The organism is Lacihabitans sp. LS3-19 (assembly GCF_024343575.1).
Classification (GTDB): domain Bacteria; phylum Bacteroidota; class Bacteroidia; order Cytophagales; family Spirosomataceae; genus Leadbetterella.
Genome location: NZ_RJUA01000018.1, coordinates 1 through 57,671, shown reverse-complemented (window position 1 = coordinate 57,671; position 57,671 = coordinate 1). Strand labels below are relative to the sequence as shown.

Annotated in this window: 51 protein-coding genes and 1 tRNA gene (1 of these 52 running past the window's edge); 20 read left to right on the top strand and 32 right to left on the bottom strand. The window is 35.0% G+C overall.

Annotation, left to right across the window (positions count from 1 at the left end; translation table 11 throughout):
* Both tuf and EGI22_RS13090 read left to right on the top strand, forming a co-directional pair.
* Positions 1-558 carry the 3' end of an elongation factor Tu gene (tuf, locus tag EGI22_RS13095; protein WP_255068914.1) on the top strand. The gene continues 630 nt to the left of window position 1, outside the view, so the window shows 558 of its 1,188 coding nt (coding positions 631-1,188); its start codon lies off the left edge, out of view; it ends in the stop codon at positions 556-558.
* Positions 559-683: 125 nt separating this feature from the next.
* Positions 684-1,613: a sugar phosphate isomerase/epimerase gene (locus EGI22_RS13090; RefSeq protein ID WP_255068913.1), complete on the top strand. Its 930-nt coding sequence runs from the start codon at positions 684-686 to the stop codon at positions 1,611-1,613.
* A gap of 49 nt (positions 1,614-1,662) precedes the next feature.
* On the opposite strand, the gene EGI22_RS13085 is transcribed toward EGI22_RS13090, so the two are convergent.
* Together EGI22_RS13085 and EGI22_RS13080 are read right to left on the bottom strand one after the other, a co-directional pair.
* Positions 1,663-3,447, bottom strand: coding sequence for an acyl-CoA dehydrogenase (locus tag EGI22_RS13085; protein WP_255068912.1), 1,785 nt, complete (start codon positions 3,445-3,447; stop codon positions 1,663-1,665).
* Between the two features lie 93 nt (positions 3,448-3,540).
* The gene (locus EGI22_RS13080; RefSeq protein WP_255068911.1) at positions 3,541-4,791 is read right to left on the bottom strand and encodes a DUF819 domain-containing protein; all 1,251 of its coding nucleotides are present in this window, start codon (positions 4,789-4,791) and stop codon (positions 3,541-3,543) included.
* A 203-nt stretch (positions 4,792-4,994) separates the two neighbouring features.
* Here EGI22_RS13080 and EGI22_RS13075 point away from each other — a divergent pair, with 203 nt between their 5' ends.
* The 5 genes from EGI22_RS13075 to EGI22_RS13055 all read left to right on the top strand — a co-directional run bounded on the left by EGI22_RS13075 (position 4,995) and on the right by EGI22_RS13055 (position 7,820).
* Entirely contained in the window at positions 4,995-6,215 is a 1,221-nt protein-coding gene (locus tag EGI22_RS13075) for a TCR/Tet family MFS transporter (RefSeq protein WP_255068910.1), read from the top strand.
* A gap of 48 nt (positions 6,216-6,263) precedes the next feature.
* Positions 6,264-6,334: transfer RNA gene (locus tag EGI22_RS13070), tRNA-Trp, on the top strand.
* 40 nt (positions 6,335-6,374) lie between these two features.
* A complete protein-coding gene (secE, locus tag EGI22_RS13065; protein ID WP_255068909.1) occupies positions 6,375-6,566 on the top strand; it encodes a preprotein translocase subunit SecE in 192 nt (63 codons plus the stop codon).
* Positions 6,567-6,581: 15 nt separating this feature from the next.
* Entirely contained in the window at positions 6,582-7,133 is a 552-nt protein-coding gene (gene nusG / locus EGI22_RS13060) for a transcription termination/antitermination protein NusG (protein WP_255068908.1), read from the top strand.
* 321 nt (positions 7,134-7,454) lie between these two features.
* Entirely contained in the window at positions 7,455-7,820 is a 366-nt protein-coding gene (locus tag EGI22_RS13055; protein WP_255068907.1) for a hypothetical protein, read from the top strand.
* Between the two features lie 49 nt (positions 7,821-7,869).
* Here the strand turns inward: EGI22_RS13055 and gldG are convergent, their stop codons facing one another.
* A complete protein-coding gene (gene gldG, locus EGI22_RS13050; RefSeq protein ID WP_255068906.1) occupies positions 7,870-9,519 on the bottom strand; it encodes a gliding motility-associated ABC transporter substrate-binding protein GldG in 1,650 nt (549 codons plus the stop codon).
* Between the two features lie 57 nt (positions 9,520-9,576).
* Here gldG and EGI22_RS13045 point away from each other — a divergent pair, with 57 nt between their 5' ends.
* From EGI22_RS13045 to fmt, 3 genes are all read left to right on the top strand, one after another.
* Complete coding sequence (locus EGI22_RS13045; protein ID WP_255068905.1) at positions 9,577-10,077, top strand: cupin domain-containing protein; 501 nt, start codon at positions 9,577-9,579, stop codon at positions 10,075-10,077.
* 61 nt (positions 10,078-10,138) lie between these two features.
* Complete coding sequence (locus EGI22_RS13040) at positions 10,139-10,606, top strand: DUF4293 domain-containing protein (protein WP_255068904.1); 468 nt, start codon at positions 10,139-10,141, stop codon at positions 10,604-10,606.
* 3 nt (positions 10,607-10,609) lie between these two features.
* A complete protein-coding gene (gene fmt, locus EGI22_RS13035) occupies positions 10,610-11,536 on the top strand; it encodes a methionyl-tRNA formyltransferase (protein ID WP_255068903.1) in 927 nt (308 codons plus the stop codon).
* A gap of 9 nt (positions 11,537-11,545) precedes the next feature.
* Here the strand turns inward: fmt and EGI22_RS13030 are convergent, their stop codons facing one another.
* From EGI22_RS13030 to EGI22_RS12985, 10 genes are all read right to left on the bottom strand, one after another.
* A complete protein-coding gene (locus tag EGI22_RS13030; protein ID WP_255068902.1) occupies positions 11,546-12,652 on the bottom strand; it encodes a hypothetical protein in 1,107 nt (368 codons plus the stop codon).
* A gap of 69 nt (positions 12,653-12,721) precedes the next feature.
* A complete protein-coding gene (locus tag EGI22_RS13025) occupies positions 12,722-13,903 on the bottom strand; it encodes a histidinol-phosphate transaminase (protein WP_262925437.1) in 1,182 nt (393 codons plus the stop codon).
* A gap of 20 nt (positions 13,904-13,923) precedes the next feature.
* Entirely contained in the window at positions 13,924-14,397 is a 474-nt protein-coding gene (locus EGI22_RS13020) for a hypothetical protein (RefSeq protein ID WP_255068901.1), read from the bottom strand.
* Positions 14,398-14,411: 14 nt separating this feature from the next.
* Positions 14,412-15,869, bottom strand: a complete 1,458-nt coding sequence (locus tag EGI22_RS13015; RefSeq protein WP_255068900.1) for a SusD/RagB family nutrient-binding outer membrane lipoprotein — start codon at positions 15,867-15,869, stop codon at positions 14,412-14,414.
* A 20-nt stretch (positions 15,870-15,889) separates the two neighbouring features.
* Positions 15,890-19,060: a SusC/RagA family TonB-linked outer membrane protein gene (locus tag EGI22_RS13010; RefSeq protein WP_255068899.1), complete on the bottom strand. Its 3,171-nt coding sequence runs from the start codon at positions 19,058-19,060 to the stop codon at positions 15,890-15,892.
* Between the two features lie 746 nt (positions 19,061-19,806).
* On the bottom strand, positions 19,807-24,549 hold the full coding sequence (locus EGI22_RS13005; protein WP_255068898.1) for a hypothetical protein: 4,743 nt from the start codon (positions 24,547-24,549) through the stop codon (positions 19,807-19,809).
* Positions 24,550-24,560: 11 nt separating this feature from the next.
* Positions 24,561-25,385, bottom strand: coding sequence for a 50S ribosomal protein L11 methyltransferase (prmA, locus tag EGI22_RS13000; protein ID WP_255068897.1), 825 nt, complete (start codon positions 25,383-25,385; stop codon positions 24,561-24,563).
* Between the two features lie 70 nt (positions 25,386-25,455).
* Positions 25,456-26,622, bottom strand: coding sequence for a type IX secretion system outer membrane channel protein PorV (gene porV, locus EGI22_RS12995; protein WP_255068896.1), 1,167 nt, complete (start codon positions 26,620-26,622; stop codon positions 25,456-25,458).
* 71 nt (positions 26,623-26,693) lie between these two features.
* On the bottom strand, positions 26,694-30,002 hold the full coding sequence (gene porU, locus EGI22_RS12990; protein WP_255068895.1) for a type IX secretion system sortase PorU: 3,309 nt from the start codon (positions 30,000-30,002) through the stop codon (positions 26,694-26,696).
* A gap of 67 nt (positions 30,003-30,069) precedes the next feature.
* Positions 30,070-30,735, bottom strand: a complete 666-nt coding sequence (locus EGI22_RS12985; protein ID WP_255068894.1) for a SprT-like domain-containing protein — start codon at positions 30,733-30,735, stop codon at positions 30,070-30,072.
* 154 nt (positions 30,736-30,889) lie between these two features.
* Here EGI22_RS12985 and EGI22_RS12980 point away from each other — a divergent pair, with 154 nt between their 5' ends.
* A complete protein-coding gene (locus EGI22_RS12980) occupies positions 30,890-31,159 on the top strand; it encodes a hypothetical protein (protein ID WP_255068893.1) in 270 nt (89 codons plus the stop codon).
* A gap of 35 nt (positions 31,160-31,194) precedes the next feature.
* Here EGI22_RS12980 and EGI22_RS12975 read toward each other — a convergent pair whose 3' ends face one another.
* From EGI22_RS12975 to EGI22_RS12920, 12 genes are all read right to left on the bottom strand, one after another.
* Positions 31,195-31,761, bottom strand: coding sequence for an aminodeoxychorismate/anthranilate synthase component II (locus tag EGI22_RS12975; RefSeq protein WP_255068892.1), 567 nt, complete (start codon positions 31,759-31,761; stop codon positions 31,195-31,197).
* 2 nt (positions 31,762-31,763) lie between these two features.
* Entirely contained in the window at positions 31,764-32,213 is a 450-nt protein-coding gene (locus EGI22_RS12970; RefSeq protein ID WP_255068891.1) for a hypothetical protein, read from the bottom strand.
* A 102-nt stretch (positions 32,214-32,315) separates the two neighbouring features.
* Positions 32,316-33,737: an anthranilate synthase component I family protein gene (locus EGI22_RS12965; protein WP_255068917.1), complete on the bottom strand. Its 1,422-nt coding sequence runs from the start codon at positions 33,735-33,737 to the stop codon at positions 32,316-32,318.
* Between the two features lie 303 nt (positions 33,738-34,040).
* The gene (locus EGI22_RS12960) at positions 34,041-34,655 is read right to left on the bottom strand and encodes a superoxide dismutase (protein ID WP_255068890.1); all 615 of its coding nucleotides are present in this window, start codon (positions 34,653-34,655) and stop codon (positions 34,041-34,043) included.
* A gap of 323 nt (positions 34,656-34,978) precedes the next feature.
* Complete coding sequence (locus EGI22_RS12955) at positions 34,979-35,440, bottom strand: nucleoside deaminase (RefSeq protein WP_255068889.1); 462 nt, start codon at positions 35,438-35,440, stop codon at positions 34,979-34,981.
* 83 nt (positions 35,441-35,523) lie between these two features.
* A complete protein-coding gene (locus tag EGI22_RS12950) occupies positions 35,524-36,432 on the bottom strand; it encodes an ROK family protein (RefSeq protein ID WP_255068888.1) in 909 nt (302 codons plus the stop codon).
* A gap of 44 nt (positions 36,433-36,476) precedes the next feature.
* Positions 36,477-37,079: a ribosome biogenesis GTP-binding protein YihA/YsxC gene (yihA, locus tag EGI22_RS12945; protein WP_255068887.1), complete on the bottom strand. Its 603-nt coding sequence runs from the start codon at positions 37,077-37,079 to the stop codon at positions 36,477-36,479.
* A 6-nt stretch (positions 37,080-37,085) separates the two neighbouring features.
* Positions 37,086-37,502, bottom strand: a complete 417-nt coding sequence (locus EGI22_RS12940; protein ID WP_255068886.1) for a Fur family transcriptional regulator — start codon at positions 37,500-37,502, stop codon at positions 37,086-37,088.
* 4 nt (positions 37,503-37,506) lie between these two features.
* Complete coding sequence (locus EGI22_RS12935) at positions 37,507-39,318, bottom strand: ABC transporter ATP-binding protein (protein WP_255068885.1); 1,812 nt, start codon at positions 39,316-39,318, stop codon at positions 37,507-37,509.
* Positions 39,318-40,286 (bottom strand): gliding motility protein, encoded by a 969-nt coding sequence (locus EGI22_RS12930; RefSeq protein WP_255068884.1) that lies wholly within the window; start codon positions 40,284-40,286, stop codon positions 39,318-39,320. Before EGI22_RS12930 ends, EGI22_RS12935 begins: the two co-directional genes overlap by 1 nt.
* A gap of 60 nt (positions 40,287-40,346) precedes the next feature.
* Positions 40,347-41,618: a serine hydrolase gene (locus EGI22_RS12925; protein WP_255068883.1), complete on the bottom strand. Its 1,272-nt coding sequence runs from the start codon at positions 41,616-41,618 to the stop codon at positions 40,347-40,349.
* Positions 41,619-41,671: 53 nt separating this feature from the next.
* A complete protein-coding gene (locus EGI22_RS12920; RefSeq protein WP_255068882.1) occupies positions 41,672-42,682 on the bottom strand; it encodes a hypothetical protein in 1,011 nt (336 codons plus the stop codon).
* 64 nt (positions 42,683-42,746) lie between these two features.
* On the opposite strand from EGI22_RS12920, the gene EGI22_RS12915 reads away from it, so the two are divergent.
* The gene (locus tag EGI22_RS12915) at positions 42,747-43,112 is read left to right on the top strand and encodes a DUF3127 domain-containing protein (RefSeq protein WP_255068881.1); all 366 of its coding nucleotides are present in this window, start codon (positions 42,747-42,749) and stop codon (positions 43,110-43,112) included.
* Positions 43,113-43,177: 65 nt separating this feature from the next.
* Here the strand turns inward: EGI22_RS12915 and EGI22_RS12910 are convergent, their stop codons facing one another.
* Positions 43,178-44,062: a carboxypeptidase-like regulatory domain-containing protein gene (locus tag EGI22_RS12910; protein ID WP_255068880.1), complete on the bottom strand. Its 885-nt coding sequence runs from the start codon at positions 44,060-44,062 to the stop codon at positions 43,178-43,180.
* Positions 44,063-44,227: 165 nt separating this feature from the next.
* Entirely contained in the window at positions 44,228-44,995 is a 768-nt protein-coding gene (tpiA, locus tag EGI22_RS12905) for a triose-phosphate isomerase (protein ID WP_255068879.1), read from the bottom strand.
* A 202-nt stretch (positions 44,996-45,197) separates the two neighbouring features.
* On the opposite strand from tpiA, the gene EGI22_RS12900 reads away from it, so the two are divergent.
* Positions 45,198-45,620, top strand: coding sequence for a hypothetical protein (locus tag EGI22_RS12900; protein ID WP_255068878.1), 423 nt, complete (start codon positions 45,198-45,200; stop codon positions 45,618-45,620).
* A gap of 144 nt (positions 45,621-45,764) precedes the next feature.
* On the opposite strand, the gene EGI22_RS12895 is transcribed toward EGI22_RS12900, so the two are convergent.
* Positions 45,765-46,487: a YebC/PmpR family DNA-binding transcriptional regulator gene (locus tag EGI22_RS12895; protein WP_255068877.1), complete on the bottom strand. Its 723-nt coding sequence runs from the start codon at positions 46,485-46,487 to the stop codon at positions 45,765-45,767.
* Positions 46,488-46,664: 177 nt separating this feature from the next.
* Here EGI22_RS12895 and EGI22_RS12890 point away from each other — a divergent pair, with 177 nt between their 5' ends.
* On the top strand, positions 46,665-49,115 hold the full coding sequence (locus EGI22_RS12890) for a M12 family metallo-peptidase (RefSeq protein WP_255068876.1): 2,451 nt from the start codon (positions 46,665-46,667) through the stop codon (positions 49,113-49,115).
* On the opposite strand, the gene EGI22_RS12885 is transcribed toward EGI22_RS12890, so the two are convergent.
* Together EGI22_RS12885 and EGI22_RS12880 are read right to left on the bottom strand one after the other, a co-directional pair.
* Complete coding sequence (locus tag EGI22_RS12885) at positions 49,109-49,735, bottom strand: hypothetical protein (RefSeq protein ID WP_255068875.1); 627 nt, start codon at positions 49,733-49,735, stop codon at positions 49,109-49,111. The two genes, EGI22_RS12890 and EGI22_RS12885, sit on opposite strands and share 7 nt — an antisense overlap.
* A 44-nt stretch (positions 49,736-49,779) precedes the next feature.
* Positions 49,780-50,781 carry an NADP-dependent oxidoreductase gene (locus EGI22_RS12880; RefSeq protein ID WP_255068874.1) on the bottom strand — a complete coding sequence of 334 codons (1,002 nt, stop codon included), beginning with the start codon at positions 50,779-50,781 and terminating at the stop codon, positions 49,780-49,782.
* 165 nt (positions 50,782-50,946) lie between these two features.
* Here EGI22_RS12880 and rpmG point away from each other — a divergent pair, with 165 nt between their 5' ends.
* The 4 genes from rpmG (at position 50,947) to ftsY (ending at position 53,042) form a co-directional block, all read left to right on the top strand.
* Positions 50,947-51,129 (top strand): 50S ribosomal protein L33, encoded by a 183-nt coding sequence (gene rpmG, locus EGI22_RS12875; protein ID WP_255068873.1) that lies wholly within the window; start codon positions 50,947-50,949, stop codon positions 51,127-51,129.
* A 59-nt stretch (positions 51,130-51,188) separates the two neighbouring features.
* Positions 51,189-51,341, top strand: coding sequence for a DUF4295 domain-containing protein (locus EGI22_RS12870; RefSeq protein ID WP_255050040.1), 153 nt, complete (start codon positions 51,189-51,191; stop codon positions 51,339-51,341).
* Positions 51,342-51,561: 220 nt separating this feature from the next.
* On the top strand, positions 51,562-51,957 hold the full coding sequence (locus tag EGI22_RS12865) for a thioesterase family protein (RefSeq protein ID WP_255068872.1): 396 nt from the start codon (positions 51,562-51,564) through the stop codon (positions 51,955-51,957).
* 128 nt (positions 51,958-52,085) lie between these two features.
* Positions 52,086-53,042 carry a signal recognition particle-docking protein FtsY gene (gene ftsY, locus EGI22_RS12860; RefSeq protein ID WP_255068916.1) on the top strand — a complete coding sequence of 319 codons (957 nt, stop codon included), beginning with the start codon at positions 52,086-52,088 and terminating at the stop codon, positions 53,040-53,042.
* Between the two features lie 59 nt (positions 53,043-53,101).
* Here ftsY and EGI22_RS12855 read toward each other — a convergent pair whose 3' ends face one another.
* Together EGI22_RS12855 and rocD are read right to left on the bottom strand one after the other, a co-directional pair.
* Positions 53,102-53,875: a prolyl oligopeptidase family serine peptidase gene (locus tag EGI22_RS12855; protein WP_255068871.1), complete on the bottom strand. Its 774-nt coding sequence runs from the start codon at positions 53,873-53,875 to the stop codon at positions 53,102-53,104.
* Positions 53,876-54,053: 178 nt separating this feature from the next.
* Positions 54,054-55,292, bottom strand: coding sequence for an ornithine--oxo-acid transaminase (gene rocD / locus EGI22_RS12850; protein ID WP_255068870.1), 1,239 nt, complete (start codon positions 55,290-55,292; stop codon positions 54,054-54,056).
* A 137-nt stretch (positions 55,293-55,429) separates the two neighbouring features.
* Between rocD and EGI22_RS12845 the strand changes: the two genes are divergently transcribed.
* Positions 55,430-55,882 (top strand): Lrp/AsnC family transcriptional regulator, encoded by a 453-nt coding sequence (locus EGI22_RS12845; RefSeq protein ID WP_255068869.1) that lies wholly within the window; start codon positions 55,430-55,432, stop codon positions 55,880-55,882.
* Between the two features lie 51 nt (positions 55,883-55,933).
* The gene (locus tag EGI22_RS12840) at positions 55,934-57,079 is read left to right on the top strand and encodes a cysteine desulfurase family protein (protein ID WP_255068868.1); all 1,146 of its coding nucleotides are present in this window, start codon (positions 55,934-55,936) and stop codon (positions 57,077-57,079) included.
* Positions 57,080-57,671 lie beyond the last annotated feature (592 nt).

The following is a 57,671-nucleotide window of genomic DNA, read 5'->3' as shown; positions in this document are numbered from 1 at the left end:
TTCTTGATGCCAGTTGAGGACGTATTCTCAATCACTGGTCGTGGTACTGTAGCTACAGGTCGTATCGAAACTGGTATCATCAACTCTGGTGAAGCAGTAGATATACTTGGAATGGGAGCTGAAGGTCTTAAATCAGTAGTAACTGGTGTTGAGATGTTCCGTAAAATCCTTGACAGAGGTGAAGCTGGTGATAACGTAGGTTTATTGTTGAGAGGTATCGACAAAGAGTCTATTAAAAGAGGAATGGTAATCTGTAAGCCAGGTTCTGTAAAACCTCACACTAAATTCAAAGCTGAAGTTTACGTTCTTTCGAAAGAAGAAGGTGGACGTCACACTCCATTCTTTAACAAATACCGTCCTCAGTTCTACTTCAGAACTACTGACGTAACAGGAGAAATTTTCCTTCCAGAAAATGTTGAGATGGTTATGCCTGGTGATAACATCACTATTACTGTAAACCTAATCAACGCTATTGCGATGGACAAAGGTCTTCGTTTTGCGATTCGTGAAGGTGGACGTACAGTTGGTGCTGGTCAGGTAACTGAAATCCTTGAGTAATCGTTTAGATTAAGCATATTTTTGAGAAAGCACTCCAGAAATGGGGTGCTTTTTTTGCTTATGTTAATTTCGTTTCTATTCAAAAAATCATTTATTTTACTATTCAACCATTTAATAAAAACTTAATGAACCGCAGAGATATTTTAAAATCAACCTTAACTGGTGCTGCTATAGCCACTACAGGAATAAGTGCTTTGGCAACAACACCAAAAAAGAGTAAACATAATTTCACTTTTTGTCTTAATACCAGTACAATTCGTAAACAAAACATTGGCTTAATGGCAGAGATAGAAACTGCTGCCAAAGTAGGTTTTGATGGAATAGAAATTTGGATGGGTACGCTCGAAAAGTTTGTAAAAGATGGAGGAAAATTGGCTGCTGTTAAGAAAAAATCAAATGATTTAGGGATAGTAATTGAAGATTCAATTGGGTTTGCCAAATGGATTGTGGATGACGAAGTGGAAAGAGGTAAAGCCATGGAACAGTTGAAAAAAGAAATGGATATGTTAGCACAAATTGGATGTAAACGTATAGCTGCCCCACCTTTTGGTGCTACCAATGAGCCAGGCCTAAATCTCCAAAAAGCTGCAGAAAGGTTTCATGAAGTTGTTGCCTTAGGTAAGGAAATGGGTGTTTTGCCACAATTAGAACTTTGGGGATTTTCGAAAAATCTACACCTTTTTGGTGAAACCTTATTTGTTGCCGCCGAAAGTGGTCATCCTGATGCTATTATTTTGCCAGATGTTTACCATCTATTTAGAGGAGGCTCGCCTTTTGAGGCTTTGAGTTTGATTGCTGGCAACAAAATGCAAATGTTTCACATGAACGATTATCCAGTAAATTCTGACAAAAATACTATTACAGATGCTATGCGAGTAATGCCTGGAGATGGTGTTGCACCATTTAAAGAAATCTTGGGTATTCTAAATAAAAAAGAAACCCCAATAGTACTTTCTTTGGAGATATTTAACGAAGATGTTTGGAAAATGGACCCTTTAGCAGCCTGTAAAATGGGGATAGAGAAAATGAAAAGAATAGTGGAAGTTTCTTTATGAGGTTTTAGATTGTGCCTGAATTGATTTTGCTCAATTCAGGCAATTTTATTTACGCATCAAAAATATCATTTTCTTTCAAGATAGTTATTACTTCCTCATCTAATAATCTGGTGGTAAGTCCTGCAGTTTTTGGTAATTCATAATGAAAATAGTACTTCATAGTTTCTATTTTTGAATCCGCAAAAATTTGATCTATTTCGCCTTTTTCCAAAGCATTTTCAGCGGCAATTGCCATTGCCAACCATTGCCAAGAAATAAGAATTATTCCTGTTAATTCTAAAAATAAAGTGGCATCAGAAAGATACCTCTCAGTATCTCCAGTTTGTGCAATACTGAATAAGTGTTGGAGGGTTTTATTGTAAGTTTTTAATTCACTTGCCAAAAGCGAAGCATATTTTTTAAGTTTATCTTTACTTGATGCTACAGTAATAGTATCTATTATTTCGCCAGATAATAAACCCAAGGCTTTTCCATTTGCTAAACCGACTTTTCTTCCTAATAAATCTAATCCATGAATTGCAGTAGTTCCTTCATAAATCGGAGTTATTCTTATGTCTCTATAATATTGTTCAGCCGGAAAATCTTCTGTAAAACCATAGCCTCCAAAGCATTGCAAAGCATCGCTTGTAGTTTTTAAGCCTGATTCACAAGGGTAAGTTTTAGTAATTGGTGTTAGAAATTCTAACAATAAGGAATATTTTTCTTTTTCTTCTGAGGTTTCACTATGATGTGCTAAGTCATAATATTTAGCGGTTAAAACTACCAAAGACAATCCTCCTTCTACCGCTGCTTTTTGCGAAAAAAGCAATCTCCTAACATCCGGATGTTGAATAATTGGAATTTGTGGAGCGTTTAATTCAGCTTTTTTATTCAATCTTCTGCTTTGAGGTCTTTCTTTAGCGTATTGCAAGGCTGCTTCATACGCCGCAGACGATATACCTACTCCAGTTATTCCTACACCAATCCTGGCTTCGTTCATCATCTGAAACATATAGGAAAGACCTTTGTTTTCTTCACCTACTAAATACCCAACGCAGTTTTCTCCAAACTCCAAATGCATTGCCGGAACTCCTCTTTGACCCATTTTGTGGTAAATTCCTACATTGGTAATATCGTTTCTTTCTCCGTTTTCCAAAAACTTAGGAACTACAAAAAGAGAAATGCCTTTGGTGCCAGCTGGTGCTCCTTTTATTCTTCCAATTAAAAGATGAACTACATTGTCGCAGTAATTATGATCTCCTCCTGAGATAAATATTTTTTGGCCTTTTATTTTATAAGTTCCATCGGTTTGAGGCTCTGCTGTAGTTACAATATCCGACAAAGAAGAGCCTGCTTGAGGTTCTGTTAAACACATCGTACCTTGCCATTTGCCTGAAAGCATAGGTTCTAAGTAGGTAGATTTTAAATTTTCGGAGCCAAAGTGAGCGATTAACCTAGCGGCTCCGCTCGTTAATCCAGTAAATAGCATGCCATTGTTTGCTGCAATTAGAATATAGCCAGCTACTGTATTAATCGTAAAGGGTAATTGGGCACCACCATGTTCATAATCAAAATCAGCTGAAATAATACCAGCCTCACCTACAGCTTTTAAGTAGTCTTTGATTGATGGATGTACTATTACTTCGCCGTTTACCAACTCAGGTTGATTTTTATCAACATCATCTAAAGCAGGGAACATGGTTTTTGTAGCTATACTTTCAGCTGAATCTAAAACCATATTAAATGTCTCAGCGTCATGATCTGAAAAATATGGAAGCTTTGTTAACTCGTTAATTTGATGCGTTGAGTTTAATATAAAAGATACAGTCTTTCTGTCGAAAAATTTTGAGGCCATGGTTAAATATCGTTTTTTTTAAAAACTAAATATATGAAAAAATATATTATGCATGCATACTGATAAGTAGTTTTGAAAAAAAAGCATGAAATTTTAATTCACAAAACCCATAAGCCAAGCTGAAACAATTCCTGCATAAGTGCCTATTACATGACTCAAAACCGCCAATAAGACACCTACAGGAGCTAATGATGGATGAAATGCTGCTGCCACTGCCGGGGCTGTAGCTACTCCTCCGATATTTGCTTGGCTGCCCACAGCTACAAAAAAGAAGGGAGCTTTGATGATTTTAGCTGCTACTAACATAAAGGCTATGTGTATAAACATCCAAATTACAGTTACGGCCAAAATGCCAGGATTTGCTCCAATGTTGAACAAGTCTAGTCGCATTCCGATAGTCATTATTAGAAAATAAATAAACAGGGTAGCAAAATCTGTACTTCCTAATTTTTCCATTTTTCTGACCTTAGTAAATGAAAGCACAATACCTATACTCGTAGAAAATAGAATAAGCCATAAAAACTGTGATGAAAAGGGCTCTAGTCCATGAGAAATAAGCCAAGCTTTATGAGGTAAAAACAATTGTGCAATAAATCCACTAGCAGCATGAGCAATTGCTGTCCCACCAAAGCCTACAGCTAAAATGAAAGTAAGATCTTTTAAGTCCGCAGGCTTATCTTTCGTTTCTTTATATTTTAAAATATTATTTTTTACTTCTTCTATTGAGTTTACATCAGCTCCAAGCCATTTGTCTATTTTTTTGGTGATACTAGCCCCATAAAACAAAAGTGCAGTCCAGGTATTGGCCACTAAAGCATCGATTACTAGTATTATTACAAACAATTCCTCCGAGCAACCATAAATTTCTTTTAATGCTAGTTGACTGCTGCTCCCACCTATCCAAGAGCCTGTAATAGTTACCAAGCCTTTCCAATATTCTCCATCTTGGGCCGCTTGACTGAATGTTTCAGAGCCCAAACTTACTAATCCAAGTGCAATAGGGCCACCTATAATTATTCCTACTGAACCAGCAAAGAAGGTTATCAATGCTTTACTTCCAAGTCCAAATATGGCTTTTAAGTTTGCTGTTGATAATAGAAGTATTAAAGATGCTGGAAGAAGGTACTTAGTAGAGAAACTATAAAGTCCAGAAGTTTCGCCATTAATAATGTGATAGCTATTGAGAAAGCCTGGAATCAAATAACAAAAAAGAAGTGGAGGGACAATGCCATATAATTTTTTCCAAAATTTATTATTAGACTCAGAAGTATAAAAAAGACCTGCTAATGTTATTAAAAATAGGCCCGCAATAATTGCGTCGTTTTTAATTTGCCAGTTTTCCATAATTAAGGGTTAGAATAGAAATTCAAATTATAGAATTATTTTCGATTATTGTTAATTATCTGTTGCTTTTGATCAATCGTGGTTATGTAAAGAAGGTTAATTATTAATTCAGTTTGAGTTTATATAATTGATAATTACGTATTTTAAACTTGGGTAATAAAAGTTTAATTTTTAACTATCTTTGCAGTTCGTAAAACTTTAATATGCCTGCAAAAAATTCCAAAGCGATATTTTTTATTCTAGTAACTGTTCTTATTGATGTAATCGGAATTGGAATCATCATTCCAATTATGCCGAGTCTATATCAGGAACTAACCGGAGGAACTGTAAGTGAGGCATCTCAATATTCTGCTTATTTGGTTTTTATTTATGCGATTATGCAATTCATTTTTTCGCCAATAATCGGTGGATTAAGTGATCAATACGGTAGAAGGCCAGTTTTGTTAATTTCCCTATTTGGTTTTGGTTTGGACTTTGTGTTTTTGGCGTTGGCACCAACCATTGCTTGGTTGTTTGTAGGAAGAACGATTTCGGGTATTGTTGGAGCTAGTTTCACAACCGCTAATGCTTATATAGCAGATGTTACAGAACCTGAGAAACGTGCTCAGAGTTTTGGAATGATTGGAGCAGCTTTTGGTCTAGGCTTTATAATTGGCCCATCTTTGGGTGGAATATTAGGAGAATACGGTACTAGAGTGCCTTTTTGGGTATCAGCAGGTTTGTCTTTATGTAATTGGCTTTACGGCTATTTTATCTTGCCGGAATCATTATTGCCAGAAAATAGAAGAAAATTTGATATTAAAAGAGCCAATCCTATAGGTAGTTTATTAAATCTTAAAAAGTATCCGTACGTATTGGCACTAGTTTTGTCTTTATTTTTAGTAAACGTTTCAAACTTTGCAACGCAGGGAACCTGGTCTTTTTATGGAATAGAGAAATTTGGTTGGTCAAAAATGGAAGTGGGCTTATCATTAGGTTTTGTAGGTTTGATGGTGGCCATAGTTCAGGGTGGTTTAATCAGGGTAATTATTCCAAAACTTGGTCAAGAGAAGTCTCTGTTTTTAGGATTAGCGATAAATTCATTAGGTTTGGCAGCGTTTGCTTTTGCTACTCAATCATGGATGATGTATGCTATAATGATACCTTTTGCTGTTGGTGGTTTAGCGGGTCCTGCTTTTCAAGGAATTATTTCCAATCAAGTTGGGAAAAGTGAGCAAGGAGAACTTCAGGGTGGCTTATCTAGCCTAATGAGTATTGCTGCTATCATTGGGCAGCCTTTGATGTTGGGGTTGTTTAGAGCTTTTACGAAAGAAAATGCACCGGTTTATTTTCCTGGGGCTCCGTTTTTGATGGGAGGAATATTGACTGTTATTAGTTTATTGTTGGTAATTAGGACAATTAAGAAAGAAAATTTAAAAGTTTGATTGTTACAACAAAAAAAATATACTAAATTTGCAGCCCGATTGATATAAACAGGTATAGTTTAAAGGTAGAACTACGGTCTCCAAAACCGTCGGTCTGGGTTCGAGTCCTAGTACCTGTGCAAATTAAAGACACTTATACTGTCTTAAAAATAAAGAATTATGAATAAATTAGTTCAGTTTGTAAAAGAGTCTTGGCATGAGGTGACCAAAGAGGTACACTGGCCAAAAATGAGCGAATTGCAATCTAGTGCCACACTAGTTTTGATTGCATCTATAATATTTGCTTTGGTAGTTGGTAGCATTGACTTTTTGATTGATAACGCCCTAAGATTGTTGTACCAATCAATATAATTATAAATTCCCATTATGAGTGAATTCAATTGGTATGTAGTAAGAGCTGTTTCTCAGCAAGAGAAAAAAATCAAGAACTACATTGAAAATGAAGCAGGTAGAAGAAAGTTGACGGATTATATTCCTGAGATTATGATACCTTCGGAGAAAATTGTTACTGTCAAAAACGGTAAAAAAACTGTAAGGGAGAAAAATACTTTGCCTGGTTATATTCTGGTAAATGCTGATTTGAGTAATGGAGAGGTTCTTCACTTAATTAAAAGTATACCTGGTGTAATTGGTTTTCTTGGTAAAAATGGTGGAGCATCTCTCGAGCCAGAACCTTTGAGACAATCTGAGGTAAATAGGATTTTGGGTGTCCAAGAACAAAATTCTGAAGAATCTATAGATTCTGGTGTTTCGTTTGTACAAGGAGAATCTGTTAAAGTTATTGATGGGCCATTTAATGGATTTGAAGGATCTGTTGAAGAAGTTTATGATGAAAAGAAAAAGCTAAGCGTAAGCGTAAAAATATTTGGAAGAAGTACTCCAGTAGAATTGGGTTATCTTCAGGTAGAGAAAATGTAAGTTTAGTTTTAACGATATTATTTAAGGAGCTGATTCGAAAGAGTCAGCTCTTTTTGTTTTTAGGTGTTATTTTTTGACTGCGTGATTTCAGTTAGTATTTATTTAACCTTTCTTAACATTACAAATGCAACGAAAATAGAATCGCTTTCATCTATCATATAAACTAAAGGAATTGGACTGGTTTTATTTAAATTTTAATTTTTCCGTTTAAATTTTAATTTTACCACTAATGTATAAATAGTACCTTGTTATGCATAATACCTTTAGCTTTGTATCGTTAATTAAATGAAAAGCTATTACAAAAATTTAAAAATTACAATTATGAAAAAGTTAGTTAAACCGTTCGTTTTGTTGTTATTGTCTGTTTCTATGGCGTTTGCAGCTCCAAAGCCTCAAAGTTTTAAAGTTGGTATGTACAATGTTCATGATTCTCATCTTCTAAAAGTGTTTGTAGAAAAGAAACGTGGGGAAAGCATGTTGGTTGAATTGAAGAATAAAGATGGTCAAACTGTAGTAACCAAGTATTTGGACAAAAAAAGTTCTAAAGCTGCTCTATGTTTTGATTTGGAAGATTTAGAAGCTGGTAATTATTCGATGGAAATCAGTAACAAAAATGAAGTTTTTGTTAAAGAAATTAACCTCGTAGATATGAAAAAAATCGAGGTAGAGAAAAAGATTATTTTATAAGTTTAGGTTAAAAAAGAATACAGAAGGTGGCTATTGGCCACCTTTTGTTTTATGCTTTTGTGTATTTATTTTTTAAATAAAAGAACCTAAGAAAACCAAAAAGTCCTAATAAAACTAATGGTAAAATGATGTTTATCAATTGCCATTTTACACGCTCATTTTTTAGTTTTAAGGTATCTAAAGGCCTTAATCCAACACTTTTAGACTTAGCCATAACCAAACCTTGCTCATCTACCATATAGTTGATGGCATTTATGACAAAGTCTTGATTGCCATATTGATGTTTAGAAAATCTGTCATAGCCCATTGGGTATGGGTTTCCAGTCTTTTTATCTACTTCATTTACTATTAAATCTCCATCAGAACAAACTAAAATTTTTGTAGGTATTGATGTCGTTTTTAAATTAGGGTTTGAAAATGAATTCAGAGCAATAGATTTAAAAGTTCCTTCTATTAAATAGGCTACAGTTTTCACTCCTCCTTGATATTCAGCTTCATCTGTGTCTGTACGTGCTTCGTTGTAAGTTATAAGTGCCGGAGCATTTAAAACTTTGGTATACGGAGACGTTAACAATAACGGTGTTTTTACTAAACCATCATTTTCGTTTACTGCATCAATGTTTGCCGTAAATTTGGTATATACCATATCAATATTCTTAGTGATTATGCTATTTCCAAAATTATTGATCAAAGGGAAATATCTATAGGGCACTGGTTGGATATTTGGTTTGTCGCCAGTGGCACCAACTACCAATGGGATAATAGCCGCATTCAGACCATCTTTTACAATGTTTTTGTTTATTCTAACGCCATATTTAAAGAGCATGTCGTCTAGGTTTACATCTAAAGGTTGAGCATAAGTACCTTCAAGTCCTATGGAATCAACTTTTAAACCTTCCACAAAAAACAAAACCTTGCCGCCATTCATTATATATTGGTCTATTTTAAGTTTTGTACTATCGTCAACTGGTTTGTCAGGTTTAGGAATAATCAGAGCATCTAAACCATTAAATGATGGCGTAGTTTTTGACTCTATAATATATAATGTATAGAACTCTTGTAATGAACTTATTAGGCCAGCGAAATTGACTGGTTTTAGATTAGTGTATTCTGAAAGTAATCCGATTTTTTTCTTGTTGGTATTCGTCAGTTTTTGAATAGCCGAAGCTAATTCATATTCTACATTTTCATAAGACTGATTGAGCTTAGTTTGTGCATCTTCGGCTTGATTTGCTTTTAATAATAATACAGGCACTTCTTTGTTCTGATACCAAATTGTAGCATAAGGAAATACCAAGTTTTCTGTCTTTTTGCCACCTTGTTTATCAAAAATATTGGTAGGTTGCATTCCCTTTTCAACTAGAGATTTAAAGAGTGTATTTCGTTCCTCTTCGGTTCCATCGTATGGATTAATGAATTGATAATCAATATTATCTTTGCCATAATATTTAAACTCGACCAAGGTTTCTTTTACAGCTCTTTTTAGCCTTTCAAAACCACCTGGTAAATCTTCTCCATCAAGATAAACTTTTATAATTACTTGGTCTTCCAAGTTTTTAAGCATGTTTTTGCTGGCATCTGAGATAGAAAACCGCTTGTCAGCACTTAAGTCTGCTCTAAAATAAACCCAAAAACTAATTATATTGATAGCAAAAATTGCGAGAATCAGAATAATATTGTTTTTCAATATTTTGCTCATTCGATTTGTTAAATTTGGTCTAAAATTACGAAAATTTTACCAAATAATAATTTAGAAATGCAAACGGCAGATTATTGGATTGAAAAACTTGAAATGCAGCGACATCCAGAAGGCGGATATTTTAAGGAAACTTATAAATGCGTAGAAGATATTGAAGGAAATGCACTTCCAGCCAGATTTGAAGGAAACAGAAGCATGTCCACCGCAATTTATTTTTTATTAAGAAAGGAAGATTTTTCTGCATTTCATAAAATTAAATCAGATGAAATATGGCATTTCTACGAAGGTCAGCGTTTGGAAATTTTTTATTTTGACGAGAATGGAAAATTTGAAACCATTTTGCTTGGTAGAAATTCTGAAAAAGGGGAGGTGTTTCAGGCAGTAGTACCTGCCAATTGTTGGTTTGGAAGCAGAGTAGCTAGTGGTTCGGATTATGCTTTGGTAGGATGTACGGTAGCTCCAGGGTTTGATTTTCAAGATTTTGAAATGGCAGAGCGTGATAAACTTATAGCCGATTATCCTCAATTCGGAGAGATTATATTACAATTGACGCATTAATCAAATTCTTTAGGGTTTTTAACACTCTATCTATTAGTTTTGTAATTATTTAAATTTATATATGTTACAGAGAATTCAATCTATTTTATTGTTGGTTACTGCTTTAGCCATGGGTGTATTTTTAGCTACCAATTCTTATATCAAAACTATTACGTCAACAGAGCATATAGCTGTTAATCCTTACCATGTTTTTCATGTAAAAGATGGCTTGGCTTTGGTTGATAAGCCTATTTATTATGTGGCATTGATGGGTGTAATGGCCTTTGGGCTTTCTATTTTTACGATTTTTCAATATAAAAATAGAATCAGACAGATGCTTATGGTTGCTTTAAACTCGCTTTTGATTGGTGTAGCTTTGGCCCTAACGGTTTATCATATACAAACGGATGCTATCAAATTGGGCTCTGGAGAAGGTGGCTATGGTATAGGTATGTGGGCGGCATTTATTGGTTTAGCATCCAACTGGTTGGCGAATAGATTTATTAAAAAAGACGAGAAGTTGGTGAAAGATGCCGACAGAATGAGATAAAATATGCGGATAGTTTTTATGGGTACGCCCGACTTTGCCGTGGCAACTATGCAGCGGTTGGTTGAGAATGGTTTTGAGGTTGTGGCAGCTATAACTGCACCTGATAAACCTGTGGGTAGGGGATTGAAGATGAGTGAGTCGCCCGTGAAAAAATATGCACTTTCGCAAAATATTCCAGTACTGCAGCCTGAAAAGCTAAAGAATAAGGCGTTTTTAGAAGAGCTGGAAACTTATAAAGCTGACTTGCAAGTTGTGGTAGCTTTTAGGATGCTGCCTGAAGTGGTTTGGTCTATGCCAAAAATGGGAACTATAAATCTGCACGGTTCATTGTTGCCACAATATCGCGGAGCTGCACCTATCAATTGGGCTGTGATAAATGGCGAATCCATGACTGGTGTAACTACTTTTTTCATAGAAAAAGAAATAGATACTGGAAAAGTGATTTTTTCAGAAACTATTCCAATTGGTGAAAAAGATTCTGCTGGAGATTTACATGATAAAATGATGTGGATAGGGGGAGATTTGATGGTGAAAACCGTGAGAGCTATTGAAAAAGGAGAATACCCTAGTGTCCCGCAAGATTTTGATAAAGAATTAAAACCTGCCCCAAAAATATTTAAAGAGACTTGCAAAATTGACTGGAATCAAAGCTCAGAAAGGATATACAATTTTATTCGAGGCTTAAGTCCATATCCTGCTGCTTGGACTTTTTTGGATCAAAAAGTCCTTAAAATATTTGAAACAGAATTAGTTTTAGATACACTTCCAGACTTAGAGACATTTGTTTTTGAGAACATAGAATTTTTGACGGATCATAAAAAATATCTACTTATAAAATCCTCTGACGGTTATTTGGGCATAAAATCTCTACAACTTGAAGGTAAAAAAAGAATGACCACCGAGGAGTTTTTGAGAGGTTATAGATTTTAAGAAAATTTTTTAATTCTTAAAAGCAGTTTTCGAGTGCCTCAAAGAAAGTTTAGCTATAAACATAGGTACTACGGCTATTGCTATCAGAGTTATTCCCATATATAAAATATGTGAAGTATTGATAAAGAAACTACCAAACGAAAGTATCCCTAAAATCAATCCAGAAGAAAATGGAAGCGAGAAAGCCAATATTAGAATGGCAAATTCGAGATTGAAGGTGCGTTTTTCTGCAGGAACCGATAGTTGTTCTTCTTTGAGGTTAAACATTGAAATATGAGCAAATGGCCAAAAACTTACCGAACTTAAAGGTAAAACCAAAGCTAAAAGTAATAATGAAGAATCGTGAATGCCTAAAAGTAAAATTAATAAAGCACTAAATAATACACTGACACCAGCCCTAAAGAATAGAAGAGATACTATTAATCTTTTTTTCTTTTGTTTTAATTCTACTGCAAGACCTATGAAAATCAGGATGAGAGGTGTCATCATGGCACTGGTTTTGTCAAAGATATCTGTGACCAATGTTGGCAAAGTTTTATATCTAAAGCCTAGGGTTAAAAGTACTATAGCAACTATCATGATAGAATTTATGGGTTCTTTAACCATGCTAATCAGCAAACTTTTTATTTTGGAACCGATGTTAGAATTTTCATTTTTATTACTTGCCAAAAACATATTTAATGCAATAATATAGAGGAAGATTAAAACGAAGAATTTGTTGCCAACATCTGCCATTGCGGCCATGGCGAGGCTTTTTTCTCCTAAAAACTCAGCTACAAACGGAAAACAAGATAAACCAGGAGCCAAAGAGGCCAAAAGCATTTTTATGGTTCTACCAATACTGCTGTCTTTATCTATGGTGAAAAAACCTAGAATGGGAGGAATAATAAAATATAGAAAAAAGTTAAAAATTATGGTGATGAAAGGAACAAGAATCAGTGTTGAATCTAAGGGGATTTTTAATAAAGCAATAAAAATTGTGGAAGGAAGGGCAATGGTCAAGACCATTTCTTTGATACCACCAACCATTTCTTTGTTCTTAAATTTTGACTTTAAGAATATTCCTAAAACTATTAATAAAATTAAGGTTAGAGATTTTTGTAAGGCATCATTCATCACAATTCGGCTTTATTTTTAAGAAAAAAATCGAGATGAGTTCCCTCATCTCGACTAGATGGTTGGTTTTTAACTTAGTTCTGAAAAAGATTTTGTAAACATCTTCATTTCGTCCATAGTGCCCATACTTACTCTACAATAAGTCTGGTCAAAAATGTCAAAAGATCTCACTCCAACGCCTTTTTCGGACATTTTTTTGAGCATCTCTTTTCCATTCATTTTAATAGGGAACAAGATGAAGTTTGTATAAGAAGGTAAATAAGTATAGCCCATTTTGGTTAGTTCTGAATAGACATACTCCTTTGTTTCTTTGTTTAATCTAATTGTCATGTCTTGGAATTCCTTATCTTCTATGGCTGCTGTAGCACCTAGAATTGAAGGCAAAGAAATACCCATACCACCTCTGGTGATTTTATTTATTTGTTCTAGAAAAGATGGTAGAGCAGCAATGTATCCAACTCTAATACCAGCCATACCCATTACTTTTGAGAATGTACGGGCTATGATTACATTTTTCTTTTTACTTAATAAAGACACCATAGATTCAGTATCTCCACTTGCTAATTCTAAATAAGCCTCATCGATAAAAATCGGCACTTTTTCTGAAACTCTTGAGCAGAAATCTTCTAGCTCTTTGATTGGCGTAAGTGTACCAGTGGGGTTGTTTGGATTACAGATATAAACCAATTTTGTGTCCTTATCTATAGCCGCTTCCATTGCTTTTAGGTCATGAGACCAATCCTTTTTACAAGGCACAGCTTTCCATTCTGCTCCAACCGATTCTGCGACTTTGATAAGCGACATGTAAGTAGGATCTGCAGAAACGATATTTCCACCATTCATAAATAATACAATGGCTACTTTTTCTAGTAAATCAGATGAACCTGGTCCCATCATGATGTGGTCAGCTGGTACACCTTCTTTTTTTGAGATTTTGGAAATTAGATCACTCATTTCTTTCCAAGCGTATCTGTTGCCTCCCACTACAGCCTCCTTTATCGCATTTTGTGCACTTAAAGGGGGGCCGTAAGGGTTTTCGTTGGCATTTAATTTGGCTTTTAAGATAGGGGCGAGGTTAAATGATTCTTCAATAAAATGCTCGTGCATAAATGGGCTGTATATCAATCTATTTTTTGCATCTATTTTCATAGGTGTAGCTGCAAAAGCACCTTCCATTAGATGTGGAGCTAAGCCAATTCCACCTAGTGTAAGTAGGCCGTTTTTGATAAGATTTCGTCTGTTAAGTTTCATATTTATTAAATATTTAAAGGTTATTTTCCACTGATTATAAAATACTTTGAGAAAGATTGTTCTTTGTATACGCCCGAAGCTATTAGTTTTACTGATGTACCAGCTTTTGGTGTTTCAATACCTAGTGCTTTCCATGTGGCACTAAAAGTGGCCACACCTTTGCTATCGGTTTCTACTTCTGATACTATTGCACCTGACCTGAGTTTGTAAGATATTTTTAGTCCACTTACTGGTATTGAATCAATACCTATATTTTTGTCTAAAATACCAGATTTGTCTAATTCGTATACTTTTAGTTTCGCACCAGCGTCAGTTGAGATCAATGAAGGGATTGTGGGCTCGGTAGTCAATCCACTTGTAGGAATTCCATCGCTTCCCTCTAGCAATAACAATACTGGAGAAGCTACTCTGTCAACAAACGGATCAGCGACTTCGCATGATGTAAATCCAATGCTAATAGATACAATCGCAATTAATAATATTATTTTTTTCATAGTAATTTTTATTTTTAAAGTTCTGACCACCAAAGTTTTGCTTGCATATTATCTTGACCTATTAGGGCTATTCCTGCGTCAAGTTTTGATTTGTTCAACGAGTATTCGGTTGTTGGGAATGGTAACCTGGTAGGTATAACTCCGCCGTTTTCGAAAACTGCCCTTGGGTCTTTAGCTGGCATAACAGGATACCCAGTTCTTCTATATTCTGTCCAAGCTTCTACGCCTTGTCCAAACAATGCAATCCATTTTTGGTCTAAAATTTTCTCTTTGCTAATAGTTCCAACGGTAGTATAATAGTCAGCTGGCATGCTAGCACCAAACTGATCAAATGATGCTGCTATTCCTTTTTGAAAATAATCGTTGGCATCGCCGGAAATATCGCCGTCAATGGCTGCTTCTGCCAAATCAAGTAAGAGTTCGCTATATGTCATCAAAACACTTGGTGAACTTGCTTTTGTAAAATAAGAACCTAAAGTGGCTGCTGAACTTAAATACGTGGTTGCAATTGCATCAGGTAAACCGTTTGGAATTCCTTCATACGCTCCATTTATTGGTGTAGCAAATACCGAAATTCTTGTATCCTTTAGTCCATTTAATTTGTCAACCAAAGTCTTGCTCATGCTCCAGTCTGTTCTTCCTCCAATTACCATTACTTCGTGCCACTCATTGTTTGATGGTCTCGAATCTGTATTCTTCAAAACAGCGTTGTCTGAGTTTGAACTAAAAATTGGGTATTTTGAAGGATTTCCTAGGATTTCAGCCAAAACTGCTTTTGATTCCGCTGGTTTTTTCGCAGCTTGTCTATTGGCTAATCTTACCATCAAAGAGTTAGCGAATTTTTTCCATTTCAGAATATCTCCATTATATAATATATCACCAGAAACCGCTGGCCCACCAACTTTTAGTTTTTCGTTGGCATCCTTTAAATCTGCTAATAAACCTTTGTAAACAGTCTCCATACTATCAAAAGACGGATTATAAACTGGTTCATCTGCAGAACCTTTTATTGCCTCCGTATATGGAATTGGTCCATAAAGGTCAGTTAATAATGAAAAAGTCCAAGAACGCATAACAAGAGCGATACCTTCATAATTGGTATTTGGTAGTTTCCCATCAGCTTTTGACTGGCTTATGATTCTTTGATAATTTACCAATCCATCGGTGTAAAAAGACTTCCAAGTATTGTTATAGAAAGTGGGGGTAATACCGTAATTGTCACCTTCGTTTGAATAAATGTTTCTTGATAAATATTGCACCCATAGCATGGCTCCATCAATATTTAATCTTTCAAATCTGGTATTTCCTCCCCAATATCTGTCCACGCTTTTTTCTATAGCAAATGGTAAAAGATATTGTGGGCTGATATTGGTCGGGTTGTTAGGGTCTGTGTTCATTTCGTCGAATCCATCTGTGCATGAAAACATACTCAGACAAAAAATCCCTAAGAAAATCAAACTTTTATTTTTCATAATTCTTTAATTTAAATTGATTAAAAACCTAGGTTAAGATTGAATCCTAAACTTCTTGAATTTGGTAATTCTCCATAAGAAAATCCTTGGGAGTTACCTCCAAATCTATCAACCTCAGGGTCAATATGCGGCGTGTTTTTGAATAGTATGGCAAGGTTTCTACCTACTATTGAAAACTTAGCACTTTGAATTTTGAGTTTTTGTGTTAGTCTTTCAGGAATTTTATATCCGAACGACATCTCACGAAGTTTTACAAAGCTTCCATCAAATATTGCAGCCTCGTGGTATCTTCTTGGATTGTTATAACCAATCAATTGATTTGTTGCCACGATTACATCGTTTGCTACATAATTAGGGCTTTCATCAGTTCCAATGTTTATAACTCCTTTACCGATGATACCTTCTTCTCTACCAACGGCTGTTTCAGCATATTGGCCTGTCCATCTCGCAGTTCCTGTGCCTTCGTCAAATAAATCTCCACCTATTTTGGCATCAATAAGTGCACTCAATACAAATCTTTTGTAAGTGAATGAGTTGCTGAAGCCTCCAGTCCATTTAGGTTGTACATTACCCAATATCTGAGGAGTATTGTCTACAACAGGTAATCCATTGTTGTAGATTATTTGGCCATCAGGGGCATGTTTGAAACCAATTCCAAATAATGTTCCGTAAGGTTGACCAACTTTTGCCATTGATATTAAGCCTCTTCTTTCTTGTAAAGTATAGGTATCCAAGCCTTCTGCCAGTTCTTCAACAAGGTTTCTGTTACGTGCATAGTTTACGCCAACTTCCCATTTAAGCTTACTGCTTGGGCTTAGTGGACTACCAGATATTGATATTTCTACACCTTTATTTGATATTTTTCCAGCATTCAAAATACGTTTATCGTATCCACTTGCTTTCGAAATCTCAACGCCCAAAATTTGGTTTTTGGTGGTTTGGTTATAATATGTCGCATCTACTGAAATTCTGTTTTTTAGAAATTTTAAATCCAAACCAAATTCAATTCCAGTAGTAATTTCCGGCTTAAGTGTTGAATTTGAAATAGTTAGATTTTCATAATATTCTGGTATACTTCCGTTCCAAGATCCAGCTGCTCTGAATGTTTGAGCCAATTGGTAAGGGTCGGCGTCGTTGCCTACTTGTGCCCACGACGCTCTAACCTTGCCGTATGAAAGTATAGGGTTGGAGATGCTCAATAAATCTGTTAATACAGCACTGCTTGAAACAGATGGATAAAAATATGATCTGTCGATTGAAGGAAGCGTGCTTGACCAGTCGTTTCTAGCCGTTACATCTAAAAACAAAGCATTTTTATATCCAAATTGAGTTGACATATATAAACTTTGTACTTCAGATTTGGTAATGTTACTTGCAACAGTATTTTGACTAGGATTTGAATTTCCCAGATTATATACACCATCAACAACTAATTCACCAACGTACACATAGTTTCTTTTCGAGAAATTTGATCTGATAGCTCCACCAGCAGAAGCAACAATTGAAAAGTCTTTTCCAATCATTCTATCATAAGTTAAAAGGAAGTCATGGTTAGTTTCTTGGCTTCTTAGTACTTCCTCAGAGTATCTACCTGGCGTTTTGTTTCCATTTCTTACTCTTTCAAAATTCACAATGGCAGTTCTTGTGTCAGTCCACATGTCAGTACCACTTCTTAGCATCGCTTTCAAATGGTCGTGCAATTGGATATTGACAGAAATGTTACCTAAAAGTCTATCTTTATCATTTGTATTTGGCAAAAATTCATTTAAGTAAAATGGATTTGTAAAATAGGTATGTTGCCAGTTAGGTGGATCTGTATCTGGAAGTTTTCCTGCTACTGCTCTTTGAACATGAACGTCTGCATAGTCTGCATAGTTGGCTAGTTGATCCCACGAAACATGTCTGTGAGACCAAATAAAGTTATCCCCACCTTGGTAAGTACGATTTCCGCCAGATCTAATATATTCTCCAGAACTACTAACAGATAAGAATTTAGTTAACTTATAAGAAGAATTCAGTTTGAAATTATTTCTATTAAATCCGTTAAACGCCGCTATTCCTTTTTGTGTTAAATTTGAGTACCCTAGTCTAAAATTTCCTTTTTCGTTTCCTCCAGAAAGTGCTACTGAATGCGTAGCTGAGGTACCAGTATCCCAGAATTCGTCCCAATTATTTGGTTGAGGTGTAAGCGGGGCTACATCTGTTCCTGTCCACCATTGTCTAACCAATCTTCCGTCTAGAGGTGCTCCCCAGCTTTCGTCTGTACCAGCAGTACCTGTTGTTCTGCCTGGCGAAACCGTGCCGTAAGCGGCTGCATATTGGTCATAAGCATCTGGCTGGATGACACCGCTCCAACCATCTGCATACCAAGTGCGGTATCCATTTCCGCCACCATAGGTATTTTGGAAATTTGGTTTTACCAGTGGACGCTCAACTGTGTAGTTTGTATTGTATTCTATACCTATTCCTTTTGTACCTGCTCCATTTTTAGTAGTTATAAGGATTACACCGTTGGCGGCTCTAGAGCCATATAATGCGGCGGCATTTGGTCCTTTCAATACAGATATTTCTTTAATATTATCTGGGTTAACTTCCGATATGCCACCCCCAAACTGTTTGTCAAACTGTTGCTGCATCGGTACGCCATCAATTACTATTAGCGGCTGATTGTTTCCCGAAACTGAAGAAGAACCTCGAATTTGTATTGTAGAACCACTTCCAGGGCCTCCGTTTGCACTGATTCGTACACCAGCAACTTTGCCAGTTAATGCATTTGCAACGTTAGTTGACCTAGATTCTGTTAAGCTTTCACCTTTAACTTCTTGTTGAGAAAAACCAAGTGATTTTTTTTCTCTTGATATACCAAGAGCAGTTACAACAACTTCATTTAAAAGCTTAGAGTCAGCTTCTAGCAGTACATCAAAAGTAGTTTTGGCTCCAACAGGAACCTCCATAGTAGTAAATCCAATAGCACTAAATACTAAAGTGGAGCTTGAATTACTGAGAGCCAAAGAAAATTTTCCTTGAGCATCAGTAACTGTACCTTGACTAGTTCCTTTTACAAGAACCGAAACGCCGGGTAGAACTCCTTCAGAAACCGAACTTACGATTCCTGAAATGTTTTTTGTTTGTGCCCAAAGCAGTAGAGGGGCAAACAGCAACAATAAACTTAATTGTAAAATTTTCTTCATAGTTTCTTTGGTTAATGGTAAAAAAATAAAATGCCACCTTCGCTTTTGCAAATTCTTAACTCCGACCGCTCAGTGTTTAAATTGGGCTAGGCTCGGTGGCAAAATCTTGAAATAGCTACGCTAATTCAGGTTTATGAAAATGTTAAAAATTTAAAGTTAAATTCTGCTGTACAAAGGTTTACACCTAGAGAAAACCGCGTTTATCGTTGTTGTGTAGTAACCTTTCGGTTGATATTCAAATTCTGCGGTCGGAAATGAATATTTGAAGTAAATTATTGCTTTTGCTCAATAATTATGATTCAATATTAAAGTACTGGAAACTTTAAAAAAAATATTTTTAATTATAATGAACTAAATATTAATAAAATATTAAAAAAATAAAATTCAATAAAGAATTAGTCCTAATTTATTTTTTATTTTGAGACAAAACTAAGAATTTTGATTAAATGAAGTAAAGCCTATTTGTTGTGTTTTTCTAAAATTTAAACTAAGTTTTGTCATTTTGGTTATTTTTGTTTCAAATATTCAATAATATGAAACTTGTTTTTTGGTATTTTAACAAAAATTATTATTTTTTTTGAAAAAATTAAACATATCAAGTTTATAATATAAATTGTATTATTTTTAGATTTTTTTTTGAAGGGTAATCTGAGAATTGTTATATAAAGATTCGTAAGACGATAATTTAGGAAGAATAAAGCAAAATTATATTCTAAGACTGTGCGAGTTTTATTTGCACTTTAAGGTTAAAATCCTTCTTTTTCTTCTTCCTTCTTAGTAGGGCTTTTTGATTTGGGCTGTCCAGGTAGAGTTGTTTTGTTTGCTGGTTTTTTAGCAAAGTCAGATTCTTTAAGGCCTAAATATACCTGTAGGAATTTCTTGCGGAATCGCATAGCTTCTGCTGCATCAATAAACTCTGTGTCTGATTTTTTCTCTTTACCACTTGCAGTCGGAGAGCTAACTAATTTATTAATTTCTTCATCTGATGAAGTAATACCAAAAGAACCACCTTTGTAAACAAAATAATACCAACTACTAGGTGAAATTTCGAAAAACAAATGTACTTCGTCTCCTGTTTGAGGGCTTTTTATTATTTCTAAATATCCATTGGTTTGGGCATTAATATCCACATCTCCAATGTTAGAAATACCTATAGTTCCAGTACTATAATATGCATTTGAAACGGCGTTCCATTTCAGGTTTAAGTCTGATAAGACTATCGACTTTAGGAATTTGTTGGAATATTTGAACAATGGAATATGTTCTTTCTGGCTTTTAGTTTTATATTCGGCTGCTTCTTTAAAACCTACATATTGACCAAGTTTCGAGAGAAAATAAGGTGATTCAGGTTCGATAGCTGGGTCGCTATTGCCGGCATCAAGATTAGCTTTGACGATGTTTTGTCCTAGCTTTTGTGTTGTAGGGATTGACATTGGGAAATCAAAACTCATTAAAGTTGAGAATTGGTACTTCATAGAGTCCATTAAGATATTTGCAATTCCGACAGTTTCAAATATTTTGCTTGGAGCCCCCAAAAGATTAAATTTCCCCTCTAAAGCCATTATACCTTTTTCATCATAAAACTCATATCTATTTCCCACAACGATTTCGTCTTCTGGCCCTACCACAAACTTTTTGTTAGGTTCGTCTCTTTTAAAAACACCATTTGCTAAGAAAATATCTAAATCATCTCCCGATTTTTTAAATGATAAAAATGATGGATACATGGCATCCATTGGGGCTAAAGATTTGAAATGAAGACCAACAAACAATGGTTTTCCACCATCTTTAAGTGTTTCGTCTACATTTATACTAATAGCCTCTGACTTATTTCCTTTATAGTTTATCCAAGAACCACCAATCATAGGATATTTCTTGATCTCTGGTAATACTTGACCATTTAAGGATAAATTTTTAAAAGGAGCCAGCATTGTAATATCTCCTTTATATAACATTTTTGGAGATAGGTAAACACTATCTTTTTCCGTTACTTTAGCTTTGGCTATCGTAGAAAGTTTATTTGAAGACTTCGAGTTTAAAATTGTACCGTCTGCAGATAGTTCTGCAAATTCGAAAGTCCCTAATTTTATGTTAAATGTATCGGAGCTAACATTTACAAATTGATAATCTGCGTTTCCTGCAAATGATATTTTAGAGTTTATTTTTACTGTGGCATTCGTAAGTGTATGATATCTGTTTAAGGTATCCGCTACGATTTTAGCGTTTTCGAAGTCCTCAAGCATTCCATCTTTTTTAACTGCTACAAGGCCTTTGTTAGGTATAATTGCCGCATCGGCTGAATGAATTTCATTTACTCCCGATATTCTCAAATTTAGATTTGCAATATCATAGACAGCATCTGTTCCATTAAATTTCAAACCGTATTGGGTTGAAAGAGTGGAAGTGAATAATGAGCTTTCTAGTGCTCCTTGCATTGTTATTTTTTTACCTTTTATATTCCATATAGCTTTATCAATTGTTGTACTATAGTTTGAGTAAGGAAACTCAAGCAATGAGCTTTGAAGCTGATTGAAATCCCCAGTTTGTGAAGCAATATTGACAATGGAGTTAATTACGTTGAAATCTACACCAACTTTTTTACCCGAAAAAATCGGTTTGCCACCTTCTTCTCCGGATTTGATGTTAAATGTAGAGTTTTCCGCTAAAAAACCTGTTTTATTAAATTTGAAATTTTCTGAATTTGCATCCGAATCTTTTCTGTCCAAAACACCTGTGCCGAAAAGTCCAGCTTTCTTTAAAACTATTCCCCCTTTTAATATTGTTGAGCCAGAATAAAAATTAAATCCTTTGTCAGAATTTACAATCATGCTGTCTTGTGATGGATTCCATAGCATTTCGTATTCTGAAATCGCAACCTCGGGGAAATATGCAGAAGCAGAGGTATTAGTTTCAACAATTCGTCCAGTCTCGCCTTTTGCAGTTAAATAGTCACTATAAAATTTCACCTCACTTGTCTTCAGTTTTCCTGCCAAATGTGTGATTTCACCACTAGTTTTTAAGCCTCTTTTATCAAGCACTATGTTGGTTTCTGCTTTTATTGTACTTTCTGTTTGGTATAGCTTGTAAGGTGTTTTTGCCTTGTGCACAATGCCCATAGAAGAGTCTGGCATCACTACAAGGTTTTCGTTTATGGTTTTGAAAATTTCACCCGGTGTAAATATTCCAGCAAATACTGGATTTACAGCATTTAGACTATCAATATTTAGACTATTTGCTTTAAAGAAAACGCCTTGGTCGTATTTTTGAATTCTGCCTTTTTCTGTGAAATGTACCAATACACCTCCAGGAATATTGAGCTTCGGATATTCTAAGAGTTTTTTTCTGCCAGATTTGTTTTCGGGGCTATTTAAATATAATGTGCCAGTAGTGCCAAATTGGAAGTTGGCCCCAATTTCAGTTTTGCCTCCTTTATTGTAGATTTCGAGTGGAATGAAAGTTATAGAATCTATTCTTTTAAGTTTCACCAAGAAATTTTCATATTCAACCTCAAAATCTCCGTAGAATTTAAAGTTTTTAACAACAATTTTGCCATTAAAACTAAAGACTTTATTTCCTACTATTTTCATGCTTTCATCAGCAGGTACAAAACTTATTCCTAAGGAATCACTCAATTTGAAGTCTTGGGCACCTTGAATATCCAATGCTTTTGAGTCTAAATTTATAGAAGCATTCCCAACTCCTCCTTTTCCCGATGCTAGTGAAGATAAAACCAAATCATCAAAGTCAGTTTTTCCATTAAACGATAAAAAATAATGAATGCCTTTTCTACTTAATGAATAAATGTTTTTATAAGGATCATAATCAAAAAAGCCCATTTGGTTGCCAAGGAGCATACCGTTGCTTACTTGAAATCTTTCTTTTCTGGTAATTGCCATCATTTCATCAACTGTGAAAGCATTTATTTTTTTTCGAGCATATAGATTGCCGGCGGCTATTAATGGGCTGAAGCCAGCTGCTGTGCTCAAAGCTCTTACTCTCTCTGGATTGTAGTAGTTAAAAGACTCAAAAAGTGCCGGCACTTCTGATTTTCCAGCAACAATATAAAAGTCCATTTTTCCTCCGCTCAAATCCCAGGACATAGCATCGCAACGAATATCTACCTGATGGAAGGTATCAGAATACATACTTGTTCTGAAACCGCTTTTTTGTAGTTTATTGAGTTGTAAATGGTTTCTTTTTAGGTCATACTCCATTCTTACGGCTGGATGAGAAACAGAGTCTTTGTCGAATCGAGTTACAAAGCTTACTTTTTCAGAGGTTATTAAAGAGTCTGTGATAACAAGATTTCTGCCAATAACCACAAATCTATTTCTAGAATCTTTATTGGCTATCAACTTAGTATATGGATCAGAAACGGACATTGATGAAATCCTTGAACCCACTAAAGTATATCCACCTAGATATTCGTAAGATGGTATTTGTAAAATGAGATCTGCATTGCTGTGGTAAGATTTGAATCTAGGATAAGAAGAGACTTCGTTGTTTGGTCTTTTCTCTAATTTTATTTCTAATACCCCTTCAACTGGGGTTTTAAGGACATTTTCATGTTCAACTAATACTTTTTCTGCCTTTAGTTTACCATTCTGAGATTTGAAATAATATTTTTCTAAACTAGCTTTTGCATTTTCGTCAGCAGCCAACCATTCGATTATACCATTCTGACCAACAAAAACACCATTCGAAAAGTCATAAGCACCTGAGGTTTCGTGTATAACTATGGAGTCAGATGGACTTAAGAGCACTAAGTCGGCTTTATCAAACACTATATGAATCCCCTGAATTTTTGGAATATTTACTATAACTTCCTCGAGGTTGGTATTGGCGGAAACGTTCAAATTAGGGTCATTCCATGGGTCATATTCTTCTTCTTTCAAATTTTCTCCCCAGCCTATGTCTTCGTCTTCTTTCTCTTTGAGTGGTTCTATGTTTTTTTCAATACTTGGATTGAAAAAGTCTTGTTTTTTGTCAAAAAAAGCAAAAGTATAATTCCCGTTTACAATTTTTACTCTATTAAATGCGGAGGTATATAATTGATTGGTTTCGAAAAAACTGTTTAACTGATAAAGCACTTCAAGGATATTTTTGGTGCTTTGTGGTTCGAAAGTTTTTCTTAAATATTTTGCTAATAATCCTATGGATTCATTTTCTGAATTTCCTGATTTTTGATAGGCAATTAAAATATTGTTGGCTTTTAAAAGCTCAATTGGTTTTACGCCTTTTTTAGTAAGAAACTGAATTAGACTTATTACTTCAGTTTTTGAATTTTCCTGAATAGTATTTTTATAAAATTCAGAAAAGGATTCCATTGGTGCTTTGGCATAGCTTCCCAATTGCTTCTGCATTTGTTTAGAATAATCCTCAATAAATTGCTCTGGTTGGTTACCTAAAACCAATACTTGAGCACTTACTTTATTAAAAAGTAAAAACACAAATGTGATGAAAAAGAAGAATTGTTTTTTAAACGCCATAAATTACGCACTCAATGTTTCTTAAAAACGACCGCAGCCCAGTTATTCTTACTTATTTGTTTTATTTTTTTGAAACCACAACTTTCCGCTTTGGCCTCTATGTCCACAACATCGTTTTCATAAAAACCGCTTACCAACAAATATTCATTCGAAAACTTTGCATAACTTGGTATTTCTTCAAGTAAAATATTTCGGTTGATATTTGCTAAGACAATGTCGAAAGTTTCTTGTTTTTGAGTAGCTATCGTTCCCAATTCAATGCTGATGTTTGGTGTATTGTTGAGTCCAATGTTTTCAATGGTATTTTCAACTGACCATTCGTCTATGTCAAATGCGTGGATTCTGGCAGCTCCAAGCTTAGTCGCTAGAATTGCCAAGATTCCAGTTCCAGTACCCACATCAAGCACTGATTTGTTCTGATGGTCAATTTCAAGCTGAAGTTGCATCATTTGCGAAGTGGTTTCGTGGTGACCAGTTCCAAACGACATTTTAGGTGTGATAATTATTTCATGTTTATATTTTCCTTCTGAAGATGGATGAAAAGTCGCTCTTATAAATACTTGGTCCAATACTTCAATTGGCGAGAAATTAGATTCCCATTCCTTGTTCCAATTCTGTTTTTCTATTTTTTTTAAACTGTAAATTAAAGGCGTTTTTTCGGCATATACTTCCATAAGGTTTTTTAGTTTCCGCTCTTCAAAATCTCCTTCTAATACATAAGCTTGCAATCCGTCTTCAGTTTCGATAAACGAATCGAAAGCGATTTCTGCCAATTCAGCCATCAATATTTCTGAAAAATCTGGCTCAACTGTTAGTGTTAGTTCTAAATAATCCATTTAAATGCTAAGTTTTTTAAAATACAAAAAGCCCGACTATCGGGCTTTAATATAGATAAATTTTATGTTTTTATTCTTCGTCTAAATCTCTACCTGTTTCAGCTGATTTTTTAGAACTTAATCCAATGTTTAAAGAAATCCTCCAAGTATTTGCAAGCGGGTTGCCAGAGTTGGTAGGTATTAAATAAGCCATATCTAATTTATAGATATCTTTTAGCGTAATACCAAAACCTGTTGTAAAATATTGTCTTCCTCCTTTGTCTGGAGATTCGTAAAAATAACCTGTCCTCAGTGAAATCAAATCCGCATAACTGTATTCTACACCAATTGAAGTCATTACCTCGCTAAGCTCCTCTTTTATGCCATTCGGAGCGTCTGTCCAAGAAGTAAACATTGTACTAAAAATACTTTTATCCGAAATTGGTGTGTTTTCTTTTGGAGTAGGCACAAGTAGTTTGTTGAAATCAAGTAAAAGCGTAAACGTATTCAATTCATCTGGACTATGAGATATTTTGGTTCCAATCTTAAAGTTAGCAGGTATAAAATATTGACCGAAGCCATAATTTACTTTACCGCCAATGTTTTGTAAAACTACGCCGTAGTCGATATCTGTCTTTTTAGGTTTGTCAGAATTTCTATCAGTTGGTCTAGTTTTGTTGTAATAGAATCCTAGATCAAAAGCTCCAGTTCTACCGGGTTTACCTGCTTGTCCGTTTATTATAGTATTTCCGACTAAATTTGAGTTTATAAACTTCATATTTAAACCCATCGAAAAATCAGAACTTAATTTTTGAGATATACCTAAGGTTACTGCGAATTCTTTGGAATGAAATTTATCTAAATTGGCACCGTAAGCATTTGTAAATTGAATATCTCCTTGATCAAAATAAGTAATTCCAGCTCCAATAGCCTGTTTGTCTGATACTTTGTAATAGGCATTGGCTGTCATAATTCCCATGTCTTGTACAATGTCTCTAAGCCAAGGTGCATAAGAAAAACTACTTCCAAACTTGTTTTCTGAATAGGCTAATTTGGCAGTGTTCCAATATAGTGCATTGGCATCAGGTGCTGAAGCTGCTCCAGCGTCTCCCATAGCGGCAGCTTTTGAGTCTGGCGTAAGAGATAAAAATGGAACTGCAGTAGTAACGACTGTATAACCCTTTGCCAAAGTTTGACCAAATGAAAGATTTGTAAAAAGGGAAAGTGTTATAACTCCAAAAATTGAAGATTTTTTCATAAAAGCGGTATTCACGGAATAATAATTTCTTATATTCATAATTAAAGATTCAAAATAATAAACTTTTATTGTCATTTCCAAAACAATAATCTTCCAGAGGCTTGTGTACTTTCGTTTTCTGATTTAGAAAGTAGCTCTAATTTAAAAAATAATTGGCTTGCCATATTTGTTTTTCCCTCAAAATCTAATCCAAACTCGATTTTCCCTTCACATTTTTCGCATGATTTTTGCAAATCGACCACTGTACGGCCAAATGTGTCATAAATCATCAAATGAGCAAGTAGATTATCTCCAAGTCTATTATGTTTAAAAATCAGATTGGTGTAATTTGAAAAAGGATTTGGGTAATTTAGAAAATTTTCAATAGAGAATCGTTGCTTTTCAATGTTAAAATCAAACGGTTTTTCTGTAACATTATTATAATTGTCAAAAACAATAAATTTTAAAGTATGTTTGCCTGAAGCTAAATTTCCAACGTAATAAGTAAGGTTGCCTTGAACGCTTCCATCATAAGGATTGAAAAAATTATTTGCTACGACTATAGTACTGTCATCTATTATTATTTTAATAAAATGCTCTTGATTGAATTCTGAAATATTTATTCCACTCGGGTCGTAAACATTAAAAGTTAAATACTGATCACTATCTATACTTATTTCCACCTCAGGCCCTTCATTATCTAGATTTTCGGTAGTTTCGCTCGATATAATGAATTGGTCAAAATAACCAAAGGCGTTTTCAGTGGAGTCGGTATCAGTTGCATAAAAAGAAATTAGAGCTTTGCCTATTCCGGAGATTTGATCTTTAGGTAATATTAAACTGCCTTCAAAAATACCGTTTGTTAAATTAAATATACCTTCATAGAGCTTAGAGCTTGGAGAAGAATATTCAAACTTTGGTCCATCAGTATAGGTGCCGAGCGTTTGAATTTTTTCTGTTTTGTCGAATATCTTGATTTGGATTTTGCCATTTTTGATTTTTGAAGACTCACCTCTAAACTCTATCTTTTCTAATGCTTTCCAGACCGTATTACCCGGTATTTGGTTGTTTATATGCGTTAATGAAATAGTATTTTGATAATTTGGCAATAGTATAGATGGATCACCTAATAGACTAAAGTTTCTGTTTATTTCTCCCTCAATTGCTTGGTTTTTAGTTAATAAGAAGAGTTCGCCAAGCGTTTTGACTTTTCCTAAATTATTATAGAATGCTCGATTGATTTTTTCGTTGGTACTCGAATAAACCGGTCTTGTTGTTGTAAGCAATGCAACGCAACCTCCAGAAGGATTAAGCAAAGATAATTCAGCTCCTGAAACCAAGGCAGGATTGTCGAATTTGCCGAATTGGCAAGTTGCAGTAAAAAATATGGGCAATCTGGTACCATTTCTAAAGTTTTGAATATCCGAAATGGTCAGAAGCTTTTCTTGAGCCCAGCCATCTTCCGATCCATGGCCATTATAATTGATTAAAAAACTACCTTCATTAATGGTTTTGTTCAAAGCGAAACTAGCAGCAGGTGCATTCAGAGCGTTGCCGTTGCTAATAATCGGATACTGATCTAAATATATTTTGTCGATTTCTAATCCTCCGAATGCATTTTGGGCTAATTTGCTCATCGCTTCAGCATTTTGCTGATGAATGTTGTAGTCTCTATTGTCCGCCACAAAGCTCAGTTTGTTTCGCCAATCGCCATTTTTTATTATATCATTTTGGTAATTTATTATTTTGTTTACCATGTTTTTAGCTTCAAATAGGGATTTTACGGGCAAACGTCCCACTGATATGTCTAAGGTATGGTCGTTTTTTCTGTTGCTGATCCAAACATTATTTTGACTTACTCCTTCTTCCCAATCACCCTCAAAGTCCTCTAAAAATCCAAAAAAATCATCTGAGGCGAAACTATAAATTGGCTCTAAAGATTCGGCAGATTGATAGGTTGGAACGAGGTTTTTAGTTTCGATATATGAAATTTGGTTGTTGTTTTTATAGTCAAATGTAGCATCACCAAATAATAAAAGGTACTGAAATTTGCTTCGGTCAATATTCCAGAAATATTTGCAAATATCTCGAATAGCACTCGGGTCGACTTTTCCTGAGCTCATTTCATTGTATATTTCTTGGGTACTCAATCCAAGTACTTCTAAGTTTTGCGTTTGTTTTTTATTTATGATAAAGCGTTCTGCTTCAGGTCTAAATTTTTCAGGAAAAACCACAAGCATTTCGGGCGAAATGTTATTTTTTATGCTTTGGTTTTTGATTTTTTCTACAAATATTGGATTGGGGAAATCGTCTTTGTTAACAACTAAAAATGGATTTTTGTTAAAATTTGAAGTTCCGAAATATCCATCTTCATTTATTTCTAAAATACATGGATTATAAGGATTGAAAATATCCCAAATTTGCGTGTTTTTATCAAAATTTGCAATATTGAGAGGTTTTTTGTCTGGGTTTTGTTTCCAAAAAAGTAATTGGTTTTTATTGTCATATTTTATTTTTCTCAAATACTGAATTTCAAAATAATCCACATAGGCACCTGCATTAGCCGAACCTTCTGTGCTCAAACTCATATTTAGTCTAAAAGTTGGATTTGTTGAAGGAAAATTAAGGAACAGGTTAGTACAATTCGATATTCTATTATATCGAGCGTAATTGTCTGAAGGGTTATAATTTGAACTTGGCAAAGCGATTTTTGCTATGCTATTTCCTTCATTTTTCAGATCTAATACTTGCTCTGATTGGCCAATTCCAAGCATTTGTAAGTTTAGGCTAATGTCTGAAACAGCATCAGGAGTTTCAATATCGAAGGACAGCGTATTATAAAAAAAATCGCCGAACCATTGTCTGCCAGATGCCAAAAGGTTTTTGTCTTCTTTTTCATGGTAATAGTAAAAAAGTGCATTGTTTGAAAATGAGGTAGTGTTATTTGGAGCTGTAATCGAAGTTATTTTTTTTGATGATTTGCTCCCCAAGTTGATATAATAAAAATTTTGGTCTGAATATGGATTTATTGAATGAGAAATCGTATTTGTAACAGAATCAAAGGAAACTTTATGTGATGACGCTCCATAAAATGTAATCTGATCATTATTGTCGAATTTATGGTCACTATCTGTACATAATACCGGGATTTCGATTAAGTCTGAAATTCTATTTACAGAATTTTTTTGTGGTAATGTTTCAATATTCCCGACAAAAACGGAGATATTTTGAGGGTCAATCGTTTTTGAATTTACACCATTTTTTTTAAGAAAGGCTTGGTCTATTTTGTAAACACCTGACGTTTTTACTGCAACGCGAATCCAGTTACCTTCAAATAATACAGATTTTTGACCATAAAGGCTAATGCTGTATAAAGTAATTAAAAGGGTGAGTATTCTCATTTTTGGTATTATAGGCAAAAAAAAATAACGATTTTTCGAGTCGAATGTTATTTGAAACCTTGATTTTTCAATCTAATAATTGAATCGGAGCAAAGGAAGCAATCGTATATCTTTTCTTTGAAACAGCACATTCAACCAATGTTCGCGTCCTTCTGTTTTCAATTTTCTTGTATTTTTTATTGTTAAATACGAAAAGGTCGCCACTTTGAATTTCTGACAATGTAGGCCCTTGAGGTATTTCTGACTGTGAGTAATTACCCAAAGCTTTCATCAATAAAGGGTCTTTTGTTGAAGATGCAGCAGGGTTTTTCATGTGCTTTTTCAATACCACATGTATATCTTCTGGAAAGACCCCCAAGTCAAGCATAGGAGCCATAAGTTTGGTGAAAGTTGTTTTCCACTCAATTCCGTGTGGGGCTGGTCTTCTTCTGAATAGTTTCTGTTGGATTGCCACATGCTGATGGGCAATCTCATGAATAAGCGTCACCAAAAATGCATATTGATTTGAATCCCCGTTTACCGAAATATAATGTTGGTTATCTTTGAGTCGATAATTGCCCAAGCAAGTTTTTCGAGAACGAGACACCGTAAAATTAAAGGGAGAATGTTGCCAAAGATCTAAAATATAAGGAACGGCATTTTCTGGAATCTTGGCCAACAAGATTTTATTCAGTTTTTCTACCGAAGTTTTTTGAACCAAAACTGGTTTTTTCTTTAAAAATCCAAACAGCAAATCTTTGTTATTTTATTGATTTACAAATATAATTGAAAGAGCGTACAGTATAATAGTTAAACGCAAAACCGTAAAATAAAAACCTAGGCTTATATTTATGTATTTATTTATTGGATAAGATTTGAAAGTTTATTTTTGAGAAAAAAACATTCAAATGAAAAAAATAATCGGATTTCTATTAGTTGTATTGGTAGCTAGTTCTTGTATTTCTAAAGCAATAGACCCTTTAGCTGGATGTACAAAATCAGCTGAAAAATTCTCAACCGCTTCTTCAGCTTTTTTTATGGACTTTACAAGTAAAACAAAATGCGAGGCATTTAAAGATGCTGCAAAAGCTTATTTGAAAGATTGTCCTTCACTTTCAGTTTCAGAGGTAAAAGAGGCAAACGATAGCATTAATGATATAGATTGCAACGATTTGTAATAAAATATTAGCCTTAAAGGTGAAGAGGTAAGTAATTATCTCTTCATCCAATTTTCAACCATTTTTACGCCATGTTCGGTTAAATATGCCTCAGGATGGAATTGAACACCACGAACATCGTATTTTTGGTGAGATTCTCCAAGCACATATCCTTTTTCGTCTACTGCAGTGATTTTCAAATCAGACGGCATAGTTTCAGGCAATACAGTCCATGAGTGATATCTACAAACCTCGAAGTTTGATGGAATATTTTGGAATAAAATCTCCTCAGAGTCTTTTACAATGCAATTTGTGGTTACACCATGAAGTACCTCATCCATGTTATGAAGTTTAGAACCAAAAGCTTCTGCGATAGCCTGATGACCTAAACAAACACCAAATATGCTTTTTGATGTTTTGTATTCCGCTAATAAATCCATCATTATGCCAGCTTCTTCTGGTATTCCGGGGCCAGGTGAAAGTAGAATTTTGTCGTATTTTTTTACTTCTTCCAGCTTGATTTTGTCGTTTCTTATAACGTCGACATTTCCACCTAAATCCTTCAAAATATACACCAAATTGTACACAAAAGAATCATAATTGTCAAGTACTAATATTTTCATATTCATTTTTTGATTTTTCCTTCTTCAGACATTCTCCATTCATGTCCTCTTGTCAATGTCTTTATATTTTCAGCTTTTCTAAATCTCAATGCACTCCAATCTTCGTCTATCGCCACCATTCTTACTGGTTCATAACCAAGTTTGCCCATTATTTGCCAACCATTGTCTCTGTTAAAATCACATTTATGTCTTTTGGAACTCCCTTTAGGGTATGCCCACCAATACAATGCATCTCCTTCAAGCGAAGCATCAATTTTCGGTGCCAGCTCATCTATCTGTTTTTGCTCTTTTACAAAAGCCAACACAAACGTGTTCTTCTCGTCCTTAAGTTTTTCTTCAGTTTCCAGATATTTTTCAAAATCTTTCAATTGTTCGAAAAACTCTTCAGGAGCATTTAGAACTACTATTTTTTTTTGTTCTTTAAAATTCAGTTTTTTAAGTAATGGGTTCATTTTTATTAATTTTAGACAATAAATCCACAAAGTATTAAATTTAAAACACAATTCGATTTGAATTTTATTTGTGCATTCGTGGCAATTAAAAAAATATAATTTTTAAATCTCTGCTGCCATTTCAATTGCCTTCCTTAAAGCACCAAGTTTTAAATGAATTTCGGCCATTTCAGTTTCTATTACAGATTTAGCCACTACACCCATTCCCGCTTGGAAATAGAGTGTGTTATTTTTACTCAAGAAAGTTCTAATGGCAATAGCATGATTAAAATTCCCTTTGAAATCCATGAAACCTATCGCTCCACCATAAATACTCCTATTGTTAGGTTCCATTTGGTTTATCAAGCTCATGGCCATGTGTTTTGGCGAGCCAGAAAGTGTGCCAGCAGGGAATGTGTCAGCTACTAATTGTAAAGGGTTGGTTCCTTCGGTCATATGACCAGTAACTTTCGAAACCAAGTGGATAACATGGCTGTAAAACTGTACTTCTTTAAATATCTCCACTTTTACTTTATCGGAGCTTCTTGATAAATCATTTCTAGCTAAATCCACCAACATTACATGCTCTGCTGACTCTTTCGGGTCAGCATGGAGTTGGCGAGCCAGCTCCGCATCTTTTGCGTCATCACCAGTTCTTCTGAATGTTCCAGCTATGGGGTGAATTTCGGCCTGACCATCTTTTATAAATATTTGTTTTTCAGGACTTGAACCGAAAATATGATAATCACCTCCATCAAAATAGAACAAATATGGCGAAGGATTTATACTTCTTAAAGCCCTGTAAACATTGAAGTCATCACCAATAAAATCTTGCGAAAAGCGTCTCGAAGGCACTATCTGAAACACGTCACCTCTTAAACAGTGCTTTATGCATTTTTTGATGATTTCTTTCATATCATCATCATTGATATTTGTCTTTTCTTCGCCTTTTATGCTAAATGAAGTTGAAGTTCTTTTTGGGTTTTTTACATAAAACTCCATAGTATCAAGTCCATCTTCTTTGAATTTAGGCTCTGCGTTTTCTGCAGAATAGGCATGTTCGAATAGGAAAAGTTCATCTTTAAAGTGATTGATGGCAATTACATATCTATAAACACGGTAAAGAATCTGCGGGATAGCTGTTTCTTGACTTTTTTCTTGAATTTCTATATCTTCAAAGTATTCAACTGAATCGTATGTAATATGTCCAAAAAGTCCGTTGCTAATAAAATTATGTTCAGAATCTGGCTGTTTAAATCTTTCAGCAAATGCCTTTAGAGCACCAACCGCATCTTTTCTCTTTCCCAATTTAAATTTCTCCTCTAAACCATCAGGGAATTTTTGTGTAACCTCGTCATTGTCTATTTGAAACGAAGCTATTGGGTCACAAGCTATGTAACTAAAGCTGTTGTGCATGGCATGATAATCAGCACTTTCTAAAATCACTGAAAGCGGGAATTGCTCTCTAATTCTAAGAAAAATACTCACAGGTGTAAGTGTATCTGCCAGTAATCTTTTGCTTCTTGTTGTTATATTGAAATTCATATCTTTAATTTTCTCTCTGATTTGAAGGTTTGTTTTCTTCAAGTTCTATTTTTTAAAATAAATTATATAAAAAAACGGCTTGCCGTGTTGAACAGCAAGCCGTAATTATGTAAAAAACCACATAGCGGAATGTTGCTCAAACGGAGAAGTTCGAACGCCACCAACCTTTATTTGCTATGTAATTTGATATTTTCATGTCGCAAATGTAATTACTAAAAATAGAAAACAAAATTTTTAAGATTTTTTTTGCAAAAAAAAAGACAGACAAACGTCCGCCTTTCTTTTAACTTAAACATCTAAACATTATTTTGTTGCTGCCGCATATCTTTCCTCAACCGCATTCCAGTTTACGATTGTCCAGAATGTATCGATATAATCAGGGCGTTTGTTTTGGAATTTTAAATAATAAGCATGCTCCCAAACGTCTAATCCTAAAAGTGGAGTGCCTTTTACCTCAGCAATATCCATCAATGGATTGTCTTGGTTTGGAGTAGAAGTTACAGCTACTGAGCCATCTTCTTTGGCTATTAACCATGCCCAACCCGAACCAAATCTTGTAGTTGCTGCTGTTTTGAATGCTGCTTTAAAATCATCAACTGAACCAAAAGCCGCAATAATTGCCTCTTTTAATGGACCTGATAAATTACCACCTACACCTTGAGGAGCAAGAATGTTCCAAAACAAATCGTGGTTATAATGCCCGCCGCCATTGTTTCTAACAGCCATTGGAGCAGAACTTATGTTCGCTAATATTTCTTCGATAGTTTTGTTTTCCAAGTCTGTGCCAGCTATAGCTGCGTTCAGATTTGTAACATAGGCATTGTGATGACGATCATGATGAATTTCCATTGTCATGGCATCAAAATGAGGTTCTAATGCATCGTTTGCGTAAGGTAGGGGTGCTAATGTAAAAGCCATAATTGTATTTCGTTAAACTTATTTATCTATCTATAAATGTTTAACATCAGTTTTTTGAAAACTGTTCGATATTATGAAAAAAAATGCTTTTAGAAAAGGAATAAATGGGGCAGAACGCTATTTTTTACAATTCAGATTTGATTTTCTTTCTTTTTCAAATCTTCATTTGGCTTGGCTGAATTGATTTTATAGATCAAATATCCAATTCCTACTACAAAGTGAAAAATTACGATTGCGGCAATTATATAAGCAAATGACATAGTTATTTTCTTATAAAAGTCCTCAAAAATTGATTATTTTAAAATGACTAATGTCACACACAATTAATTCCTCAGTTTCTTGAAAAACGTTTTTAGGAGTTTCTCGGATTCAGACTGTAAAACACCACCTATAAGTTCGGTTTTAGGATGAATAATGGGTTGTTGGATTAAAGTAAAACCTTTTTTCTTGTCGTAAGCTCCAAAAATTATCCTGTCTATTTGAGACCAGGCCAATGCACCAGCACACATTACACATGGCTCTAGCGTAACGTATAAAGTGCAGTTTTTTAGGTATTTTGCCCCTAAAAAATTAGATGCCGCCGTAAGGGCTAGTATTTCGGCATGGGCGGTTACGTCGTGGAGTTGTTCTGTTTGGTTTACACCTTTTCCAATTATTTTTTTTCCTTCAGCTACCACTATTGCTCCCACTGGCACTTCGTCGTTTTCGAAGGCATCCATGGCTAAGTCCAAAGCTTTTGCCATAAAATATTCATGTGAATAAATAGGGTAGGAGTTTCTTGCCAATGAATTATTATTTTGAATGTAATTAATAAAAAAACGCCTTAAATTTTATCAATATAAGGCGTTTGGAAATATTATTAAAAAAATTAAAAACATAAACTAGCTGCACCTAATAGGCCAGCGTCGTTTGCCAAAGTGGCTCTTTTAATTTGTAAAGTTTTAACGTAATAAGGTGTTAGCCAGAAATTTAACTGCTTATTTATAGCAGGTATAATATAGTCAAATGATGCAGAAAGCCCGCCACCTATAAGTATTGTTGTGATATCCAAAATTCTAATCATTGATACCAAACCATCACCTAACAAAGTGCCTACTTCGTCAAAAATAGCAAGAGCTAATTTGTCGCCATCGGAGGCAGCAGCTACCAGACCTGTAGTAGATATTGTACCGTCGTTTGGCAATCTTGTTTCGCCTTGGTATTCAGCTCTCATTTTATTCGCCAAATCTAACAATTCGTTTTTGCCGATATTACGCTCAAGAACTTTTCCGTTTTTAGATGGCATGTGGCCCGGTTCCATGGCATTTCCGCCGCCGCCTTTGAACACCAATTTGTCAATAATAGCCGCACCGCCAACGCCAGTGCCCAAGGTTACAAAGATGTAATCTTCAGGAAGTTCTTCTTCTCCAAAATAATATTCTCCCAAAGCAGCTGCATTTGCATCATTTTCTAAGAAAAAATCATGCTCAGGAAAACGTTTTTTTAACATCGGAATTATTGGCGTTCCGTCTATTTCAGGAATAGCGGTTATTTCAACCAATGTAGATCTGTCTCTAGTAATCAAGCCAGGTACACCAATACCTATTTTTTTTACTTCAGGATTTTCCTTTAGTTGAATCGAAATGGCATCGCCTAGGTTTTCGACAAAGTGCCCTGTGTTTCTCCAGTCGCCAGTATCATGACTATAAAAGTTGGTTATACTTCCAGATTCAGCATTTACTAAACCCATTTTCACATTGGTTCCACCTACGTCAATTCCTAAATATTCTGTTGCCATTCGTATATACTATAAAATTTACTGCAAATATATATTAAAAAATATTAATATTCAGGGAAGATGATCTCTTCTATTAATCCCATTAGTTCAACTTTGCCCGTTCTCTTCTCTGCCGATGTGATAAAATACTCGGGTAGTATCTGCCATTCGGCTGATAATGCCTCTCTGAAATCCATAATATTTTTTTGTCCTTCCATTGTTTTTACTTTATCTGCTTTTGTAAAGACCAATTTCAATGGAATGTCATTCTCTCCCAATTTTTTGATAAACTCCAAATCAATCTTTTGAGGACTAACTCTTATATCTAACAAAACAAAAATGTATAAGAGATTTGGCCTTTCAAGGATATAGTTCCAAGTCATTTTTTCCCACTTAGCTTTTTCTGAAAGCGGCACTTTTGCATAGCCATAACCAGGTAAATCCACAAGATGCCATTTGTTATCAATCATAAAATGATTTATCAGTTGTGTTTTGCCTGGTGTGGAGGAGGTTTTTGCTAAGTTTTTTACGCCTGTCAACATATTTAGCAAGGAAGACTTTCCTACATTGGATCTACCGATAAATGCGATTTCGGGTAATTGGTCCTGTGGGCAGTGTTCTACTTTTGCTGAACTTTTGTTAAACTTGGCTTCTTTTATTTGGTACATTATATTTTAATTGCATTTAGGACAAACTCCCTGAACAAGCACATTGATTTCTTTTCTTTGGTAGCCTTCCGGAAGGATAATTTCTGGAATCAGAAATTTCTCTAAACAGAAAGTCTCGCCGCAGTTGGAACATTTAAAATGCACATGGTCATGGCTGTGTTTGCCTGTCGAACATTGGTCTCTACAAAGGGCGTATTTCACGCCTCCGTTGTCGTCCAATATTTTATGAATAATACCTTTATCTAAAAAGGTTTTTAGTGTTCTATAAATCGTTACTCTGTCAAATCCGTCTTCAAGGTAAGTCTCAAGATCTCCGTGTGAAAGTGCAGTGGTTTTTTGCAGAAACCCTTTCAGGATATTCTCTCTGGTATCCGTATGCCTAAGTTCAAAACTTCTTAATATGCCTATTGCCGTATCTTCCATTTGTTTAAATTTCGTACGAAACTATGTCAAACTGCATTTTTACCAAATTTGCATAAATTCCTTCGTTTTTCAAAATCAAACTTTCGTGAGTACCTGATTCTGCTATTTCGCCGTCTTTCAATACATATATTTGATCCGCATTTCTGATCGTTGCCAATCTGTGTGCTATGATGATGGAAGTTCGGCCTTTCATAAGTTCATTTAAGGCATCTTGCACCAATTTCTCCGATTCTGAGTCTAGAGCACTTGTAGCTTCGTCAAGTAAAAGTATCGCAGGATCCTTCAATATCGCTCTTGCGATTGCTATTCTTTGTCGCTGTCCGCCCGAAAGTTTTATTCCTCTTTCACCAACAATGGTTTCAAATCTCTCTGGAAACTTTTCGATAAATTCAAAAGCATTGGCTTTTCTAGCTGCTTCTTGAACTTCCGCTAAAGATGCTCCAGGCTTTCCATAGGCTATGTTTTCTAAAATTGTTCCTCCAAACAAGATTACTTCCTGTGGCACTATGGCTACATTTTGCCTTAAAAAAGTAACGTCTTGGTTTTTAATATCTTGACCGTCGATGAGTATTTGTCCGCTATAATCTGGGTAAAACTTCATCAACAATTGTACTATCGTTGATTTGCCCGCTCCAGAATGGCCAACCAATGCTATTTTTTTACCTGATTCTATTTTTAAATCTATGTCTTTCAATACTTCCACGTCAGTTCTCGACGGATAGCTGAATTTTACATTTTTAAATTCTATATCTCCTTTTATAGGATTTGGAAGCGTTTCTTTTTCTAGTTCAAGTTCAGATTTTTCATCTAATATTTCCAAGATTCTTTCTGATGCACCAATGGTTCTTTGTAGTTGAGAATAGAGGTCACCCAATCCGCTCATTGAACCACCTATGAAAATAGTTAAAGTCAAAAAGGTAATTAGGTCTGCAATCAGGATTTCTTTTTCAATAACTAAATTTCCACCAAACCATATTACTAAGACTATGCCTCCGAAAAGCCCAACTATAAAGAATGTAATAAATCCGCCCCTGAGGGTGGCAGCTTTTAAAGCCAATGTTACGGTTTCGTTTATGGTTTTCGAAAAACGATTTGATTCTAGTTTTTCATTTGTGAAAGACTTCACGATTGAAATTGATTGCAAAGATTCTTCAACTATAACGTTAGCTTCTGCCAGTTTTTCTTGCACTTTTTTAGAAAGTACCCTAATGTATCTACCAAATACTAATGCCGCTATCACTATAATTGGAAAAGTGGCTAACATGAAAATGGTCAGTTTCCAAGAAATATAAATTAAGATTGTGATTCCAATAACCATGGTGGCTATTTGCCTAAAAAATTCGGCCAAGGTTGTTGAGAGTACACTTTGAATAGCCGAAACGTCCGAAGTTTGGCGACTCATAAGGTCACCTACTCGGTTATTTTCAAAAAATGAAATAGGCGATGTAATGTATTTATCGTACAATATTTTTCGAATATCGGCTGCAGTTTTTTCACTCACTATTGCAAAAAAGTACACCCTGAAAAATGAAAAGATGCCTTGGAATACCAAAATACAAGCAAAAAAGATTGCGACTTGATTGATAGTATAGGCAGATTTTCCTTCCATTACTTTGGTCATTTCTCCAATCAAAATCGGAAAAACCATGGTAGTAAGAGTGGATAAAACTAAAAATACCATGCCTATGATATAAGTGTTTTTGTAAGGGAGGGTAAATTTGAGCAAAGCAAGTGCTTTTTTCAAACCGTCTTTACTAACTTTTCTTTTGTCTTTTGGGGCCACTTCTTCCCAAAATTCACTTTTTCCTTTCGCCATTATTCTTCTATCTGTCCTCTGTATTTCGATTCCCTGAGTATTTCTGAGGGTTTTTCTAATTTCATTAACTCTTGAAACGTTGTATTAGGTTTTTCGGTTCGGTATCGCTGAATAATCCTCCAGCCAAGCCATTGACCAATTCGGCCCGGACATTTTGGGCCAATTTCTGGCACGTTTGGTCTTTCGCCAAAATATTTTTCTTTTAAATGGGGGTCTGGACTGTAAAGCAGTTGTTTGTCAACAATATGTGCCCAAACCAAATCTTGAGCATCCCAGGTTTCAATGAGTTGCTGATTTGTAAAACCAATAATCAAAGAATCTGGTGTGTTGGGAAGCATTTCTTTGGTAAATTCTAAAGATTTTCCAAAAAACAACATATCTGCTAAAAATGACTCGTCTCGGCTGTCGAGTTTGTTGTAATTGTTTGATAAAAAGCGTATTACTGTCGGTACTATATATTCCTTAGAGTATCTTCGTAGAATATAGTTAGGTTGTTCAGGACGATATAATGCTTTTGGGCCAATAAATGATTCTAAGCCGATTATTACAAGCGAATCAGAAACAAAAAGGTCGTTTTCTAAACCTGTAAATGTTGCTACTATTTTTGGAGATTTAAAATCTGGATATAACGATTTTATGTTTTTAAATGCTTCTTGGAATTCCTTTTTGAGGTCATCTAACTCGCCAAAAGTAGAATCAGTTTGCTCGAAAAGTTTACGGGTTTCAGGATGCGTGCTTAAATAATAAATATGAGAAACGAAGGCGGTGTCGTCAGGGAAAGTGCGGTAGAGCGATTTGGTGATTTCTGCATTTTTTTGGAGTAAATCCGCCATTTCAGCTTTAGATTTCACCGCCATTATTTCTCTGTCAAAACGTCGAATATCCACCGATTCTTCTGTTTTTTCAGAACTGCAAGCACCTAATCCGAGAGTCAATAAAGCAATAAATAAAATTATATAAGTTCGCATTTTGAGTTTTTAAGTTTCAAAACGCAAAATTAGGCATTTATTGTTTTAAAACCTTGCTTCTTAATCATTCAAAGCTTGATAAACCAAGTTTTCGAAGGTATCATAAAGTTCTCTCTGATGAGTGCTTGGGTATATTTGCGTCATAAGTACCACAGCAATGTTTTCTTTAGGATCTATCCAAAACGTTGTATTGTAGAGTCCGCCCCATGCTAGTCTGCCAGGTGAACCCAGTTTATGATAGGAGCTTTCTTGGGTATCTAAAGAAAAACCAAGGCCAAATTTTGTTCCTCGGCTGTTTATTGACAATTGATCTATTTGATTATTGCTCATGGCTTCTACACTTTTTCTGCTCAATATCCTAATACCATTGAGCTGACCTCCATTTAGTATCATTTGCATAAACTTCATATAGTCAGCTGCTGTTCCAGATAATCCACTCCCGCCAGAGTAATAGGTTTTTGCTCCTCTGGTAGGAAAATAAATGTTCTTTGCCTGTGGAAATGCCATCACATCCATCATTTTTCCGTTTATGTCAGAATACAAATGCACAACTCTGTTTTCTTCTTTTTCGTCTCTATAAAAATGCGTATCTTTCATACCCAAAGGTTGCAGTATTTCTTTTTCACAAAAATCAGAAAGTGATTGACCAGACAAAACCTCCACTAAATATCCAGCCATATCTATTCCAAGTCCATAGGTCCATTTTTCACCCGGTTCATGAAGCAATGGAAGTGCGGCCAAGGCTTTCATTTTTTCTGCGATAGTGACATTGTCAATATTGGCTCCGTCAGGGATTTTTGCTTTTCCATAAACTGCTCCGACCTTTTTTGGATCAGTAAACGAATAGCCAATACCTGAGGAGTGCGTTAAAAGATGCCTAATGGTTACATAGTTTTTTGCTTTTTCAGTTGTATAACTTGAATCACTTGTATTTACGTCCTTGAGTATAGTTGCGTTTTTAAATTCAGGGATATATTTAGATACTGGGTCATCCAAAAGGCATTTGCCTTTTTCTACCAATATCATAATGGCTGTAGTTACTATGGGTTTGGTCATAGAAGCTAATCGAAACACGTCATCCATTTTCATATTTTGTTCTGCTATCCCACTTTTGCCAAATGATTTAGCATAAACAATTGTCGAATTTCGACTTACCATAGCCACAGCTCCAGGAAGCCATTGGTTTTCAATATGTTTGTTTAAAAATTCATCGATTCTTTCTAATCTTGAGGTAGAAAATCCAGCAGATTCAGGTTTCGCTGTTTTTAAGTCTTGCGAAAATCCAAGGCTGATATTAAGTAAAAGTAGAAGAGAAATTAAGGTCTTTTTCATTGTAAGGTTGATGTTATTCAACAAAGCTAAAAAATTAATCTAAGTTTCGCGTATTATTTTTTTTCGAATAATATAAGATATTCCAATAATAGTGCAAGTTCATGAATTTCAGACTTCCAGAATATTTGTGCCCATTTTTTGTCTGCCAAAATTCTTGCGGCTGGATTGTCGAAAGGTGCGAATGGAGCTCCAATAAATGAATAGAAATCTTGGTTTTTGTTGGTTTCAATATTCATTTTTTCTCGTTTTTCACCAAATTTTTTAAGGGAAGTTTCAAGCAATATTTTATTCATAAAAACCTTCTCTTTTTTTATTAAATCCAAGGCGAGGCAAATCAATTGAGATTTTTTAGAATTTAAAAGTGGGTGAGAAAAATCACTCATAAAACGAGCATAGTGATAAATAATAAGGGTGGAATTTGCGTAATGTCTCGAGATTCGGAATGGTTGCGTTAGGATTAAATCCACAGACTTCGCAAGGTACTCAAGGGTATTTTTATCAATGGATTCTAAAGGTAAGTCATGATTGAAAAACAAATATAATAGATTTAACAAAGCACAAACATCCTGTTCTTTGGGCATGTTTTTGCCAAACCAAGTATTGTATATTTCAACACCATTTAGTTTGTCTTCATGCGTTTTACATTGTTTTTTTAGCCATAAGGTTTGTTCTTTTGTATTTTCTGCAGAAAGATATACCAAAGCCGTATCATCAATGTCATCTGGCAAACGGAAATGATCAAAACGCCCCATGAAAATGCCATTTGGGAAATGTTTGGATGGTTTGGTGCGGTAAAAATTAAAGGTTTCTAGTCCGTCTTTGTTTTGGTATAAATGAAATTTCGAAAGAATATTTTTTTCTATTTCTTTAAAAACTAGCATTTGTTCTTTTGTAAAAAAAAAGCTGTTTTGTTTTAGTAAAAATAATGTAGAAGCCAAGGCAAAAACATTGTCATCGGCTCTTTTGTAAGCCCAAAGGTCATTTTTTCGAACTGAAATTGTGGATTTTCCAGCATCTGCTTCGATTAGTTTTTTAGCAATTTCCGAAATTATTCCACTTATCATTTTTTAAACCTACTTATCGTTTTTATATTTGTAATTAGAATTTATACAAAATTAACATAATACGATGGAAGTATCTGGAAATATTAAAGTAATAAACCCTGAGCAGCAAGTAAGTGCCTCATTCAAAAAGAGAGAATTGGTAGTGACTACCGAAGAAACTTATCCTCAGCATATCATCATTGAGTTTACGCAAGACAAATGTGATTTATTGAACAATTACGCCATAGGTGATGCTGTGAAAGTTTCGATAAACTTGAGAGGTAGAGAGTGGGTAAACCCACAAGGTGAAACCAGGTATTTCAACAGTATACAAGGATGGAGAATAGAGAAAGAAAGTGGAGCTACTTCAGCTCCTGCGGCCTCAGCAGCTCCAGCTACTCCAGCACCAATTCCAGCAGCATTAGAAGGAGAAGATGATTTGCCGTTTTAATATTTGAGGAAAGATATAATTTTGAATGAAAGGCATGCTGAAAAGTGTGTCTTTTTTTTGTACTATTAATCCGTTAGCACCAGTTCTAAAGCCAAATTATTAAATTTCCCTTTGTAATCCTTGATATCTGCTGAAAATTTGACTTGCTTATGCCAAGCAGAGTTTTTTAAATAGGTCCATCCAAAATTTTCTTTTTCCATCCTCCCACCAAACCATGGTGAATATTCAGTTTTTTGCATTTTTTCTTTTTTTCCTTTTTCATAGTATTGATAAACGAATTTATTTTGCTCAATAATTAGCCATTCTGCTCCAACGAACAAGCCCGTTTCTGGGAATTTGATATTTAAATTTTCCACATAGATTTCAGTGATTTTTTTACCTTTTTCACAAGTTCCAACAATATTTTGATTGTAATAGAATTCAGAAGGTTCGCCTCTTTCGTTTGGTGAGTATAGTCTTATATTAAATATGGAATTTTTTATTTCACTCCGAGTAACTATTTTTATCGATTTTATAAATCTCGTGGTGGAAATTGATTCGGAGTAAGGTATAAACTTGGCCGTTATTTGAGGTAAACCACGATTGGCAAAAAAAGCATCTACCTTTTTTTTATTAATTTTTCCTATGGTTTTAGAATTTTTGTTTTTCCTTGGTTTTATTATAATTTCAGCCAAATTAATTGCCTGTTGCTCAAGACATATAGATTTTGTGAAATTTTCAGTTTTGATTTTCAGTATTTTATAGCCAACTGCAGAAAATATTACAACATCATCTGTTTTTAAAATTGGCAAAATAAATTCTCCTTTTTCATTAGCTGAGATTCCTATGTTTTGGTTTTCAACTCCGATATTAACATAAGGAATCGGTTCCATAGTTTTAGAATCTTTGACAACTCCTGAGATTTGTGCCAAAGATATTTGTGCGAAAAAAAGTAGATAAATTGCCTTCATTTGTGGGTGAACTTTTGGAATATAGTTTCCTCAGAAAACGATTATATTGTTTAAAAATTATGCTTTAGAATTTCTTTCAAAAAGCAAAAAAGCCAACACGTAATGTATTGACTCTTAAGTCGGTCTTAACATCAGTGCTGACCTAAATCAATTTATTATTATCTCTTATGCAGGAAACGACTTAGAAATATCTGTAAAGTCTCTTGATTTTAATGAAGCTCCGCCTACAAGTCCACCGTCAACATCAGGTTGAGAGAACAATTCCACGGCATTGCCAGCACCTACACTTCCACCGTAAAGGATAGAAATTTCATCCGCTACAGTTTGTCCGTACTTGCTTGCCAAGTGATCACGTAAAACTTTGTGCATCTCTTGAGCTTGAGCTGAAGATGCTGTTACGCCAGTTCCGATAGCCCAAATTGGTTCGTAAGCGATAACAACTTTTTGCAAAGCCTCTGCTGAAAGATGGAAAAGACTATTGGTCAATTGACCACATACAAAGTCAAAGTGAATACCTGCTTCACGTTGTGCCAAAGTTTCACCACAACAGAAGATTGGCGTCAATCCTTCAGCCAAAATAGCATCTACTTTTTCTGCTATAAATGCATCAGACTCTAAGAAATACTCACGACGCTCTGAGTGACCGATGATGATGTAAGTCACTCCAACGGACTTCAACATTGACACAGAAACTTCACCTGTGTATGCTCCAGAAGGCTTTGGATGACAGTTTTGTGCAGCCAAAGCTACTTTTGGCGTATTTATAAGTTTGCTAAAAGAACTTAAATAAGGGAAAGGAACACCCAAAACCACCTGAACGTTTGGATTTGTAAGTTCGTCACCAACCATATTTACTACTTCTGATAAAAGGATTTGGCCTTCTTCAAAAGTTTTGTTCATTTTCCAGTTACCTGCCGCGTATTTTTTTCTCATTGTTTTTGCTAACGTTATATTTCAAAAATTACGCAAAGATAGTTTATTAACATTTAAAGGCATACAAGTGATTTGAAAAACTAAAAGAAGACTTCGAAAAGGCCAATAATTAAATTATAATTTTAAAATATTTTAACATTTGTGGGCTAAACCTTATGCAAATGGAACTGTCAAAGCCGGATAACAAATAAAAAATACAATTATGAAAAAGTTAATTTTGTCTTTGGCCCTTATTTCTGCTTTATCAGTTGGTGCTTTTGCCCAAAAAAGTGGAAACGAAGTTGGCAAGCGAGACTTTAATCCTGAAAAAATGGCTGAAAAGCGAAGCGAGAGACTTAAGGCAGATTTGAAATTGACAGACGAGCAGTTTGCGGCTGTTGCCAAGCTCAACAAAGAGTCGGTAGCCAATCGTGAGGCTGAACGTATAGAAATGAAAGCCAAACATGAGGCAAAAAAACTTGCCTACAAAAACGAAATGAAAAAGATATTGACTCCAGAGCAATACAAGACTTTCGAAGAAAAAATGGCCACCAACGATGCCAAAAGAAAAGAAGGAATGAAGAAAGGAAGACACGGAAATCATGGCGGTCCTCACCATGGTGGGCGAACAGAAAACAAAGGGTAAAAATCAAAAAGGTCAACGCAATCGTTGACCTTTTTTGTGAACTTTAATTCAAAGTTTCTAATTTTCATTAACCAATTAACCTCCCGATAGCAATCGGGAAACCAATTAACCAATTAACCTCCCGATAGCAACTGGGAAACCAATTTATTCAATAACCATATTGTGATAAACGTTTTGCACGTCATCATCTTCGTCTAATTTTTCAAGTAATTTATCAAGGTCAGCGGCATCAGCTTCGCTTAATTTTTTAGTGTCTGTCGGAATTCTTTCAAAGTCAGCATGTACCAATTCAAAGCCTTTTTCTTCTAAGAATTTCTGAATGGCACCATAAGAAGTGAATTCTCCGTAGATGTTGATTTGGTCATGTTCTTCATCTAAAAACACATCGTCTGCACCAAAATCTATCAATTCAAACTCTAGTTCTTCTAAGTCGATATTAGGCGTGTTGGCTATTTTAAAGATGCATTTTCTTTCAAAAATAAAATCCAACATACCGTTTGTTCCAAGGTTTCCGTTACATTTTGTGAAATAGCTACGCACATTGGCTACTGTTCGGTTGTTGTTGTCTGTGGTACATTCTACCAAAACCGCCACTCCGTGCATTCCATATCCTTCCAGTACCATTTCTTTGTAGTCTTCTTGGTCTTTCGAAGAAGCTTTTTTGATGGCGTTTTCCACATTAACCTTTGGCATGTTGGCTGCTTTGGCGTTTTGGATAACTGCCCTCAAACGTGAGTTGGTGCTTGGGTCTGGTCCGCCTGATTTCACGGCCATCACGATGTCCTTGCCTATACGTGTAAATACCTTGGCCATAGAGGACCAACGTTTCATTTTACGTGCTTTTCTAAATTCAAATGCTCTTCCCATAGATTTTCTGAAATTTCAAGCCGCAAAATTAGATAATTTAGGGTTTGAATCATAATAGCTGAAAGAAATTTCTTTGCAATGAAAAATCTTGTACTTTTTTTTTTGAAAATTTAAAAATATTCGCTGAAATTTAATTTCGATATTTTACTTTTAAGGCTCAATTCTAAAATTTAGTTTATGAAAAAAAGAGGCCTTCTTTTTCTAATATTTTTAATTATTCAAGTTTCCTCCATTGCACAGACAAACATCTTCAACTTATTTTCTAAAAAAACTATTAATAACATAAATTCTTTGGAATTGAAAACCTCCGTTAGCAGAATAAGTTCTGGACAGATATTGGCTTTAAATACTGAAATAAATAATCAATTGTATTCCCAAAAAGATTTTTATCAATTGGCCATTCCTACTAAAAATGGAGATTTGGTGCTTGAATTGGAACCAGCTACTATTACTTCACCAGATTTTAAGGTCATGACTCCTCAGGGGGAATATAAAATGGATTTACCAAGTTTTTACAGAGGAAAAATAAAAGGAGATCCTAAATCTTTTGTGAGTATTACTGTTACTAAAAACAGCGTGGAAGGCTTGATCCAAAACGATAAAATCAACCTTACATTAGGAAAAATAAAAAGCAATAAAGAAAATTTTCATATAGTTTATAATACCAACGAAATACAAAACAATACGCCAATTTGTGCTGGTGAGGTAATGAAACAAGTTGAGGTCTTGCCTGATGCTTCGAACAAACAGGTTTCGGTTAGTACTTGTAAAACAGTGGAAATATTTTTAGAGGCTGATTATCAGATGTATTTGGATTGGGGTAGTAACGCTACAACAGTTACCAATCAAATGACTTCCATTTTTAATAATGTGGCAACTTTGTATTTTAATGAAGGCGTCAGTATAGTGTTGTCTTCCTTATTTGTTTGGACTACTTCAGATCCTTATAGTTCAGCTACAACTACAAGTCAAAGTCTTGATTTATTGTATAATTATTGGCAAGGACAAGGCAATTCTTTTAATGGTGATATTGCCCATTTGGTTTCTACTAAAACCTTAGGAGGAGGAGTCGCTTATATTATCGGAGGTGACCCAGTATTTAATGGAATGTCTACAAGGGCAGTATTTTCAAACTGCTCAAAACAATATGCCAAAGGTTTAAGTGCAAATATCAAAAATAGTGTAACGAATATTCCCACCTTTTCTTGGAATGTGGAAGTTATAGCCCATGAATTAGGTCATAATTTTGGTTTACCACATACACATTCATGTGATTGGTCAGATGGAACAAATATTGGACCTATTGACAATTGTTATCCGAGTGAGGGGGGTTGTAGCCCAGGGCCTACACCTACTGCAGGGGGTACAATTATGAGTTATTGTCACCTCAGCAGTGTAGGCATTAATTTCGCAAATGGCTTTGGTGATTTGCCGGGAGCAAAGATGTTTGCTGAATTAGGTGCAGCAAATAGTTCATGTTTAACTGGTACATTTGTTCAAAAACCTACAGTTAGAGATACTGTTGTTTGTGCTTCAGGTTCACTCTCCCTTTTAGCATCCAACTGTGCTGGTACTGTTAAATGGTATTCATCACCTTTTGGTGGAAGTTCTATTGCAACTGGTTCTACTTTTAATACTCCAAACATTTCTTCAAATACAAATTATTATGTGAGTTGTACCCAAAATAGTTGTGAAAGCCGCAGGTCTAAACTTCAAGTTATAATTTTTTCTACCATTACTCCTTTGGGCAATTCTGAAGATGCTTGTGGAGAAAATGCTACATCAAATCTTTCTGCAAGTGGATGTTTTAATTTAATGTATAAATGGTACCCAACTGCTTCTGGCGGTGCCTCGTTGTTCACAGGGAAAGATTTTTTAGTTTCAGGAATTGTCGGTGATACAACATTCTATGTTGAATGCTCAAATTTAAATTGTGGTTCTACTTCTAGAATTCCAGTTTCCGTTACTTATACGCCATTGTGTCCAGTTTGTATACCTACTGGTTTAGATTGTACAGATTTTGATCAAATAGCTTCGATAAAAATAGATTCTAATAATGTAAATATTTTTTCTGTCATAAGAGATTGCTCAAATTCAGGTTTTGAGTTAATAGTCCCAGATCCAAGCTTAAATTTAGTTAGGGATTCAACGTATGTTCTTAAAATTGGTAATCCCGGCATTTGGGAAGATGGAGTAGTGGTGTGGATAGATTTCGACGATGATAATATTTTTGAAAATTCAGAGGTTGTTTTTAGTTTTTTTAACGGAAATCTCTGGAATGAAGTCCAAACAAACTTAGTCATTTCTAATACTGCAATTATTGGAAGCCATAGAATGAGAATAAAAACAATTTATGGCGGACTTTCGTCTGATCCATGTTCTGCAAGTGAAGGTCAAGGTTATGGAGAAATAGTTGACTTAATGATAAATGTTATTTGCCCAAATAGCGTAAGCTATCCATCTGTTTCACAATCTGCTGGCACATACAAAGTTTCAGATTTTATTAAGAGTCAAGCAAATGTAGCCTCAGGAACAACCTACCAAGCTGGGAAATACGTACAGTTAGATCCTGGTTTTCAGGCTGGAGGAAACGAGGTCTTTCATGCCAAAATAGCTGGTTGTCAGTGATTTTGACTTTTGTAAGGAAGTGAACTTATTAGATTACTAACCGACCGAGAAGCCAAGTCTTGCGGAGAGTCCATTCTGTTGCTAACATCTGTAAATGTCGTATTTTGCCAAACTAAGCCAGCAGTTTCTGCGTCCCAAAGTTGCATCATGGTATTCATGCCGTTTCTTGCCATAAAGTTTCGCATGGAGTATTGCATTTGGGTTTCACCCCAAATTACAGCGTCAACGCCTAGCAATCGAGCAAGTTTTCCTTTGTCAATACTTTGTAATTCTGAGAAACGAATATTCTCTCGTTGTAAAGCTTTATTGGTAGTTAGAAAATCTTGAACAGTAAACCCAAAATGTTTTTTTTCTGCCCTTTTGCTTAGTATTCCAAAGCATTGCTTTTGCAAATCTAGGCCAGCTACTCTCTCTTGCTCTGGCCAGTTTCCTTGGGATCTTCCTCTGCTCATTGCTTTGTATTCATCGCTGAATATTACTTTAAAAGGTAAAACGGCTACGCGATGATGCATTTGCACTATTGAATTTCCATTTTCGGAAATTGTCGCTTGATTCGTTTTGCACGAAAAAACCATAAATACAAATATGCCTAAGAATATAAAACGCTTTGTTAAATTCATTTTTTTTGATAAAATCTTAGCCTCTAAACGAAAAAAAAGAAATTTTATTCAGTCATTTTCAAAACCATTTTGCCCGTGTTTTCACCTGCAAATAATTTTCCTAATACACTAGGGAAAGCCTTTACGCCACCTTCTTCAATATGGAAATTGGCATTAAGTTTACCTTCTTTTATCCATTTCGCCATTTGTGCTACAGCCACTCCGTAGTTTGCTGCATTGTCAAATACCACTATGCCTTCCATTCTTGCTCTGTTTACCAAAAGCGATAGATAATTTTTTGGTCCTTCGCGTTGGGTTGAATTATATTGTGAAATAGCCCCACAAATTACAATACGTGCTTTTTTATTAATAAGCGTCAAAACGGTGTCTAAAATTTCGCCGCCTACATTGTCAAAATATACATCTACGCCTGCTGGACAAGCTTCTTTTAAGTTTTTCCATAAACTAGCAGCCTTGTAATCTATACATGCATCAAAGCCTAATTCGTTTACCACATAATCACATTTGTCTTGCCCGCCAGCTATGCCTACGACTCTGCAACCTTTAATTTTGGCTATTTGTCCAACCACACTTCCAACAGCTCCTGCTGCTCCCGAAACCACCACTGTTTCACCTTCCTGAGGCATTCCTGTGTCTAATAAGCCAAAATATGCCGTCAATCCAGACATACCTAATGTGCCTAAATATGCTGGTAGAGGAAAGATATTTGGGTCAACTTTTACAAAATCTTTGCCTTCAGATATAGCATATTGCTGCACACCCAAAGCAGAACTTACATGATCTCCCACATTATATTTCTCGTTTTTTGAGGCTATAACTTCCCCAATGCCCAAGGCTCGCATTACCTCACCTAATTCAACTGGCTTTATATAGCTTTTTCCTTCATTCATCCAACCTCTCATAGCTGGGTCAATAGAAAGGTATTCTGTTTTTACTAAAACTTCATTTTCATTAAGTTCAGGAAGCTCAACAGTTTCCAATTTCCAGCACTCATCGCTTGGAGTTCCTACAGGTCTTTGGTTAAGAAGTATTCGGGTATTTTGCATTTTTTTCTTTGAATTATTATGCAAGCATACTAAAATTTCCTGAGAAAAACAGATTAAGTGTTAAATTCTCTTTTTTCTATAAATATTTTGAATAAAGATTTTTGAAAAAAGAAATAAATTAATATCTTTGCAGCCCGATTTAGAAAAAGATAATATTTTATAATAATGGCAAAGAAAGGAAATAGAGTTCAGGTTATATTGGAATGTACTGAGCATAAAACTACAGGACAGCCAGGAATGTCAAGATACATTACTACCAAAAATCGTAAGAATACTACGACACGTTTGGAAATGAAAAAGTACAATCCTGTTTTGAGAAAAGTAACTGTACACAAAGAAATCAAGTAATTTGTTTGAATTATGGCCGTGGCCAAAGTCGAACATCAAACATTTAACATAAAAATACAATGGCAAAGAAAGTAGTTGCAACCCTAAGGGATAAATCAGCGTTGAAGAGTTTTGCGAAAGTTATCAAAGCCGTAAAATCTGACAAAACTGGTGCTTATACGTTTAAAGAAGAGATGGTTGCTGTAGACAACATCGCTGAAGCTTTAAAGTAATAAGTTTTCAAAAATATTTGTAAAAGCCTTGCCGGTTCGGTTAAGGCTTTTTGTTTTGTATGAGAATTTGAGTTTTGAATTTTTTAGAACTAAGTGGTGAGTACTGAGTATTGAGTATTGATAACTTAGTTTAATTCTCTAGTTTTTAGTAATATTCGTCAGGCTTTAGACTTACCTATTAAAGTTAACAGAATTTGATTTTTATTTTAATTTATATTTTTTGATACCTAAGGTTTTTGAACATATCGTAAAAGTCGTTGCGTCTGATATAGATGAGTTAAATCATGTGAATAATGTGGTGTATTTCAACTATTTACAGCAAGCTGCTATGGCCCATTGGTATTCTAATGTTCCAACCGAACTTTCTGATAGTATGCGTTGGGTAGTGAAAAAGCACGAAATTGAATACTTCAAACCAGCGGTTTTGAATGACCAAATTATAGTGAAAACTTGGGTTGAAAACTTCTCAGGTGTAACTTCGGACCGACACTACGAAATCTACAAAAACGAAATATTACTTGTAAAAGCTCGCACGCTTTGGGTAGCACTTGACCCAGTTTCCATGAGACCAAAAAGAGTTCCTGCAGATTTATGGGAATGCTATTTTGCTAAATAGAAATTAGCTTATTAGTTTCTAAATATTTAGTTGTTTTCTCAATTATTTCCTCTTCATTTTTATTAGAGAAATATTAAATGTCTTCTGTACGGATATTTTTGATAAATTTGCATACATTAATTTTTGCGATGGGCTTATTTGATTTTTTTAGTAAGGAAAAAAAAGAAACACTCGACAAAGGACTCGAGAAATCTAAATCTAGTATTTTCGACAAAATCTCTAAGGCAATAGTTGGGAAATCAACTGTTGACGAAGAAGTTTTGGATGAATTAGAAGAAATTTTGATTAGTTCAGATGTTGGTGTTGATACTACTATTAAAATCATCAAGCGAATTGAGGCCCGAGTAGCTAGAGATAAGTTTACAAGCACTTCAGAGTTGGATGTTATTTTGCGTGAGGAAATAGCGGAACTTTTGCAAGAAAACAATTCTGAGGATGTACAGAATAGTTTTGAGACTGAGAATTTACCGAAGCCTTACGTTTTGATGGTAGTTGGTGTGAATGGTGTCGGTAAAACTACGACCATCGGAAAGCTAGCTTATAATTTTCAGAAAAACGGTAAAAAAGTAGTACTTGGAGCGGCTGACACATTTAGAGCTGCAGCTGTGGATCAATTGAAACTTTGGGGAACAAGAGTAGGCGTGGAGGTTATAGATCATGGAATGAATACCGACCCCTCTTCTGTAGCTTATGATGCTATAAAAGTCGGTGTTGAAAAAGGTGCAGATGTTATCATAATCGATACTGCAGGTAGGTTACACACAAAAGTAAACCTTATGAACGAATTGGGTAAAATAAAGCGTGTAATGCAAAAAATATTGCCTGAGGCTCCTCACGAAGTAATGTTGGTTTTGGATGGAAGTACAGGCCAAAATGCGGTGATTCAGGCCAGAGAATTTACTAAAGTTACGGAGGTTAATTCACTTACTATTACCAAATTAGATGGAACTGCCAAAGGTGGAGTTGTGATCGGAATTTCTGAAGAATTTAAGATTCCAGTGAAATACATAGGTGTAGGCGAAAAGATGGAAGATTTGCAAGTTTTCAACAAAATGGCCTTTGTGGATTCGCTGTTTAAAAAGTAATTTTTCAGAAAAGTTTATGAAATCAAAGCCCTCCTAAATCTATTTTAAGAGGGCTTTTGTTATTTTTTAAAAGTAAATAATTGACTCAAATAATCAGATTCTTTGAAGACATTGTCCCAAGAATTGTGGTTTATGCCTGGATATTCTTTATAAACAACATCGTACTTTTTCGCTTTCATTAATTCTGTAATTTCCCTAGAATGCCTAACTGGAACTACTCCGTCCACATCGCCATGGTATATTCTGAATGGGATTTTTGTTTTTAGCTTTTCATAAGATTTTAAGTCTGCCCCACCACAGATTGGAGCTGCTGCTGCAAATAGTTTTGGATAGCGAAAAACAGCCTCGAAAGTACCCATCCCACCCATAGAAAGTCCGGTTATATAAACTCTCTTTTTATCGGCTTTCTTCGATTTTACAAAGTCTTTCACCAATTCTACTGCGGCGTGCAAGGCTTTGGTTTCATCGTAATTATAATTGAAGTCTAAATCTAATGGATATTTTGCTCTGCTAAATTTCACTGAAGCCCAATAGTCTTCTTTTGGACACTGCGGTAAAATTACGATAGCAGGCGTTTTTTTGACAAAATCCAATAATACGGTTGAGCCATGGGTTAATTGAGCAGTATTGTCATCTCCTCTTTCACCAGCACCGTGCAAAAATAATAATATTGGATATTTTACTTTCGCATCATAATTTTCAGGTAAAAGTAGTCGGTATTTTAAGTTTGTGCCTTTAGAATCCACAAAAGCTTTGGCTTCGAACCTTTCATTTTGAGCATTTACTAAAAATGTATAAAGAGAAAACAAGACTAAAATAAAGGTCTTTTTCATAGTGAGGTATTAAAACTTGATTTGCTTAGGTTGAAATTTTTAGATTAATCAAAAATAGATGGAAAATGTACATATTCAAAGGATATTGATATTTTAAGTGCTTTAAGTTTTTAGAAAATAGCAAATAAAAAACCTCATCCATTGCTGAATGAGGTGCCTTATTGATGAAGTGTAAGTATTATTCAAAAGTTTTAAGTGTATTTATAATTATCGAAATCGACTCTCTGAGTTGAGTTTCGGAAATGACCAATGGTGGTGCAAAACGAATCTTATTGCCATGTGTTGGTTTAGCCAAAAGGCCATTTTCTTTAAGTTGTAAACAAATATTCCAGGCTAATTCTGAGTCTTCGCCAGTGTTTACTTCTATTGCATTAAGCAATCCCTTGCCTCTTACTAAGTTTACAATCTTGCTAGTTTCTATATATTTATTTAGTTCATCTCTAAAAATAGTCCCCAATAATTCTGCTTTTTCGGCTAACTTTTCATCCAAAACTACTTGGAGGGCTTCTTTAGCGACTTCACAAGCAAGCGGGTTTCCGCCATAGGTAGAGCCATGCTCGCCTGGTTTTATACATAGCATGATATCGTCGTCAGCCAACACGGCAGAGACTGGAAATACGCCCCCAGAAAGTGCCTTGCCTAAAATTACAATATCTGCTTTAACTTCTTCATGGTCAATGCAGAGCATTTTGCCAGTTCTGGCTATTCCTGTCTGTATTTCGTCCGCTATAAATAACACATTGGCTGCTTTGCAAAGTTTAGCTGCTTCTTTTAAATATCCAGCCTTTGGTACTTTTACGCCTGCTTCGCCTTGTATAGGTTCTACAATAAAACCAGCTACAAATGGGTCAGAAATGAGGGCGTTTTCTAAAGCTTCAATGTTGTCGTATTCGATGACATCAAAACCCGGCAAAAAAGGGCCAAAGCCAACTCTACTACTAGGATCTACCGAGGCAGATATTACGCCCAGTGTTCTTCCGTGGAAATTCTGACTTGCAAAAAGTATCTTTGCTTTGCCTTCGGGAATGCCTTTTTTCATATATCCCCATTTTCTGCAAAGCTTCAGAGACGTTTCTACGGCTTCTACGCCTGTATTCATCATCAATACTTTGTCATACCCAAAAAGATCTGTGATGTATTTTTCAAATTCCCCTAATGAAGTACTATGAAATGCCCTTGAAGTTAGGGTCAATTTTTGAGCTTGGTCAGTTAAAGCTTTGATGATTCTTGGATGGCAATGTCCTTGATTGACAGCAGAATACGCTGAAAGATAATCGAAATAACGCTTGCCTTCTACGTCCCAAACAAATGGTCCATCGCCTCTTTCTAATACTACGGGCAGGGGATGATAATTGTGAGCCCCGTGGTTTTCTTCTAAGGCAATATAATGTTCGGTTTTTGTTTGTTCAGCTATCATATTCATCAAATTTTCAACAAAAAAATGAATATTGCTTTTTTTATGCAATTAGTAAGTTATATTTTTTTTATTTTTGAAAATGAAGTTTATTCTTACTAAAAAAGTTAAAGAAAAAGAAATTATTAAATGTTATTGAAATGGAATTAGATGAATATGATAGGCTGATATTGAAAGAGTTAGAAAAAGATGGGCGGAAACCATTTTCGGATATTTCTAAAAAATTGGAAATATCAAATACTATGGTGCATCAACGTGTAAACCGAATGAAGGCCGGTGGCTTAATTAAAAAAATGGCTTTAGAGCTAGACGAACGCAAAATGGGCTATGAATGGAGTGCTTTTACAGGGATTATTCTTAAAGAAGATTCTAATTCTGAAATAATTATAGAAGCTTTAAAAGATATTCCTGAAGTAGTGGAGTGCTATTATATCACTGGTCAATATACGCTTTATATTAGGATAGTAGCAAAAAATAGTGAGCACATGCGAAGTGTGTTGTATGAAAAAATTGACCATATTCCTGGAGTACTAAAAACTGAATCTTTGATAGATTTTGGAAGGGCTTTTAAAAGAAATGTGCCGATAGATTAAGCCATTTTCCATAAAAAAAATTACTTTTGTGCTTAATTTCATCAATAAGACATGCCAAAAAAGATTTTTCTTGATAACGCCGCCACCACGCCATTAGATCCCGATGTGTTTGAAACTATGCTTCCTTTTTTTAAGGAACACTTCGGAAATCCTTCGTCTATTCATTCGCATGGGCGAAAAGTGAAGTCGGCTCTTGAAACGGCAAGAAAATCTGTGGCGGGTATTTTAAATACTTCTCCCGGTGAAATTTTCTTTACATCTGGTGGCACTGAGGCAGATAATACTGCTATTATTCAATCAATAGAAACTCTTGGTGCTAAGCATGCTATTACTTCACATTTAGAACATCATGCGGTTTTGCATACTTTAGAAAATCTTGAAAAGCAGGGTAAAATCGAGTTGACTTTTTTAGAAAATGATGCCAATGGCAATCTTGATTTAGATAGTTTGCCTAAAATTTTGGAAAACAAACCCAAAACTTTGATTTCCTTGATGCATGGCAATAACGAGATAGGTAATCTGCTGAATATTAAAAAAGTAGGAGGGATAGCGAGAGAATACAAAGCTATTTTTCATTCAGATACTGTACAAACAATGGGTCATTATGCCTTTGATTTGCAAGAATTACCTGTAGATTTTATAGTTGCTGGTGCTCATAAATTTCATGGACCAAAAGGCGTAGGTTTTTTATATATCAATGCCAATGCTAAGATAAATCCGCTCATTCATGGTGGGGCACAGGAAAGAAACATGCGTGGTGGTACCGAAAACATTTATGGGATAATCGGTTTAGCAAAAGCTTTGGAAATAGCTGTAAATGATATGGAGGCACATCAAAATCATATCAAAGGATTGAAAAGCAGAATGAAGGCTTCTCTTCAAGAAAAAATTTCAGGTATTACTTTCAATGGAGCCTCAGGTGATGTTAATAATAGCTTGTACACGGTCTTGAATGTTAGTTTTCCTCCGCATCCTGACAACGAGATGTTGTTGTTTAACCTAGACATAGAAGGAATATCGTGTTCTGGAGGAAGTGCCTGCTCGAGCGGAACTAATTTAGGTTCACATGTATTAAATGCCTTAAAGTCAGATCCAAATAGAGCAAATGTTCGTTTTTCATTTAGTAAATATTCTACTGTTGAAGAAGTTGATAGAACTGTTAGTGTTTTAGAAGGTTTGTTCGCGGAAAAGAGCTAATCAAGATCAGGATTTATTTTGGTTGGGATTTAAAAGCTTGAATCTCATTTGTTTAATGGTCGTCATTTCTTCATTTACTTCATGTTTCAAAAATAGACATCGTCCAATTTTTTAACATTAAGGAATTAAGATATTAAGGGCATGAAGAAGGTTTAAATAATCTTAGTTGTCTTCTTTTCTTCATTGTCTTCATTTTTCAAAAAAAGCGACATTCAATTTTTTAACATTAAGGAATTAAGATATTAAGGGCATGAAGAAGGTTTAAATAATCTTAGTTGTCTTCTTTTCTTCATTTTCTTCATTTTTCAAAAAAAGCACATTCCAATTTTTTAACATTAAGGAATTAAGATATTAAGGGCATGAAGAAGGTTTAAATAATCTTAGTTGTCTTCTTTTCTTCATTGTCTTCATTTTTCAAAAAAAGCGACATTCAATTTTTTAACATTAAGGAATTAAGATATTAAGGGCATGAAGAAGGTTTAAATAATCTTAATGGTCTTCATTTCTTCATTTTCTTCATGTTTCAAAAAAAAGGCTGCCAAGATATTTTTGGAGACTCAGCGAATAAATTATTAATTTTGAAGATGGAACA

What these genes read in the sequence shown, in the direction of transcription:
- fmt (WP_255068903.1), top strand. Translation starts at nt 10,610, where the DNA reads ATGCGGATAGTTTTTATGGGTACGCCCGACTTTGCCGTGGCAACTATG.
- EGI22_RS13005 (WP_255068898.1), bottom strand. Translation starts at nt 24,549, where the DNA reads ATGGCGTTTAAAAAACAATTCTTCTTTTTCATCACATTTGTGTTTTTA.
- ftsY (WP_255068916.1), top strand. Translation starts at nt 52,086, where the DNA reads ATGGGCTTATTTGATTTTTTTAGTAAGGAAAAAAAAGAAACACTCGAC.
- EGI22_RS12940 (WP_255068886.1), bottom strand. Translation starts at nt 37,502, where the DNA reads ATGGAAGATACGGCAATAGGCATATTAAGAAGTTTTGAACTTAGGCAT.
- EGI22_RS12915 (WP_255068881.1), top strand. Translation starts at nt 42,747, where the DNA reads ATGGAAGTATCTGGAAATATTAAAGTAATAAACCCTGAGCAGCAAGTA.
- EGI22_RS12870 (WP_255050040.1), top strand. Translation starts at nt 51,189, where the DNA reads ATGGCAAAGAAAGTAGTTGCAACCCTAAGGGATAAATCAGCGTTGAAG.
- porU (WP_255068895.1), bottom strand. Translation starts at nt 30,002, where the DNA reads ATGAGAATACTCACCCTTTTAATTACTTTATACAGCATTAGCCTTTAT.
- EGI22_RS12880 (WP_255068874.1), bottom strand. Translation starts at nt 50,781, where the DNA reads ATGCAAAATACCCGAATACTTCTTAACCAAAGACCTGTAGGAACTCCA.
- EGI22_RS12965 (WP_255068917.1), bottom strand. Translation starts at nt 33,737, where the DNA reads ATGAATTTCAATATAACAACAAGAAGCAAAAGATTACTGGCAGATACA.
- secE (WP_255068909.1), top strand. Translation starts at nt 6,375, where the DNA reads ATGAATAAATTAGTTCAGTTTGTAAAAGAGTCTTGGCATGAGGTGACC.
- EGI22_RS13085 (WP_255068912.1), bottom strand. Translation starts at nt 3,447, where the DNA reads ATGGCCTCAAAATTTTTCGACAGAAAGACTGTATCTTTTATATTAAAC.
- nusG (WP_255068908.1), top strand. Translation starts at nt 6,582, where the DNA reads ATGAGTGAATTCAATTGGTATGTAGTAAGAGCTGTTTCTCAGCAAGAG.
- EGI22_RS12925 (WP_255068883.1), bottom strand. Translation starts at nt 41,618, where the DNA reads ATGAAAAAGACCTTAATTTCTCTTCTACTTTTACTTAATATCAGCCTT.
- EGI22_RS13010 (WP_255068899.1), bottom strand. Translation starts at nt 19,060, where the DNA reads ATGAAGAAAATTTTACAATTAAGTTTATTGTTGCTGTTTGCCCCTCTA.
- EGI22_RS13055 (WP_255068907.1), top strand. Translation starts at nt 7,455, where the DNA reads ATGAAAAAGTTAGTTAAACCGTTCGTTTTGTTGTTATTGTCTGTTTCT.
- EGI22_RS13040 (WP_255068904.1), top strand. Translation starts at nt 10,139, where the DNA reads ATGTTACAGAGAATTCAATCTATTTTATTGTTGGTTACTGCTTTAGCC.
- EGI22_RS12960 (WP_255068890.1), bottom strand. Translation starts at nt 34,655, where the DNA reads ATGGCTTTTACATTAGCACCCCTACCTTACGCAAACGATGCATTAGAA.
- prmA (WP_255068897.1), bottom strand. Translation starts at nt 25,385, where the DNA reads ATGGATTATTTAGAACTAACACTAACAGTTGAGCCAGATTTTTCAGAA.
- EGI22_RS12895 (WP_255068877.1), bottom strand. Translation starts at nt 46,487, where the DNA reads ATGGGAAGAGCATTTGAATTTAGAAAAGCACGTAAAATGAAACGTTGG.
- gldG (WP_255068906.1), bottom strand. Translation starts at nt 9,519, where the DNA reads ATGAGCAAAATATTGAAAAACAATATTATTCTGATTCTCGCAATTTTT.
- EGI22_RS12855 (WP_255068871.1), bottom strand. Translation starts at nt 53,875, where the DNA reads ATGAAAAAGACCTTTATTTTAGTCTTGTTTTCTCTTTATACATTTTTA.
- EGI22_RS12970 (WP_255068891.1), bottom strand. Translation starts at nt 32,213, where the DNA reads ATGAACCCATTACTTAAAAAACTGAATTTTAAAGAACAAAAAAAAATA.
- yihA (WP_255068887.1), bottom strand. Translation starts at nt 37,079, where the DNA reads ATGTACCAAATAAAAGAAGCCAAGTTTAACAAAAGTTCAGCAAAAGTA.
- EGI22_RS13075 (WP_255068910.1), top strand. Translation starts at nt 4,995, where the DNA reads ATGCCTGCAAAAAATTCCAAAGCGATATTTTTTATTCTAGTAACTGTT.
- EGI22_RS12840 (WP_255068868.1), top strand. Translation starts at nt 55,934, where the DNA reads ATGCCAAAAAAGATTTTTCTTGATAACGCCGCCACCACGCCATTAGAT.
- EGI22_RS12920 (WP_255068882.1), bottom strand. Translation starts at nt 42,682, where the DNA reads ATGATAAGTGGAATAATTTCGGAAATTGCTAAAAAACTAATCGAAGCA.
- EGI22_RS13090 (WP_255068913.1), top strand. Translation starts at nt 684, where the DNA reads ATGAACCGCAGAGATATTTTAAAATCAACCTTAACTGGTGCTGCTATA.
- EGI22_RS12845 (WP_255068869.1), top strand. Translation starts at nt 55,430, where the DNA reads ATGGAATTAGATGAATATGATAGGCTGATATTGAAAGAGTTAGAAAAA.
- EGI22_RS12900 (WP_255068878.1), top strand. Translation starts at nt 45,198, where the DNA reads ATGAAAAAGTTAATTTTGTCTTTGGCCCTTATTTCTGCTTTATCAGTT.
- rocD (WP_255068870.1), bottom strand. Translation starts at nt 55,292, where the DNA reads ATGATAGCTGAACAAACAAAAACCGAACATTATATTGCCTTAGAAGAA.
- EGI22_RS13045 (WP_255068905.1), top strand. Translation starts at nt 9,577, where the DNA reads ATGCAAACGGCAGATTATTGGATTGAAAAACTTGAAATGCAGCGACAT.
- EGI22_RS12975 (WP_255068892.1), bottom strand. Translation starts at nt 31,761, where the DNA reads ATGAAAATATTAGTACTTGACAATTATGATTCTTTTGTGTACAATTTG.
- EGI22_RS13015 (WP_255068900.1), bottom strand. Translation starts at nt 15,869, where the DNA reads ATGAAAAATAAAAGTTTGATTTTCTTAGGGATTTTTTGTCTGAGTATG.
- EGI22_RS12950 (WP_255068888.1), bottom strand. Translation starts at nt 36,432, where the DNA reads ATGGCAACAGAATATTTAGGAATTGACGTAGGTGGAACCAATGTGAAA.
- tpiA (WP_255068879.1), bottom strand. Translation starts at nt 44,995, where the DNA reads ATGAGAAAAAAATACGCGGCAGGTAACTGGAAAATGAACAAAACTTTT.
- rpmG (WP_255068873.1), top strand. Translation starts at nt 50,947, where the DNA reads ATGGCAAAGAAAGGAAATAGAGTTCAGGTTATATTGGAATGTACTGAG.
- EGI22_RS12885 (WP_255068875.1), bottom strand. Translation starts at nt 49,735, where the DNA reads ATGAATTTAACAAAGCGTTTTATATTCTTAGGCATATTTGTATTTATG.
- porV (WP_255068896.1), bottom strand. Translation starts at nt 26,622, where the DNA reads ATGAAAAAATCTTCAATTTTTGGAGTTATAACACTTTCCCTTTTTACA.
- EGI22_RS12980 (WP_255068893.1), top strand. Translation starts at nt 30,890, where the DNA reads ATGAAAAAAATAATCGGATTTCTATTAGTTGTATTGGTAGCTAGTTCT.
- EGI22_RS12910 (WP_255068880.1), bottom strand. Translation starts at nt 44,062, where the DNA reads ATGAAGGCAATTTATCTACTTTTTTTCGCACAAATATCTTTGGCACAA.
- EGI22_RS12935 (WP_255068885.1), bottom strand. Translation starts at nt 39,318, where the DNA reads ATGGCGAAAGGAAAAAGTGAATTTTGGGAAGAAGTGGCCCCAAAAGAC.
- EGI22_RS13020 (WP_255068901.1), bottom strand. Translation starts at nt 14,397, where the DNA reads ATGAAAAAAATAATATTATTAATTGCGATTGTATCTATTAGCATTGGA.
- EGI22_RS13025 (WP_262925437.1), bottom strand. Translation starts at nt 13,903, where the DNA reads ATGAAACTTAACAGACGAAATCTTATCAAAAACGGCCTACTTACACTA.
- EGI22_RS13080 (WP_255068911.1), bottom strand. Translation starts at nt 4,791, where the DNA reads ATGGAAAACTGGCAAATTAAAAACGACGCAATTATTGCGGGCCTATTT.
- EGI22_RS12890 (WP_255068876.1), top strand. Translation starts at nt 46,665, where the DNA reads ATGAAAAAAAGAGGCCTTCTTTTTCTAATATTTTTAATTATTCAAGTT.
- EGI22_RS12930 (WP_255068884.1), bottom strand. Translation starts at nt 40,286, where the DNA reads ATGCGAACTTATATAATTTTATTTATTGCTTTATTGACTCTCGGATTA.
- EGI22_RS13030 (WP_255068902.1), bottom strand. Translation starts at nt 12,652, where the DNA reads ATGAATGATGCCTTACAAAAATCTCTAACCTTAATTTTATTAATAGTT.